Raw genomic sequence first — 54106 nt, forward strand, 5'->3', positions numbered from 1 at the left:
CTAAGCGGTGGGTGAGTGGGATGCTTATGTCAGTGGGAGTTGAAAGCTCCCACTGACAGATCGCGAAGCGACTGCGTTCAGAGCAAGTAGCGAAGCGGATTGCGAATGTCCGCTTTACAAGAAAAAGGAAAGCGAGCTGTAAATTGCAGTATATGTTTCACGTGAAACATATACTGCGATGGATACGTTATAAACATTGTATAACAAAGCACTAACGCACGATCAGAAGCTGTGCGGCTATGCCTTGTAGGAATTGCAAAAATGTTTCACGTGAAACATTTTTAATTTTATAGGGTAAATCAATAGGAAAATAGGGAAAATTGTGTTATACTAAGTTTCGCTAAAGTTTTGAATATAAATAGTAACGATAAAAATAGGTAGAGCTGACCTGCGGAAAGGATAGAGGTATGGGACGTATTATTGCAATTACAAATCAAAAGGGTGGTGTCGGAAAGACGACAACCGCGATCAATTTGTCGGCCTGCCTGGCTGAAGCAGGACAGAGAGTGCTGACTGTGGACTTTGATCCGCAGGGAAATACAACAAGCGGACTTGGATTGGAAAAAGGAAATATTGACAATACTGTATATGAACTCCTGATGGGAGAATGCACGGTGGAAGAGTGCATCAATCCGAGCGTTCAGGAACGTCTTGATGTAATGCCATCGGATGTGGATCTTGCAGGAGCGGAGATCGAACTCCTTGATATGGAGGAAAAGGAATGCATCCTGAAGAAAAATCTGGAGCTATTAAATGGTAAGTATGATTTTATCATTATCGACTGCCCGCCGTCTCTGAACCTTCTGACGATCAATGCGTTGACAGCAGCCAATACGGTACTTGTCCCGATCCAATGTGAATATTATGCACTGGAAGGATTAAGCCAGGTGTTGAAAACAGTAAATCTTGTTCAGAAAAAACTAAATCCGGCGCTGGAAGTAGAGGGCGTTGTATTTACGATGTATGACTCGAGAACAAATCTGTCTCTGGAAGTCGTAGAGAATGTAAAAGAACATCTGAATGAAAATATCTACAAGACGATCATTCCGAGAAACGTCAGACTGGCGGAGGCACCGAGCTATGGTATGCCGATCAATCTCTATGACAGCCGGTCATCAGGCGCGGAGAGCTACAGACTTTTAGCAGCGGAAGTCATCAGCAGAGGAGAAGAGATATAATGGCAAAGCGTGGATTAGGAAAGGGACTTGGCGCTTTTTTTGGAGAAGAGGTTGCAAATACGAAAGAAACTTCTGGAGAAAAAGTAAGCAGAAGTGAAAGAAAAGAACAGTTAATGGGAAAAACGGCTGAGAAAAAGCCGGAAAATACAGCTAAGAATACAGAAAAAAGAGGGATAGCCGGAAACGGAGATGCGGGAAAGAGTAGCGTGGTGAAGAACCAGGAAAACCAGGGAAAGAATAAAAATGGTGTTTCCGGAAATGCGCCGTCCGCAAACGGACAGAAGGCAAATGAACCAATCATCATCGAAAAGATCGTAGAAAAACCGGTAGAAAAGATCGTTGAGAAGATCGTCGAGAAACCAGTCGAGAAGATCGTAGAAAAGATCGTCGAGAAGCCAGTTGAAAAAATCGTTGAGAAAGTGGTTGAAAAGCCGGTTGAGAAGATCGTAGAAAAACCTGTCGAGCAGACCTTAAAACTCAATCTGATCGAGCCGAACAGCGAGCAGCCGCGAAAGAATTTTGACGAAGAAAGTCTTCAGGAACTGGCTGATTCCATCAAACAGTATGGAATTCTACAGCCGCTGATTGTCCAGAAAAAGGGTAGTCACTACGAGATCATCGCCGGTGAGCGCCGCTGGCGCGCGGCAAAGCTTGCAGGGATCACGGATGTTCCGGTACTGATCCGCGAGTATGACAAACAGCAGACGATGGAGATCGCCCTGATCGAGAATGTCCAGCGTGCGGATTTAAACCCGATCGAGGAAGCACAGGCTTTCCAACAGCTGATCCAGGAGTTTCATCTGACTCAGGAGGAGATCGCGAACCGCGTTTCCAAGAACCGTGCGACGATCACAAACAGCATGCGTCTGTTGAAACTTGATTCCAGAGTGCAGGATATGCTGGCGGAAGGAAAAATTTCCAGCGGACATGCGAGAGCACTTTTAGGACTTGAGGACAGAGAACGTCAGTACCAGGTTGCAGTGAAGATCGTTGAAGAGAAATTAAGCGTCCGTGACGTGGAAAAACTTGTCAAGATGATGAACCGCCCGCCGAAGGAAAAGAAACCGGAAAAAGGACCGGATATTGATCTGATCTACCGTCAGGTTGAGGACAAATTAAAATCCATCATGGGAACCAAGGTTGTCATCAATCAGAAGGATAAAAATAAGGGAAGAATCGAGATCGAGTATTACTCCCAGGAAGAGCTAGAGAGACTGATCGAACTCATGGAATCTTTAAAATCATAAAAGCACAGACATAAACGGAAGGACAGAAAACAGAATATGGAAAACAGTATGTTATACAATCTTCCCATTGATCCAATGGCGCTGATCGTAGGATTTTCAATCCTGTCAGTGGCGTTGCTGATCGTGGTGATCATCTGTATTGTGAAGCTCAATAAACTGTACCGCAGATATGACATGTTCATGCGCGGAAAAGACGCGGAGACACTGGAAGATACGATCATGGACATCATGGACGAGATGGAAGAACTTCAGGAAAAAGACCGGGTGAGCCGGGATGCGATGAAGCAGCTTTCAAAGCAGATCAAGTCCTCATTCCAGAAATTCGGATACGTCAAGTACAACGCGTTTAAGGGCATGGGCGGAAATCTGAGCTTTGTCATCGCAATGCTGGATAACAACAACAGCGGTTTCGTACTGGACGTCGTTCACAGCCGTGAAGGCTGCTATATCTACTTAAAAGAGGTAGAGGAAGGAGCGACGGAAGTTCTCCTCGGCGGAGAGGAACAGGAGGCGCTGGAGCAGGCCCTGGGATATGTAAAACGTCCGACGATGGATGAACGGATCGCCCAGAAAGAGAAGGCTGTAGCCGGAAAGAAGAAAGAGAGAAAAGGTGGTTCCGGTGAGCAGGATATCGAGGTTCCGAGCAGCGAGCGGAAGAAGAGCGAGCGCATGAAAGAGCTGAGAAGACGTCAGGCAGAGCGCCGTGAAGATGAAGAAGAACGTGTAAAACGGTATGCGGACGCATACGATGTGGAAGAGGTCGAGATCCAGACAGATACCATCGAGGATTACGATGCACTGCCGGACGATCCCGATGGCGAGGATAAAGGAGATTATTGATCCATATGCATAAATTTTTACGTGCAGCTGGTTTCAGCATGTATACAAAGAAAAAAGATATTGAAAAGCTTCTGGATCTGCTGGAACGGCAGCCGTCGATGACGAAGTGTGTCCAGGTCGATGAGGACAGCAATGTCTGCGAAATGCGGACGGAAGTGGCCCCGGGACTTGGCATCTCGATCGTCGGGGAACTGAATGATGATGGAGACTTCGAGCGGGAATTTTACTTCCCGTATCTGGAGGGCAACATTGTCGGATCAACGGAAGAGTGTTCAGTCCAGCGGCATACGGAGAAAGAGACATACTCCGGAATGGTGGACGAGAATAAAGTCGGCATTACACTGATCTTTTATATCCAAAATTTCCTGGAATTCCGGGAAAAAATGCTGGATAAAGAGCATCACTCAAAGATCGGATCCGTCTGCTTTTCCGGTATGTCCATCGGAGGAAAGATCCTTCTTCCGATCAAAAAAAGTCAGAAACAGATCCAGAAGGCGAAGGTTGCAGCAAAAGATCGCAGCAGTCTGATCGAGGCCGCAAAGAACGGGGACGAGGAAGCGATGGAGACGCTGACGATCGAGGATATTGATCTCTACTCACAGATCTCCAGAAGAGCGATGAAAGAGGATCTCTACTCCATTATCGACTCCTGCTTTATGCCGTGTGGCGTGGAGTGTGATCAGTATTCTATTATTGGAGAAATTAAAGAAGTCGAGAAAGTACGAAATATTTATACAAAAGAAGAAATTTATCACATGAAGATCGAGAGCCATGACCTGGAGTTTGTGATCTGTATCAACAGTAAAGATCTCTTAGGAGAACCCCAGCCCGGACGCCGGTTCAAAGGGCAGATCTGGATGCAGGGAACCTTAAAGCTGGAACCGTATCGTGCGAAACAGAGTCAAAAATAGGAAAGTTTTCTAGGCAGCAGAAAGAGCTTTGTATGACCTTATTTTAACTAACAACAGCAAGAATTCTCCCACCTCTATAGGTGGTAAGATGAATTGCCAATGGAAAACTTAATGGCAGTGGTGGGCGGAGAGAAATCGGTATCCCCCACTGACACGAAGCAAATCACAGTCAGTCTCCGTTAAATTACCGACTGTGGATTGAAACAATGAAATAAAACCTGAAGAAATACTTCTCTAAAAGTTGCGATTCCTTGACTTTCCGGCTTCTGTTTGGTAAGATATATATCGTAGTTTTTTAGACTGCATGTCTCTGTAGCTCAGTAGTATAGAGCGTTCGTCTCCTAAGGTTGCGTTACAACGGTCACCTCAAAAAAACTAAATAAGGGATTGCAGTTCGACCTTGATCGGGCTATAATCATATATCAGACACGTCCATATAGCTCAGCTGGATAGAGCACACGCCTCCTAAGGTTATGCTCTACCGGCCGCCTTACGATGAAAAGTGATCGTTACCAATTTTAATTGAATAGATGTCTCTGTAGCTCAGCAGGATAGAGCGTTCGCCTCCTAAGCGAAAGGCCGTGGGTTCGAATCCCGCCAGGGACGCCAGCAAACACGCCGAAAACCTTTGATTTATCAGGGTTTTCGGCTTTTCTTATTTCTGCGGCTTTTGTGGCTTTTTTGCAAAAAACCTTGGTTTGCTAACATTTGCTAACGAGATTTGGTCTTTTGCTAAGAAATGCGGTAAGTCAGAGGTTCGATTTTTACCAAAAGAGCTTGCAAACATTTGTTAGCAGAAATCAGAGGAAGTTGCAAACAAAATCGCGAATTTGCTAACATCGCTCAAAAATGCCTTCAGAACCTTGCTAACAAAAAAAGTGTTTGGTCACTGTGCAAAGTGGTTCAAACGAAGAAAACCTCTCACAAAGTGAGAGGCGTTCTTCTGAGGGAGGGACTTTATAAAGCCTTTGCCAGCTGCTTGAGCAGTGCGGCAGTTTCGGGATTTTTAAGCAGTTCCAGTATCTTCGCTGCATCACTTTCATTGCTTTCAGTGACGATAGTATCCGAAGTTTCTGCCTCTGTATCTTCAACAGGATCAGGAGTCTTGGAGGAATAAAAAGCTTCCTCCAATCGCTGAGCGTTTATGCACCGATCCTCGTCGATGATGTGAGAATAGACATCCGCAACCATTTTTACCTGAGCATGACCAGAGTCGCCCTGGACGGATTTCATATCGCCACCATTGAGTTTCAGCTTGTAGGTGATACTGGAGTGACGGAGAGAATGGAATACAACATGAGGCAGTCCGTTTTCTTTGATAAGTTTATTGAAAGCACGGTTAATCACCTGGCTTTCCATCGGACGGCCATTGCTGGAGCAAAAGACCAGGTTATTGTCGATGTATTCATCTCCAAACAGATCCATCAGCTCATCAATTTCTTTTTTTCTTTCTACCAGCATATAGGCAACTGTTTTCGGCAGGTACACACGGCGAATACTGGTTTTGGTTTTAGGCTCTTTCAGAACCAGAGCAGTATGGGTACTGGCTATGCAAGGTGGAAACTTCTTAATAACACCTTTGTCGCTCAAATCGTCCAATGCACCTCGTGTAACCCGTTGCAGCTCTTTGTTGACGAATATATAAGCTGAACCATTTTCTATGCTCTGTGGTGCAATATCAATGCAGTCCCAGGTAAGGCCCAGCATTTCGCCAATGCGTAAAGAGCAGGAGAACGCCAGATTTAAGGCAAGGGAGAGGATAGGATCATCACAGACTTCCATAGCCTTGCTCAGAGTTTCGGCAGTCCATATATCCCGTTCTTTATGTTCTTCTTTGGGAAGTGTCGCATTCAGGACAGGGTTACGGCTGATTAGTTCCCAACGCACCGCCTGATTAAAGGCACTGCGAAGTAGCTTGTGAATTTCTCTTACTGTATGCGGGGTCAGATATTCGCTTGTGGGTTTTCGGTTGTTGACGCTTACCGTTTTCACAGAGAGCAGATCGCGGTAATACTTATCCATCATCCTTGGAGTGATGTCGGATAGTAACATATCTCCGATAATAGGAGTTATGTAGTTTCTCGCCAGACCACGGCGGCTTTCATATGTTGACATTGCCCAGGTATTTACACCATAGATGGACATATATTCATCGAGCAGATCGTTCAGGGTCTTTGCCGTAGGAATAAAGAAGGTTCCAGAGTCCTGCTCATACTCAATTTGCTTTTTTCGTTTTTTTGCTTCTGCATTTGTGCTGAAGGTTTCCCAACGCTGTCTGCGTTTTCCGTTTTCATCTGTGTAATCATACACCACAGAATATTTGCTTTTACGCTTCACGATAGATGCCATTTTCATTGCTCCTTTCTGAGATTTTCACATAATGAGTTTGCTTTTGATACCAGGCTTCAAAACTGCTGGTAATGATACGAATTCTTCGATCAATCAAGGTCGTCTCAAAATAGCCCCTTTTAACAAGGTCATAAGCTGTGCCAGATTTCAGCCCCAAAAGATCCGCCATTTCCGGTACTGACATCGTAGTATGCCGCCATTTCTCTCCGGGCGGTGTACCATCCACTTTTTTATAGTGGAACTGGCCGGCATACCAATCTTCAAAACTATCCAGCATAACTCTCATTCGTCCGGCCACTTGAATTGTTTTGAAATAGTTCTTTTTAACCAACCAGTAGGATTCTACTTTACCAAGCCCAAGCATTTTGCCCATCTCTGGTACAGACATACTGGTCTTTACTCTTTGTTTCTGCATGGCTTTTGCCTCCTCTATAAAGTTTTTCTTGCTATGGCCTCATTGTAAGAGAAAGCAGAAAAAAAGTTAAGGATGTCGATTTGGAGATCGGCATCCTTGACAAATCATTCATCTGTGTGATCCAGCCAGTCATCAAAGCTCTTTTTGGAAATGCGGATATGACCGCCGACTCTGACGCTGTGGAATACACCTTGTTTTACCAGATTATATGCTGTGGGACGACTGATACCCAGAATGTCCTGAATCTCATCGACCGTATAGGTTCTTTTGTCATAGCTGACAGGATTTTGTTCATTAAAGCGGTTCAATTCCGCAATTCTTGCTTCAAACATAAAAACGCCTCCTTTATCCGGTAAGTGGCCTTACGGAGCCTCCATTTCCTCCGGAATATGAATATCTAAACTAACTTGCAGAGCATCATCAATCGCTCTCATTTCTTCGCGAGATACGCGCCCAATGTACGATAAAACACGCCTTTTATCAATCGTTTTAATTTGCTCCAGCAGAACAACAGATTTCAGTCCAAGCTCTGGAACGCTCTCCAGTGCATAGTGTGTGGGCAGCTCCTTTTTCTTAATCCATTTACTGGTGAGTGGAGCTACGATCAAAGTGGGGCAGAAAAAATTCCCCACATTGTTTTGAAGAACCAGGACAGGACGGGTGCCGCCTTGCTCTGATCCAAAATAAGGGTTCAAATTGGCATAATATAAATCCCCACGCTTATAAATCCAATCTTCTTTCATGTTCATCCTCCTATGTTTTGAGATTTGATTATGTAAGAAGGAGGCTCTGCAAATTACAGAGTCTCCTTCAATTTAGCGCCTGTTTTATCCCTTACTTGTCCACGACACCCCAGGGATTTGGGTAATCATTAAGCCGCAGGTGGCTGGCCTGCTTCTCAGGAGTTTCACCTCCACTTCGTTTGGTCTTACCCATGGCCTGCGACGGTTATTATCACGCTCGGACTATGGCTGTAAGAGAGCTTTCCTCCTTGTTATGCCATGACCGGATGCCATCCGATGTATTCCAGCCTGATATATTTCTGATAAACCGAAAACTCATCTATACAGCAAAAATGGGTTGGCCTGTTATGCGAGTGGCAGCTCTCAGAAAATATACCGCTGATGTAGCGGCTATTACGCCCAAAGAGGATCAAACTTAATGATTCGTATATGAGGTTGTCAAGGTGCAAGTGAAAGGATTTCCCTTTCACTTGCTACTGCCACTTTTTTTAGAAATCTATAACCAACTTTTTTATTTTTTCTTCAATTTTTTTCAGACGCTTATGAGCTGCGGGCTGACTAATGCCATATCTTTTGGCTAATTGCAGTGTACTTGGCTTTTCCATGCCGTAATAATCCAAGATAAAAGAGCGTTCTTTCTGACTCAGCTGCTGCAAAGCACGGTGCAGATCGGCCATAAGAAGATTACAAATTGCTTGTTCCGCAGTATCAACAGATTCATCCACAAACAAATCTGTATCCTGATAACCTTCCTCTGTGCCGTCACGATCTCCCACATGAGAAGCCGGGAATATAGAGCGACTTTTCTCATGTTCCTGGAGATAGCGGCTGTGGCGGTCCTCCTGTTGGTATTTTTCAAAATCTTTGCGAGAACATTCCATGATAATGCGGTCATCTTCATCACGGAACATTTTGACTGTTTCAACAAAAAAGCGCCCAGTAAAGCAACCATTGCGGCGTGCCTTACTGAACGCTGAAAAACTGATTTCCTCCCATTCCTGTGGGCTGTTATTTTTCCAAATGAATACTCTCGTCATATCCTTTCCTCCGTTCAAATTCTTGGTAGTCAGCGAATTTAAACGGTGTCATGGATATTTTGCTATGTACGCCTCCCAGCGCATACCGGCCTCCTAATACCGGGCAAAGAAAAAGGCCGGAAGTGTTTTCACCTCCAGCCATGTTCCTGCCGCCATATTGCAGCAGGAATGAAAAAAGCCCGGTTAATGCCGGGCCTTATGTAGAAAAGTATTCAATTTAGCGCATTCCTGCCACTATAACAAGTATAGCAGGTCGGAAGTCGGAAGGGAGTAGGGATTAGGTCGGGGATTTGTCGGGATTTAGTCGGGATTTAGTCGGGGCAGCTCCTCCAGGACTTCTGGAATAGAATATCCAAACAAGCAAACAGAAAATAAATAGATGGCTTCTCGTTTTCGGTCATAAAAGACACTGCGCTCTATATTTAGTTCTTCCAGCAATTCTTTCTCTGTGCTGTTGAACCGATAGATGAATTGCTTAGTCAAAATTTCATAGTAAAGTTCTCCTCGATCCGGATACCGTTTCAGACGAAGGAGTGCACGGTCAATAATATTGACTAGCATTTGATTTTGAACAAGGCAGCAAACTTTTTCTTCAAAGGCTTGCAGTTCAATATCTGGTGCAAAATTTTCAAGATAGCAGAGGCCAGACTCTATATCTTGTTCTCCCATAATCCAAGCAGTTTCTTGTAATTCTTCTGCCCGTTCACTCAGAACCCAGACTACATCACGGTAAATCTTTAGAATCAGCTTACTTCTATGAAACGCAGCATCGCTGTTAAGCCCCAAAGCTGTTAGCCTGCTGTTACATTTTTGGATTGTTGTACTTTCTTTTCTCATAGAACATCCCTCCTTGTTCGCAATATTGCGAACATATTAGGTACAAAATAGCATAGCAGAGGAGAGTGAGAGAGGGCAGTGCCTCCCTCTATTCCCCCCTTTGGTTATATCAGGTTCCTGGATTTTAGACGAATCTGCATTGCTTGCTTGGAAACCTCAAAAATATTTGCCATTTCAGCAATGAGCTGTTCATCTGTCCGGCCTATTCTAAGCCGGTAAAAACATTTTTTGATCTGCGGTAAAGGCATCAGCAGAGCAGAGGCCAGAGTATCCGCCTGACGCTCAATTATGCCATGACTTTCGTCGGAAGAAACATTTCCGTTATAAGCAGCAACATCTCCAGTACCAGAGTACAACTTCTTATGTAGTACCCAATGAGCCAGCTCATGGGCACAGGTAAAACGGAGCCGCCCTAATTTTGACGGATCACAAAGCCGTTCATCAATTAAGATTGTACCGGCTCTTACTGCAATCATTCGATACTGTCTCTGTATCTGGTCATATAAAACAACGGCACCGTCATCGAAAATTGTTTCCCCTAATATCTTGGGGTTTTTTCTTAGTGTATGAAACTCCAGGATTAGATCAAACTTTGTCTCGATAATGGTTTCGATTGGCACAGGACATGGTTGCCCGGATAGCAGAGAGGGATCATATTCCATCAGGATTTTTCGCCCTACCGCCTCGATTGCTTCTGTACGGATTTGTGGAATTGACAAAGCTCTCCCCCCTATCGTTTACGCTCCTTTAGCATTTTCATAAATGTCTGCCATTCTTCATCGGTAGCGTCTACTTCTTTTGCCACACGCAAGGCTGCCCGAACAATATCTTTTTCCATGATATAGTCTGGCAAATCAGCAGATACTGTATTGCGTGATTTTGCAGCCAGATCCAAAAGCAACTCATGTTCTGATTTATCCAAATTCAGAAAGGCGGAGATGCGTTCCACAAAATCTCCATTGGGTGCAGGACGGCGGCTTTGTTCAATATCACACAGATAACCGTAAGCAATATTCAAATGCTTGGCTGTATCGCGTAAATTGAATTTGTGCGCCTTGCGTTTCTCGGCTATAAATGATCCAAAAGTTATATTGCCCACAGCATTCACCTCTCATTTGTTCGACGAACTGCGAACATCTTGCTTATATTGTATATCGAACATCTGTTCACTTCAAGGATAAAAATTTCATTTGAAAAGAGGTGTTAAAAATCAATAACACCTCTTTTGCGCTATATAAATTCCTGAGCGATTTGCTGCATTTCTGTAATGCACTCTTTTGGGGATAGAATTTTTATTTTTCCCTTAAATTTGAATATCCAGCCATAAAAAGTTCCACTGGGGTTCACTTCAATTTTTGCTGTGAAGTGCGCGTCATCATATCTCTCAACAGGGGCATCTTCTCCATAATGATCTATGATTACTCTCATCAATTCGTTTTCACATAGAAGGGTTACTTCCTTCGATGGCTCCGATGTAAACATATCAACCATTTTGTTTGTATAGGAGGCTACATCAAATCCCTCTATCGGTATAAAGCAAGTTTCAAGATTTTCTATGCTTGTTAGACGATCTACACGGAAGTGAGCAATTTTCTGATGCTTCAGAGAAAATCCAATCAGATAATAGTGGTCATTTTTCCATTCAAGCGCATAAGGATTTACGACATAATAATATCCATCGTGCTTTAAGATTTTCTTTTTTTTCTGAGTATATTCATAGTATTGGAACCGAATTTGCTGATGGTTTCCAATCGCTGTTTGGATATTATCAATGATATAGTAAACCTTTTCATTATGCGGTTTGACACGGCTGGATAAAGCAGCAAATTTTTGAAGCTGCTCTGCCTGATGTGTGCTGGTCAGACGGCATAATTTCTGTACCAGTTCCTCGGATTTCTTGGCAGAAATGATCTTCGAGGAAGCTACTGCATCTGTCAGCATTTTCAGTTCTGGATACTCAAACAGGCGGCTTCCCATAAAATATTGGTTTTGGGTACTCTTGACCACCACAATATCAATCCCTGCATCAATCAGCGCATTGGTATCCGCGTAAACAGTCTGCCGCACTGCCTGAATTCCTTTTCCATTCAGATGGGCAATGATGTCAGATACTGTGGCGGGATGGTTTTCATCGGTCCGCTCATAGAGAAACCGGAGTAATTCCAGTATCCGCATATTTGTTGAATTCTGCATACTTCACCTCCTCGATTCTTAAAATGGCCTATTTTGTATGGTGTCCAGCCCCAAAGACCAGAAGCAGGGCAACAACACAGAGAAGCAGGCCCAGCCAATTTCGATCCATAATCAGCTTGATTACCGCCACAAGCAGCAGTCCGCCCACCAGGAGCACAACGCCGTTCATTCAGCGGCCTCCCGAGGCGTATTTCCCCATGTTGATGTCCAGAACCCCTCTGGGCGGCTGGATCATGGCATCCTCATACTGGCACTTCCACTGGAGTTCCCGGCTCATCTGGCCATCTGCCACACCATCTATGGTTTCCCCATCCTGAATGGGGTTATCATGCTCCAGAATATAGGACGCCACATTGTAGGCGTGGTTCACCACCCAGTTGGGGTCCATGCCGTGGAAGTGGTACTGAAGGTCAGGCAGAAACAGGGTGCTCATGCCCACCGTGTCGATGAGCATATCCTCCGTACCTTCAATGTTGAAGAATCGGACATTGACGCCAAAGCGGATGAACCGATCCGGGCCTTCGATCTGATTGGAACGCACATCATCCGCCAGAAACAGCTTGCCGCAGTTCTGGAAGTAGAACGCCTCGCAGGTGGGGTACAGCTCCGCCAAGGCGTCAAGAAAGTCGGCGTCCAGGTTGGCCCGCTCCAGCGCCGGAAGCGCCCCCGCCAGCATATCAGTGGCCACGACATGATACCGACACTCCCGGAAGATCCGCTCCCGGTCCTCCTGGCAGTCCCACATCTGACTCAACAAAAAGGCATCAAAGCCTTTGCCCTTGAACTTGTCGCATTTCATCACCATCAGCTGTACCGGGCACTTGCCGTCCTGAAATTCCGCTATATGATCCAGGGCGGCAAAGCCAGCCATTTTCTTATCATAACAGAAGCACTCTGTTGATCCGATGTGCTTCTTCATTACGGCAGTCATTTTTTCTTTGTCCGGCATTTCTACTGGCTCTTTGAACAGCAGCTGAATGAGATAGGGGCCACCGGGCTGGGGGCCTTTTTTGTCATCCAGGTTTTGCTGGAAAACTTGATTGCCCATTTAGTTCCACCTCCTGACAAATCCTCTTTAATAATCAAGCAGGATGGGCACCTGCTGTTCCTCCGCAAACTGCATGGCCCGCCAGAACATGGAGAAGGCAAACTTGGCAAGGGATTGGGTGTCATACTGGGTGTGTTCCGGGATGTCCGCCTTGCTGTACTGTCCATCTGAGTCTATGGTTCCCTCTATCGGGTATCCCTCAGTGTATGCCCAATCAAGAATGGTGTCCTCATCGGCCTGCCACGCCAGCTGGTTCAGCTTTTCCAGCTCCTTCCGCAGTCCGCCCAAGGTGGCGATAACGGCGGTGTCATCGGTGGGCAGAGGGACTTGGAACAGAAAGCTGTCGGTGAGGGGAAGCCACCAAGTCGCGCCCCGAAGCAGGGACCACACCCGCTCCTCGTCCGATGCAAGACGGGCGACCAGAGGATGCTCCCCGAAGTTCCAGTCCTTCTCCACAGTGGAAGGCACCGGCTCATTGTATGTATGGCAGGCGGCCACCAGCAGCATAGCGCCGAAGGCATCCCAATCCGGCTTGTCGGTGTAATAGGGCTTCTCATTATCCTCCGGCCAGGGGGCGTAGGGGGGCTGATCTGGCTGAGAAATGGCGCTCAAGATCTGATCCCGCCAGTTCTCCACCGCTGCCTGGACCTCTGCCGTGGACATTTCTTCCTCTTTATCAGCAGGTTCTCCATCCGGCGTGATCCGGTTAAAGGCGTATCCGTTTTCCTCCGCCCACTGCTGAACAACAGTTTTCCAGTTGTGAGAATAGTACCGGGTCAATGTTCCGGCGTAGATGTCAAGTCCCATAAGTTTTTCTCCTTTTTTGTCTATATCATTTCATACAGCAGGGCAGCGTCGCCCTGCACCAGCTCCAGGTGGGAGCGCAGCGTTTCAAGTCCGCTTTGCACCGCCTCGGCGGGCAGATCCCAGTCAGGGGCAATTTCAGCGGCCAGCTTCGGGAGGTCCTGCTCGCGCAGAGCTGCCAGCACATTAGACGCCATCTCTCCTTCCAGCAGAGCGCAGTCCAGGGTGTCCTCCGTCTGGGGAGCAGGAAAACGGACATCCAGATCCAGCTCGCTCTCACACCAGTCCCAGATGGCCATATAGACCGCGCCGGAGCAGTCGCCGCCCGACAGTTCCTGCCGCTGGCCGTCTTTGAGAAGATAAAAGAATGCGATCTGTGACATGGTGATTCCTCCTCACCGAAATTATGTTTCCTCTAACGAATCGATTATTTCCTGTAATTCAAAAAGAGCATCTTCTGCCTGGCGTCCTGTTTCCTCGCTCCAATACCGATTTCCACCAGCCAGCTGGTCAATCAGATTGAACATAGCAACTGCATCGGGAATAGGGATCGCTCCTGCTGCCTTCCATGCTGGTTGATTTTCAAGAAGATAGGCTTTTATTTTTCCAAACAACTGCACCTGAAATGTGTTATTACAACGCAGTTCTACCAAAAAACCGTCTTCACCTTGGACAATATCCGAAAAATTCATGCTGCACAATTCTCCTAACCCTCGTTATTCTCTGTCCATCAGCCCTTCTGCCTGCATCCGGGTCACATAGAAGGCCCGCACCCAGTCCAGTTCCTGCTCCAAGGATTTCTCCAAAGCCAGCAGGCGGCGCTTTCCCAGCCTGCGGTCCAGGAGGGCAAAGATGCGGACAAGAGGATTCTGGCTGACAAGGCTTTTCTCAATGCTCTGGTTGTCAAAGATACCAAACGCCTCATAGAACACCTTTTGGTCAAAGGTGCCCTGCTCCAGCGCAAAGGCATGAGCCTGGTCGATGGCATCTTTTGCGGAGTCGCAATCTTTCAGCGTTGTGGACCGCAAATGATGAAATTTCGTCCACACATTTCCAAAATAGGTGTAGTAGTTGCTCCGCAGCACTTCCTCGCCATCCATGCGAATGGCTGCCCGGCCCTCATGGTCGGCGCTTTTGCTGTAACTGGTGGCAAAATACTGGATGTGGCCCCGGAGCGCCGGGCACAGGTAGTCTTTCTCCAATTTGTTTCTGATCCCACTCCAAGTGGATACTCGGCTGTTTGACATAGGCATTTGTTCCTCTCTGCTGAATCCTACTGCTTTTGGAGATACTCCCGGAAGCATTCAATGAACTCCCGATTCCGCTTTGGGACATCGAACCCCTTCCGATGGGGAAAGAACCCCTCCCGTTCCACATCGTCCAGCAGCTTTGGCAAGTCGGAAAACCGGGCGAAGAACGGCAGAGCATAGTCCTGGATCTGCCCGGAAATTTCCTGGATAGAGCGTTCCCGCTCCAGCAGAGTAGATACCTCATAGCGGGGGAAGTCATCATACCGGCGGGTCAGCCGGGCGATGGAGGTGCCCACGATACCATCATAGGTTTTCTCAGTCCCTTCCTGCTCACTGCGCCACTGGGCAATCACCGAGGAACTCACATCAAAGAAGGCAGTAAAAGTGGTGGAGCCAAAACGGATAGAGGGGGAAAAGTAAAAGGAGAACACAAAGATGCCGTCTTTTTTGTAGATGTCATTTTTGCTCTTACGGTATTTGTAGCCCAGCGGGATCAAAGGCTTCGCGATCCGCTCACAGGTATAGACGAAGATCTCGCGGGGCTTGGTTCCCTTGGGAAAATCCTTCTTCTCCATGTTGCCACCTCAATCAAAATCCATCCAGACCAGGTGCTTTCCGCAGTGGATGCACTGGAACAGATAGCATTGCAGGTGCCCGCCATTGATGGATTCCCGGATCATATCTTTCTGCTCCTCGTCCCACATGGGATCGTCCAGCACCTCCTCCAGCACACCCAGGGCCCGCAGTTCTCTGGCACCCACATAGCCCAAAAAGGCACAATAGTCACCACAATGGGCGCGCCAGTATTCCTGCTGCCAGCCGGAGTAGCCGGGGGTGCGGTGGATCAGCTCGTCCAGCTTCTCTGGATCGTCTACACCATCGTCCACAGAGAAATCATCTTGAAAACTACCGTCATATTTCCGGGCTGCTTCGCCGTTGGCGATGCACTCTGGGCACAGATATGCAATATCCTCCACAGCGTAAAAGGGGGCTGTATAGAAAATATGGGTGGTCTTGCCGCAGCAGTCGCAGGCAACGCCGTCTGCGGACTCCTCAAAAGCGCCGGTTTCCAGCGGATTGGGGTGATACCGGAAGGTGGGCAGGCCCAGCCGGGCCCGCCGCTCCTTCTCATTCTGCTTTTCCTTTGGCGTTTTTGGTTTGGGAATGGCATAGTAGTTGCCCCAGTTTTCCGCATAGTCCTTCAGCGTGCCCAGCCGCTTGAGGGTCTTTTTATCGGAACGATTTCCGATTTGGCAGAGCAGTTCATAGGCATCCTTCTTGAAGTCCAGTAGATCATACACATCCACCAGCACTTCCTTGGCCTGCTGATCCTCACTCTGCTCAAGTTCTTCCTTGAAGGTATATAGAGCGCGGACACTGTCCGGACCTTCATTGGTCGCAACAAACTGTTTTTTTAGTTCGATATAGGTTTTCTGATATTCTGTCATTGGTCGCACCTCTCATCAATCCCACCAGAAATACCAGACGGTGGACTGCCACAGGACATCTGCCAAGGAGCCAATGCTTCCATCCTCATTCTGATCCAGATCTGGGCAGAAACCATATTGCTCCACAGCCACCTCCATAGCTCTTTCCTTGGAGATCGGAGTTGGAAGTTCAAACTCCAATTCATCGTGGCTCATGGCGGCAGGGATGGCACCATGTTGCTCGAACCAGTATTTCGCCACTGCCATCAGGTCCGGTGTGTCGGGACACTCATTCCAATTTCCAAAGGGCAGGTAGGCGAAGATCTCCCAGGGGTTCTTTACCGGAATTTTAGCCAGAATGAGCGGATATGTCATTCCGGTACCATCGTTCCAATAGTTTGCGAAGCGGTCGTTGGGTTCTCCGCCCTCCATCTCGTCCAGGACTTCCTCATCCCAGTCCAGATCATCGTCCTCGGCTTCTTCCTTGCGCTGGCCAGTCAATTCCTCCAAAATCGCCTTTCCGTCCTTGACGGGAGCGGAGAGCACCTTCTTCCGGTACTCCGTTACGGTTTTGAGGTCAAATTCATAGAAGTCCGCATCATGCTCCGAATCGGCGTTCATTACCAGACACTCCAACAGCGTTTCATCATCCGCCTGGATAAGCACGGGAACAAAGCCCTCCCGTACCCCCAGCCGCTGGGCGTAGCTGTATGCCGACATGATGGGGTCATCATCTGCCATGGATGGGAAATAGGTACACTCGCAGTCCAGATACTCCATGATGGCATGAGCCACTTCGGAAGGCTCCAGCGTGTCCTCGTCGAAGTCCTGTCCCTGCCAGTTTTCAAAGCGTTCTTCGATCACCTCTGCCATAGCCTGATAGTATTTCTCATCAAATGGGATGAATAAGTATGCCTCCTGTTGAAATTCATTGGAGTGGTACCGGGACGGACCAAAATATTTCAGGGCATAGTCATCAATGTCGGCAGGATAATAGGGCGCATCATTTTCTCCATAGTAATAATGGGCAAAGGCACGGCCTTTCTGATTGAACAGAGCCGAGAATAGACAGCCGAACAGCTCCTCCCGGATGAATGTTCGTAGGTCTGTGTTGCCTGGATCGGCTTTGACCTGATTTACCACTTCGCCATGCTCCGCCAGGAATTTCCCGCCCATCAGGTCATGCTCCATGCACCAGCGCAAATAAATCGCCATGTGGTTGTAGGCGTTGATGGGGTCAATGGGAAGCTCCTTCTCCTCAATGCTCTCAATATGATAGGAAACATCATCCATTCCTATGCTGTCATCGTCATCCTCCGGATCTCCCTTTATAGGCTCGTAACCGATCTTCAGGGTCATCTGTTCCTCTGGCAGAGAGACACCGGGGCTGCGGGTGATGGTGTGCTTATCGTCCGCAGAAAAACCGATGGTCTCGCCGTCTTGCAGCGTCACATCACACGCCAGCACATAGGAGGCAAGGCTTGCCAAAAAGTCCCGTAGTTCCTCCGGCTCAGCGTCGGTGTTCAACACCTCCATTTCCTCCTTGCCAAACACATCCATGCCGTAGGTGTAGCCGTTTAGGCCCCCCTCGCTCCGGTACAGGCCGAACCAAACCCAGTTGAAGATGGGCAGTTCGTCCTCTTTTATCATATCGGCAAGGCCCTCATAGAAACGAGGCTCAAATACCACGCCGCTGGTGTAGACACCGGTGGCGTATTTCTGCTTGCAGCACACTGCCATCGCCTTGGTGAACAGCTTACCTCGTTCCAGCAGTTTTTCCTCCTCGCCCAACACAGCCACCATGATATGGGCCTTGTGCGCCTTGGCCACTTCTACGGCCTCTGGCCACATATAGTTGTTTTCGGCGTTGATCTCTGCTTCATTGTCCGGGATGTGACCGTGGAATAGTGTCACAATCAGCATCATATTGCCGACCCGCATTACCACAGCGTCATCGCTGTTCTCAACATCTTCGTCGCCCTCATCCGGCTCCTCATCTACGATGCCCCATTCTTCCCGCAGATCTCGAATCAACTGCTCCTTGTCCCACTCTGCTTTGGAGAGGAGCACAGATCCGGCAAAGGAACCCTTATGGTCAGTTTCCTCCTCGTCAGCGTCATCCTCAAGATCCTCTACATCTTCATCCGGATCATAGAGGGATTCATGCTCCAGTCCGCGGATAAATTCCTCAAAGCTATCTGCCAGATGGGTGATTTTATAGTCATTTTCCTGATCCACATGGACTACCGCAGGCTCTCCCTGGGGACCGCAAGCCCGGTAGTCCAGGAAAATCATATCGTGTCCGGCGCTTGGACAGTCGCAGATGGCCACGCCGATGGCAGGATACTCCCACTCATCGATCATAAACTGGCTGCCCAATTCCCCGCAGAGGGAGCAGCTCTTTTCCCGCCCGATGCCGAAAATTCCGGTGATGGCCACATGGTCCTCTGCCCAACAGGTAGGCTCATCGCAGGGATAGCAGGTGTTCACCGGAATACCGCCGTTGTGCTGCTTCATCAGCCAGATGTAGGCGGCGGGCAGCTTGTAGCCCAGTTCCTCCTCCACGCTGGCAATCAGCTCATCGGAAGGCGGATCACTGACATATTCTTTCAGTGCATACCAATTATCATCCCAGAAGTTGGTGAGGTCAAAGCCCTCAAAGGGGGTATCACCGGGCACGAATTTGGCCTTCTTCTTCCGGCTGCGCTGGCGTTTCCGGATCTCCGCCTTACACTCCCGAATTACCGCCGGGGCATTTTCGTCCTCCGGGTCCAGTTCCGCCCACCGCTGAGCGTAGGGAATGGCCTTTGCCTCCTGCTCATAGAGATACTGATAGCCGTAGGCCATCCGCATATTCCACTCTGCCTTGTCCTGGCCTTCCTCCCGGACGGACTCCAGCACCTCAATGGCCCTCAGGAGGGCTTTGTCTCCCTTGGATTTCAAAGTGCCTTCGTCATGGTCCCCGATGATGGCGTAGTTCTCCAGTGCACGGGCCAGGGCGTAGGCGGTGCGGTAGTTTCGCCAATCCTCCGGGATGGCATTGAGTGCCTGGATACAGCGGGTGTACTCGTCTTCGTCGTTCCACTGCTCCAGCTGAGCGAAGAATGCTTCGGCGTTCTGTTGGGTATAAGGAATATAGTCCATGCCTGTCAGCGTCTCGTTCAACTCGTCATCCTGATTCTCAGTTTCTGGCCCATCATCTTGTTGCTTTAGAGGTACAGAACCTGCTTCACGGCGGAAGGTGTGGAAGATGGCCCATGGGATGTCGCTGCCCTCGAAGAACTCCTTTGCCATCTGGAGCGCCGTGCGGATGTCCCAAGCGATGAAGTCCACATAGCCGCAGTAGAGGCCGGTTGCCCCGCCGGTGAGAGTGAGCACTTCCGATCCTTCATCAGTGGCAAACACTTCTTCCAGCTTGTCCCGGAAGTCGAAGATTTTCTGACTGCCTTCCTCCTCCCGCAGGGTATTCAGGGGATAGCAGAAGAAGCCCGCCACCGTGCCGTCGGCATGGAGATCATCCATGAAGTCATTGTCGGTATTCAGATAGCCGTTGATGAGCGGCACACAGCAAGTGGAGCCCACCATGGTATCCAACCGCCAATCGGCGTCAGGATCTTCATTGGGTTCCATTTTGTAGCCAAGATAGCTCTCCAGATAGGCTTCCGGGTCGGTAGAGAGCTCCAGGCCCTGCTCCCGCAGTTTGTCGGGCAGCTGGGACAGGAGGAAGGACGGCTCTGCCTTGGGTTCCTCCAGCACATCAAAGCTGTCTATGTATCTCATGTGGGGGATCTCGCCCAGCACCTGGTCGGTGAGGGTGGTGAGCATCCACCAGGCCCGGCCTTCTTCCTCCCGGAGCATAGGCAGCAGCTTTTCACAGTAGGCGGAGATGGCGAAGCTGTTTTCACCCTGCTCCTCCAGCCAGATCTGCACATCCTCCCCAGAGATGTCCCAGCCATCGTCGGTGCGCAGTCCGATGTTTTGGAGGGGCTGACGGCCCACAAGGATGTTCCACTGCTCCAGCACCTCCTTGGGGGCGTGCTTCTGGAAGTAGACCAGCTCAAACAGCTTGACCTTGTCGCCCTCCGGGGTGAGGATCAGCTCGTACTTCTCGCCGTTGAAACCCATCTCGAAGGAGATTTCATCAAAAACCAGATTCAGGGTTTCCTGCATTTGGGACACGAGTTCTGCGCCGCGGGTGTGATCTTTGTCCTCATCCATCATCTGGCGCAATTCTGATTCCATCTCGGCAAAGGTTTCCCACCAGTCCTCTGTCCTTTCCCGGAAGCACTCCGAGAACTGCGGCAGAGAAATGCCTTTCTTGCACCAGTCGATCAAATCCTCAATGTCTTGTTGGGTGTTGAGTTTTGGATCATCACCGGGATGCAGTTCCAGGGCTTTTTCAAAATATCGCAGGGCGCGGCCCTCCTGATCCAGATAATAATAGGCATACCCCATGCGGAAATTCCAGGAATAAGTATCTCCCAGTTCCTCCTCGTGGGACTGCATCAGTTCCAGCGCCCGGTGAAGCAGCTTCTTTCCCTCCGGCTCGCTGGGGTCCGCCAGATTGTTGTAGGCTCGCGCCAGCTCCATATCCATTTCCGGGGTACGCTCCTCGGCAGAGATTGCCTCCAGTGCGTCAACGATTTTCTGGTGTTTGTCCTCCTCATGCCACTTCTGGCACTGCTTCAAAATATCCATATCCGGGTCCTCCTCGTCCTCATCTGGTTTCCAGTCTTTGATCTGCTGGAACACGCCGTTCTCATCCCGCTCAAAGGCGCAGGGGGCGGGGGTGTTCAGCAGAGGAATGATGTCGGGATCGTCGTTGCAAATTGTGTTCAGCTTGTAAATCCCGGCATTGTTGGGGTCGTCCATGTACGCCTCGCTCTCGTCACCGGCGGTAAAGCGCCAGCCGCTGTCCCAGCCGCCGTCCGGATTCTCCCGGTAGCAGTAGCCAACCTTGTAGCCCTCCACCGTAATGCGGTTGGTGGCGATACAGCCATCGGCGCCCTCCCAGTCAGGGAGCAGAGATTTCACATCCTCCGCTTTCACATGGTAGTCCCGGTTGCGGCCAGCGGCCTCGTACAGCTCCTTCCGCAGCGACTCCACATCCCGAGCCATCTCCTGGATCTCCTCGTTGTCCATCATCTCACTGAGGTCATATTCCAGCGGATTATGGGCAAAATCCGCGAGGGCCTTGTTCATGGCGTCATGCTCCTCTGGCGTGACGGTGATGCGGATGTGGCGGGCAGGGGTGTTGTACTCGTCCAGATCCTGAAGGTTTACACTGCCGCTGACGCTGCACTCCAGCAGGATGGCGGCCAGGTCGGTGACCACATCAATGGCGAAGTGAAAGTCCATCTCCACACCATCGGAATGTGTAAACTCCAGGTACTCCACGGTCTGGCGGAAGTCCCAGTTCTGCTTGTCCAGACCGATCTTGGCGAAAATCTCGCTGAGGGGGATCTCCTCCTTTTTCTGATCCTCTAAAAATGCCACAAGGTTCAGACTGTCATCGGAACCTCCGATAAAGTTGCCCCAGTATTTTTTGATATACATTTGTCGTGCCTCCTGTTCTGAATCCAGTCGATCAATGAGCTGATTCAAGTGTTCCAACCACGCAGGAGCGATCTCACCGCTGTCCTCGTTCTTCCAAAGATCCACAATCTCACGGATGCCGTCCTCGTCCGGCACCTCGTTTTTGATGTCGGTGAGCTGCCGCAGCAGGAAAGCAAGGGCTTCTTTGGATGCTGTGAAACCGGTGACTTTATCCCATATAGCTTCTTCATGATCGTAGTCCAGTTTGCTGTTATCCTTCCATTGGAAATACAGCTCCGCCAGAGCCATCGCAGTATTGTCAAAGAGGAAGTCGATTTGTGAGAAGTCAGATCCCAGCATGACTTCCTCTTTCATCAGTTCGATCATCTCGCCCAGATCCATTACCGGATGCTCCGGTACATATTCATTTTTGAGGATGTCCAGTACATCCAGCCCTTCGTCACGCTCTAATGCTTTTATGCCCCATGCTCCCATGTCGGCACCTCTCTTTCTTTATTTTGTATCAAGCTTCTATTGTCAATCATAGTTCTCCAGCCGAATGATAGGCCGATAAAAGTCATAATCTCCGTTTAGTTCATTGTCCTCCTGCACTTCCGGCTTACAGTGGGGCGAACAGGGTAGGAAACCGAGAAATGGGCCCAGCCCACCGCAGATATTGCATCCGCCATCGCCGCCGCAGGTGGTAAGCCTATCAGCCTGCACCACTTCCCGCATATAGGGATCGTAGGCGATGGACAGGCCGAAGAAGTTGGGTTCCTCCATGTCATAAGGCCGGTTCTCATCCTCATCCATATCCTCAAACCAGCGCAGACGCATGGAGTAGTCTAACCCATCTCCCCATGGGAACAGGGTCCGACACCCTCCGCCGCACAGGTAGGCCCACTCGTCCGCCGTGGGCAGGGAGAAGCCCCTGTTTTCCAGCATGGCAAGAAGCGCATCGTAGTCTGTGCGGTTATAGATACAGATCTGAAAGCCCTTTTCCGTCCGCTCAATGCGGGCCGACTGATGCAAGGTAAGACTGCTGCTGTCACTCCAGGCAAAATCACGGAATTCCTTCAGCCAGTCAGGGTGGGCAGTCAGCCTGGGATCGTCCATTTTGACTGGCTCCCAGTTAATTTCCTCCAGTTCCCGGCCCACCAGCATGGGGCCAATGGCCGCCTGCCGAACGGGAGCCATGCTTTCCCGAATCATCTCCTCCGGGTTCTGCGGTTCCATTTCCCATTCCCGGAACAGATACTCCAATTCCTCCCGGCTCTCCTGATTCAGTCCCTCGGCAAACTGCTCCCAGCCCAGGGTGACGGTATCGCCGGGGACAAAGACGAACTCCCGACCATCTTTCTTGAAGATGCCGGTGGTGCAGCTCTGGCCCCAGCGGTCAAAAGTATGTAGACCGAGAAAGGTCATATCATAACGGGCAGCCAGGCTTTCCATCAGTGTCTGCTTCTCGGTTGTATCCATTTGATTGAATTGGGGACGAGACAGTTTTTCGTTCATAGTAAGTTCTCCTTCGATTCGTTTTGCGTGTTCCAGCAGATAGCTCCGACCATCCTGCTTGGCCCGTTCCAAGTATTGTGGAAGCAGGTCGGAATGGATGGCGTCCAGTGAGACCAGAACGGCGATCCGCTGGTATTCCTGAAGTTCAGGAGAGTAACAGTTGCGCTCCCAGAACAGCGGAGCGAACTGTTCCACACAGTCAGGACGCAGAGCGGGCATCGCCAAAAGCGCCCGCCGGCTCACATATTCATTGGGGTCCTTTGCGAAATCTAGAATTATATCCCTGACTTCCTGACTACATGAGCATTCCGGCAGATAGGCGGCAAACTGCCACTTGGCCTCACTCTCATTGGAGGCTGCGGCCCTGCGGCAGAGGCACTCAAACCATTTGGGATGGGAAGTGGTTTCCTGTATAAATCCCTCCGCTTCGTTGGCTCTGGCAATTAAATAGACCATCTCATCCAGCAGAATGCTGTCTGCCATTTCTGCATCCATTTGGGTCAACACATGGCAAAAGGCATCAAATATATCATTCCACGCAGGGTAATCGACCTCCCATGCACCGCCGATCTCCTCGGTGGTTTTTCCGGGATAAGTGATTTCCTGCCACTGATGAAATTTTCCTACCTGCTCCAGCAGGCGTTCACGAATGCCCTTTGCCATGTGCTCACCTCACTATTCTCCGAAATGTTCCAGATACAATTCCCGCACGGAATAAGGACCTACAAGGGTTGTTTCCTGTCGGCCATCCCAGGAATACACATGAATTTTGCCCTCGTCCCCAATGTACTGCTGCTCCTCAAAGGATGCAGGGAAGGGGAAACTTTCTACCACGCTCCAGTCAATCTTGGGTTTCAGCCCATCAAACTCCTCGCACTTGAGCCTTTTGAAGTTGAATACCAATGCTGCCCCGATTCCATCGAACAGCAAGTCTGCGTATTCTCTGGGGGTGATGCTCTCGCTTACATTGGCAGCGTCAACATTGACATCCAGAACTTTGTTGCCGCAGTTTGTCCAGATTTTATCAGGAGAGAACCAGGTGGTGCGATCCTCAGTGTCTGCAAAATTCTCACGGGGATACCATCCGTTTGCGCTGTCCGGCTTGACGCCTTCCAGAAGCGGCCCATTATACGGGGAAAGCGGATAATATTGGTGCCGCACCGGATCAAATCGGCCAAAGGCAATTTTCAGCAGATACTTGTGCTTTTCGCTGCGCATGAGCTTATGGGGCTTCACGATATGTTCCTCTATCAAACTCCAAATGTACTCATCCACATGGATGGATACACGGGGGCGGCCGAATAGTGTGATTTTGTTGGTGTCTGTATCCACATTGAGCCAGACGCGATTGATTTCAACCATTGTCATTCCTCGCTTTTCAAAACGCTCCGCTATAAAATCGGCTTTCCCAGATGGCCTCAAATTCCGCCTGCTCTATGATGCAGGCGTGGAATTCCTCGCCCCAGACATGGGCGTTCAATTCCTCCACGGTGGGGATCGGCGTGATCTCGATGGCGCCGTCGTAAAGGTCAGGGATGTTACGGGTGCGGCCATTCGCAAAGATGTCGATGGAGCGGAGGGCCAGCCGCTCATTTTCGGTATCCACTTCATAGAGGATGACCGGTGGTTCTCCCTCCGGTGCGCCCTCCCAAAAGAGCTTGATGTACTCGGTCTTGCCAAGATAAGTCCGCATCGTTTTTTCATCAGCACAGGCCGCCCGGATCATTTTGGCCAGCATCATCAAATCGTCGATGTATTGGGAATAGACGCAGAACACATCCTCGTCGGAGTCGAAGTGAAACAGATCCATGCCGCTGTTATTTTTCTCAAACTCCCGGATCACGCCCCGGACCAGCCGTTCCCAGTCTCCGCTGCTGCCGGTCAGTCCCAGCCGGCAGAATTCTTCTGTCCGGAACCCGTCACTGATCTTCAGCAGAAGGGAGATGGCATAGGGGTGGTGGGGAATGAGAAAGAATGGCGCGATCTGCTCCGGCTTTACCCAGATTTTGAAGGGCGGACGCGGATCGGGTATCCAGGGCAAGATTTCCCATTCGTCCTCCGGTCGGTTTCCGTATTGGCAAAGGTCTTTCATAGTGTTCTCCTCATTCGATGTCGTTTCGTTCTTCTTTTACATCCAGTGGAGCGCCGTCCAGAGATGTGATCTGTGACAGTTCTGTTTCCGTCAGATTCTTCAGGAAAATGCAGTATTCATTTGGGTATCCGCCCACAAACTCCATTTTGGGCATCCCGATCTGCTGCGGGTCGGTAATCCACAGGCAGGGTTCTCCCGTTGCCCAAAAGTGAGTCAGCGTAAGAATTTGGCCGTTGTAAATTACTTTCTGTTCCATCCTCATTTCTCCTGCATTTGCCTCAGCAGCTTCACGATCCGCTCCCGGTTCTTTGCGGTTTTCATGAAGGTGGGGAGATGGTCAGCCTGGGTCATTTTCGCTCTTCCCGGCGGCTTTTCCCGCAGGTCGGCGCTGAGATAGCCGATCAAATAGGCAAGATGTTCCCGGTTGAGTGCCCAGACCGACTTACCCTGGAAGGAGGTCAAAAACCATAGTTCCAACCTGAAATAAGGTTCTCGCCCATCCCTGATTTCGCCAATATATGAAAACGCCTCCGCTGTTTTATGAACTTCTCCTGACATGGTTGTTCCACAATAGGGACAGGCCACATGGAGAACGGAAAACTGCTGCTTTGCCTCATCTTCAATATCCACCCGATAGTATCTGCCGCAGTTTTTGCACTGGTTATGGACATCATAGCGGTAGATCGTCCGGTCGCGGGTCTCCTGATGGCCGCAACTCAAACAGCGGAAATAGGCGTTATCCTCATCCGCTGTCACCACACCCGCGCCGTGGCACTTGGGGCATTTCACCTGAATGCCGGAGGTCAGGGCGTTGTATGCACTGTATGTAAAGTAGGGTTTATCGACGATTCGGCTCATGCGCCCACACACTCCTTTCATCCGTCTTTCTCTAAATAAAATCCCCATACGCAGTTGGAGAACTCTCCAGCAGCAAAGCGGTGGATCTGCCCATCAATCTCTACCTGCCAGACCTCGAAGGTATGGTCTTGGTGATAGATGGGGTCTTTGATTTTTACCCGCTTGCCGGTGGTTTGCCAGTCGTAGTCAAAGATGTTCACACCGAACAATTTGCATTGACCGTCCGGGCCAAAGGTTTCATATTCCCAAGCCATGTGATGCCTCACACTTCCGTGCGCTGCCAGCCGTTCAGCCGCTCCTGCACCGCATCAATCTTCCAGCCTTCGCCCACACGCTTCATAAGAAAGCGGCGGTCAAAGCCGGTGTTTTTCTCCCTGGTGTAGATGTAGAGCTTGTTTTTGGTGATCTGCTCTGCGTCAAGGAATTCTTCCCCGTTGTAGGTGCCCTGGGCGCTGTATGAGAGGCCCAGAGGTCGATAGCCCGGACGGGGCTTTTCGCTCACATATTTCTCCCAGATCGTCAGCAGGCGGGGCACTGCCTCAGCACCTTCAAACCCGGCCTGCTCCATGTACTGCTCCCACTGCGTCATCTCGGCAAAGAAAGCGGACAGCACCCTGCGGCATTCCGCCGCCGCCTGCTCATCCAGCTGGACGGGCTTTTTGGCCTTTTCCCGCTGGAGCTGGAAGAAGTGTTCCATCTGCTCCTGGGTGAATTGCACATGGGCCACTGGCTCGATGCGGTTGTTGCCAGCGATGGCCAGCAGGCCCTCATAGGTAACGGCGGTATGGTCGATCTGGATGTGGGAGAGCTTGGGGATGGAGGCCGCCTGGAGCAGACCGGCATCATCCAGCCCGGTACGGTTGAGCGTCAGAAGGTCCAGCTTGCAGCCTTGCAGAGCGGACAGACTGCTGCCGTGGATGGCGGCGTTACCGTCCAGCAGCAGATAACGCAGCTTGGGCATAGCGGAAAAAACGGGGAAACAGGCGTCAGTGAGCGCACCGTCCTCCACGCCGAAGTTGGCCATGCTTTTATGTCCGGCAAAAGGGGCAAGCAGTTCATCCGTCACCGGATAGCTTTTCACATGGAAGCCCACCAGGGTGTAACCGGCCAGCTGCTCCATGATCTCTGTGGTCAGCTCCGGAATATCAAATTTCTTTTCTCCATCTAAAGTTAGGACACCGTTTTCCCAATCCGCTGTTCGTGCCCGTTTTGGTAATTCCATAGCGCGCCTCCTTATTCCTGCTCTTTGTAACTGGCTTCAATGTCGATGAACCGCACATACACGGCGCAGACTTCGCCCTTTGCATCATAGCCGAAGTAGACGGGATAGTAGCCGTCACCCCAGCCGGAAGCAAAGATGGGCAGGTTGCAGTCCGTGTCCGGCACTGTCCAGTTGAGCCAGTCGCCATAGTCCCCCTGATATTTGGGGGTGGCTTTGGCGTTTTCCTCCAGAAGATCGCAGAACAGGTCGTTGTAGGGGTCGATGTCCGGGTCCTCCTCCAGCCGCTTGGCCCAGTAGGTCTTGAAGGCCGCCTGGGTCTGGATGTCCGCAACACAGCCCATTCCGGCATCCACGCCGAAACCGAAGTAGTCGTCATCTCCCAGCGCCGCGTCCAACTCCTCGTTGCCCGTCATGCCCAGCTCATAGCGGACAGGCTTTTCCTGGCTGACCTCCACCTTGACACAGGCATAGCGGTCACCATATTTCTCACTGGGCACCACGCAGATTTTCACGGGATAAGTTCCGGTGGGGATCGTTTGAAGGAACGGCAGCGTGTCCTCCAGTTCCACCAACGGATCGCAGGCGAAAATCTGCCCGGTGGGGAAATGGACGGCGCCGATGTCTAGCACATCCACCGCCATGTTCCCAATCACTTTCTCTGTGAAATGGGCCTCTAAGTCATCTTTACAGGTCAGTCTATCCTTGATTGCTTCGTATTTGTTCAGCCATTCAGTTGTAGGCATATCAGTTTCCTCCTGTTGATTCAGTTTCTTGATGTACACGCTCTTTGAGCCATCCCAGTAGCAGTTCACACACCGGCCATCCTGAAAATGATGGTCACAATTCGGGTAGCCATAGAGAACATGGGCACATTCCGGGCACAGCCCCATCATCTGTGAGGAGCCTTTGAAAAACAGGCTTCCGCACTCATCACAAACGGCCAGTTCTTTTTCTGCCATAGGGTTCACCAGTCCCGTTCCCGGATGGACTCCTCGGTGTCAATGGGGATGCCAAACCACTCCAGAATGTAGGCCACGGTTGCCGCGATACATTCCCGTGCCACCGTTTCGAGTTCGCTGTCGTGCTCGTCAAACTCCTCCTGGAGATCATTGATGTCGCAGACCGCCTCGTCCAGCGTCTCCTGCACCGCATCGGTATTGGTTTCGCCGCTCTCCAGCAGGTCGATGACTTTCTGGAGTTCGTCCTTTACCTTGTCCACCAAAAAAGCAGGATAGTAATCGTCTTGATATATCTCGTCCAGCAGCTTGTAATTGGGGTCAAATGCTTTCATAGGGATTGCTCCTTTCCTCGTGTATGTCAGTCACGCTCAGCTCTCATGGGTGATACAGAAAATCTCCTTGTTCAAGTCAAAGTAGGTCACCATCAGTTCGTCAGTAATCTCCGGATTGAAGGACAGGTCCAGAATGAAAACTTGCTGATCCATCTCGTCATCCACCAGACTGCCGAACCGCTTGAGCTTCAAAAAGTCCACCATCTCGGCAAAGGACAGCTTGGATGGGTCGGTTCCCGGAAAAAGTTCCGCCGCAATATCCGGGCCTACATCGTCCCGGTGGAACTCCATGAAAAATGTCACAACGCTATGGTAGCGGCTATCCTCGTCCGCCAGTGCTGCTTTGATGGCGGCTTTGGCCGTCTCCGCCAATTTCTCCGCCTCATCCAGCATTTCTCCCACCGCATCCATGGCAGCAGGATCGCCGGTCAGTTCTTCCTCTACATCGAAGATAAAGGGTAGTCCCGATTCCCCGGGAAAGTTGAAGATTTCCTCGCCGGGTGTATATGTAAAATCAATGCGTTTACAGTTCAGCTTCATAATGTTATCCTCCTGTTATCTGGTTGCGGTACTCCTTCTCCAGCGCGGTGTACCACCGTTTCAGCATAGTTTCCAGACTGGTTTTTCCTTTGCAATCTGTAAAAACGAGGAACTTCTGCATCAGTCTGGGGAATAGATATTTGCCTGCTTCTGTCAGATCCTGATTGATATAGACCATCCGCAGGATACGGCCCTGCCGGTCCAGAGGGTTCTTTTTCAGCAGTTCCTTTTCAAAGCAGAAGCGCAGGAATACCACATTCTCGTCGTAGAAGTCCTCCACTACAGCCGCGCCGATGCTGGTGTATGTGATGTCGTACACCAAACGGCTCCAATCAAATTTCTCGGCATAGAGAAGTTTCAGCGCCTTCGCCCAATGTTCCTCCGGGATCACCAGCATCCTGTGCTGGGCGGTGCTGGAGTAGCCGTGGCAAACGGGTTCCGGCTGCCCCAGCAGTTCACTCACACTGTCGGCGTAGACGAAGCACAGCTCCTCATCGAACAGGCCACCGATGAAGTTGCCGTTGCAGTACAGCATATAATTCTTGGACTTGGCCGGAGAATAAGAGAGGTTATATTCCTGCGAGTCCAGGCTTTTATGTACCTTGTTCAGAAAGTCTATTGATGTCATGGCTTTACTCCTCAAACTCGCCCTCGATCATCCCGTTCAGATACCGGCCGGGATCTGCGATGAAGTCATCCCATTTGGCCAGAGGGTGGAATTCCTCATGCTCGATATCCAGATACCACAGCTTTTTGTCCCTGGGGCTCCACAGCAACAGATAGTCGCTGTAGTTATCCATCTGCACCATCAGGGAGAGCAGCTTCTTCCGTTTCCAGGTCATCTCCTGCACATCCATGAAGGAGTAGAGCTCCGCCCACTTCACCCATTTTTGATCCGGGAACTCCAGCCGTAGGGGGCCGGTCTTCAAGTATTCCACCAGCTTGGCGGGCAGCTTGTAGGGCATGAGCTGCCGGATCTTTTCCTGCTCGTTGTGCCATTCCTCCGGCTCCAGAGCTTTCAGGTAGTCGGCCAGCTCTTGATTTTTGTTCTGCACCGCCACGGTGTAAGGCCGGTCGCCGTATTTGTCAGCAATGGTGATGTCGGCCCCCTGTTCCACGAGCCAGCGCACCATAGGGAAATTGTTGGAGCGGGCGGCCTCGGTGACAGGGGTGGAGGCGTAAGGGAACACCATGTCCGGCTTGTGATAATTGATGTCTGCCCCTTTTTCCAGAAGCAGCCGGGCAAGTTTGGTATTGCCCTCGGACACAGCGGCCCGGAATGCCTCGCCGCCAAACTTCTCCACTGTAATCCCGGCTTGCTCCAGCACCTGGATATTCTCCGGGCGCTTGCCCCAGCGTACTTCCTGGAAGGCCCGCTCTTTCTGCTTCGAGCTGAGTTTTGCGGCCTGTCCAGCAAAGAGCGCCACCACCTCCGGCCCACAACAGCGGGCGGCGGTGAGCAGCAGGGGCTGTTCCTCTGCCAGACTGGAATCAGCTCCATGCTCCAGCAGGAAGTGGATCATGGGCACATCATTCCGAAAAACCGCAATCTCCAACGGCATCAGCTTGATGTATTCGCTGAGCTGGATGGGAACATCTAAATCCAGACCGCCTTGGAGCAGCGCCTCCAGCTTGGAAGTGTCATGGTCACAGATGGCGGCAGCCGTTTCCGGGAGGGTCTCCCAGCGGCCAATATATGCAATTTGGTACATAAGACACCTACTTTCGTTGTTGTTTCACTTGATAGGGAACGGTCCGGCCCAGCACCCGGCCTTTGCCAACGGCATTGGCTCCCGCATTATTTTCCAGCGGGCCGTAGTCCACGGCATCCGGGTAGAGGGGCTGGGCATTTCCCAAGGCCGGTTCATCAAATGTACACTCGGTTCCGTCCAGAAAGCATACCCCCAGATATTCCGTGGTTCCTTTGACGACAAAATGGGGACAATATTTCCACTCATCAGACTGGGGGGAGTCTTTCGCTTGCCGCTCCAGAAGATGGCCTCCACATAGAGCACCGCCCGGTTTTCATCTGTCCCGATCATGCCAGTCGCTCCATTCCTGCTTAATCGCCAAACCGCTCGGCGGCATCCTGGTAAACGGTGATGCTTTTGGCAACCTTCTTTTTCTGGCTTCGGATGCGGAAGTAGTCCCGTAGAATGTGCTTCAGTTCCGGGTTTTCCACCTTGCGGGGCAGCAAACTGATGAACATTTCGTCGTAGCTTTCGTACAGAACACCACTCCGGTTGTAACTTTGCCAAGTCACCGTAGGCTTTCGACCTTCAGGGTCTTTGGCCAGATCAAAAAGCCACCGCTCATCCAGCTCCACATAGCGTTCAAACATAAAGGTCGTGTCATAGGACCCGTAGCGTTCATGGCCCCAAAAGATGAACGCAGTCATTCCATCAGGCCCCAGGCGTTCATAGATCCAGTCCTCCGGATAACAGCGGTAATCCAGCATCCCCAGAGCATTGAACAGGTAGATTTCTTTGGGAGTTCCCAGCAGGAGCGAATAGGTTTCATACACCTGTTCCTTGGGCTGGGTGATAATTGCTTTCATAAAGACTGGAATCAGCCAACTGCCGCCATAGCGTTCATATAGTTCATCGGCCAGTGCTTGTAGTCGTGTATCCGGGTTTCGAATCAAGGAGGCGGTCAGAATCAAAGCCGGAATCTTCTCCATTTCCTTTGGCTTTACTTTATAGAGCCCCAGTCCTTGGGAAATGTGCCATGTAGTGCATTTGTCACCATCATAAAAGGGGGTGTGCTTGAGATGGCCGATCCGTTCCGCATTTTCCGCCAGAAAACGGTACACCTCCAACATCTTGGGGGAGGCTTTGCCCAGCATCAAATGAAAACAGAAATTCATCTGTTCCACCTGTCCCTCTTCCAGCGGTTTTGTATCCGCCTCATCCAACAGCAGGGAGAGGGTTTTCAGGATGACTGGGGCAATCTGCTCCGATACACAATCCGAGCAGGCATCCGACATGATATGGCTGCCCATCCATTTGCCCTTGACCAGCTTGGCCCACAGTGGGGCAGCAGGGGCATACTCCAGCTGCGCCAAAGCCTTTTGAGCAGCCGTTTTGCACTTGCCCTTTTCTGTATTCACAAGCTGGAGAAACAGTTCGCCGTTTGCTTCCTCTTTGCCCAGCGCCAAAATGGCCTGTTCTCGCTTTACACCCTTGGGAGGCAGTTGTTCTAAAGTCATCGTAGTATTCATAGCGTCTCATCCTCGTTCATAAGTTGTCCCTGCACCTCTCTGGGCAGGTCGTTCCACAAAATATCGTATGTAAAATCCCGAATCTCCGGGTAACACTCCCGTGCGGTCTTTTCCGCAATATCTCTATTCAGGTAGTGCATCTCTTGGTGGAAAAACCAGTTGAGTTTTTCCATCAGCCGATAGAGTCGGATTTGTTCTTCTTGGGTCATGGGATTGCTCCTCCTATTTCAACTTCAGCACAAATCCCCAGATACTCACCACAATCAGGAGGACACCCAGCAGAAAGAAAACCACACGCCGGTATCCTCTGCTGTGTCGATGAGCATCCCGCGTACCAGTGGGGTCGCAGAGCCAGTTCCAGTTGCGGATCGCCCCAATTAAAATCACGGCCCCGATGAGCACCGAGGCAATGTACCAATGCTCTTGCAAAAATGCTGTGATCTGTTCACTGTTCATTTACAGATACCCCCCTTTTTTTACATCATCGGGAGTTTCCTTTCGGATGATTTCCTCCCGCTCTTTTAAATCCAGCTCCAGAGCTTTTTCCTCCTCCAGATATTCCTCGCAGTCCCGAACCAGCTTTTGAGCGGCTGGGGCATCCGGGGCCAGGGCCAGCCAGCATTTTGCGTATTCATAGGCGGTGGCTGCGGAGCGGTATGCCATCAGGCAAGAATAGCCCATCCGGGAGTTCCAGTAAGGGTCGTTCTCTCCCTGGGTGCGGACGGACTCCAGCAGATCAATGGCGTGTCGGATGAGATCCCCGTCCACTTCACCGTCGGTCCCATGCACTCCATGATCTCCCAGAACCGCCAGATTGCTGTAAGCCCGACTCAGCTTGACGGTCAGCAAATAGCCCCGCTCCTGTTCCGGGATAGCTTCGATGGCCTGGATGCACTGGGAATACTCGTCCTTGCTATTCCACTGTTCGAGTTGCTCCAGCAGCTCTATTTCTTCTGTCCGATTCATCGTTTCACCGCCTTTTCTGTGTTATCCCTTGCCTTTTTTGAAGTGTCCACTGCCTCGCCAGGTGTTGACCACACAGGTGAAGATCTGACCACAGTGCTTGCACCGAATCATGTGAGCCATAATTTCGTCTGCCCATCCATCCTCAGTCTTTACCTCCTCCAGCGGGCAGGTGGACTCCTCTGCCATCAGTTCAAATTGGCCTTGTCCCACCAACTGCTGAATATAAGCAATACAGGCCAGGTAGTCCTTGGGCGCATCAAATTTTCTCCATGTTTGAATGTTTCGGTAGTGCTCACACATATAGCAGCGTCTCCTCTCAGGTCTGCTGATGCTGCATGGATATGATTTGGCAGTCTGGACAGAATTCCACATAGAGCGTGCCCTCCGCACAGTCAAACACCGTATCCCACTGAACCTGCGCCAGATACTTCATGGGCTTACCGCAGTGAGGACAGGTCGTATATTCCGCATCCTGAACCCAGTTGGCAAAGCCGCCGATGGTATTCACATCCTGGCAGGCCGCGCCGTAAAACAGGGGCACAGGCGCTTCGCCCAGCACAAAGGGATTTTCCGTGAGGGCCTTGTACTCCTCGGGACTGACATAGCAATCCGTCTTCTCCGCGCCGTCAAATAGCTCAGAGGGAAAGACCTCCACGCCGCCATCCAGGGTAAACCGGTTGAAGGCGGGGCCTTTGAGGAATCCCACGCAGCTGGGGCAGCAGGTGGCAGTCAGGATACCATCCAACCCCAGAAATTTCAGACGCTCATCCCGGCCGTCCAGCACCAATATATCCACCATGCGTCCGCCGCAGTGGGGACAGGTATCTTCCCGTTCTCGGCCAATGCAGACGGGAGATTTCTCGCCAGTGGTTCCCTTGACCATAGGATAGCAGGTGTCGAAGTTGAGTTGGATTTTCTGGCCCTCCTTGTCGAAGGTCCAGCCTCCGATCTGCGCATAGCTGGATGGGTCTACATAGAGGCCCTTGCGCCAGGGCCGGGGATTTCGCTCCAGCTCCAGCAGAGTCTCCATTGCCTTGTCATCTCCTTGCATAGCAAGGCAACTCATCAGGTTGGAGGCCGCGCTGGAATTTTCCGCGGACAACAGCGCATGAATCAGACCATCTCGCACATCGGCGGGAGCGTGATAATAGATCTCACAGGGCCAAAACACCTCTGCGGCCAGTGCCATCCGCTGAATCTCTGGGGTGATGACATCATGGTAGCCAAGCAGCTGCCAAAAGTCGGCGAACTCTGGGTCCTCCATATCAGCCAGCCTCTGGATGTTCTGTATCAAGTTTCTTTGTTTTTCGACAATTTGTTCCGGCGTCCAGGCCAGAGCAGCTTGCCGTTCTTGCTCGCACTTACATTTCCAACACAATCCCTCATAACCCAATGGGGTTCCACAGCTGGGGCAGGTATATTTCAGACTCATGTTCTCATACTCCTTTCAGGCAATAAAAAAGCCCCACGCCGCACTGTCATAAAGACAGGCTGACGCAGGACATGAAGAAGCCGCGTTGAAGGAGCCGCATCCACCAGCGGATGTAGTTTCTTCAACAACCAAAATATTTTTTTCGTATCTTAAAGCAGCAAATTGCTGTCCAATATATTTGTTCATAGCGGCACCATTTGTTCTGAGCGTAGTTTTATATCTTATTATATCACAGCACTCCTTCAATGAAAATATTTTGTTGGAAATGCCAATGAAAAATTTTTGTGAATTTGTTAAGTCGTAGGGGTTGTTATTTCCATAGTATCTGGATGGATCAGAGTGATTGCTTTTCCGTTTCGTAAGGCATAATTGACTGTCTGTGCTGTGCCTGAGCGCAGCTTTTTCTGATTATCAAACACACCGATGATGTACTCTGCATGATCGACCATATAATAATTTCTTTTTTTATAACTGGAAACATCCGCAGAATGTGAAATAACAATAGAATCGTTTGCGTTTTGGATCAGCTTTTTCAATCTATGTCTACTCTGATCCGGCCATTTAGAGTCATAGCCGATGAAGGGAATTACAACGATAATTTTAATATCCTCGTATCCTGTTTGTGCTCTCAATGTTAGAAGCTGTTCTCCAGCCCACATATCCACACCAAGAGCACCGCCGACAAAAAAAGTACGGACAAATTTCTCGTCATGGAGTATGCGAAACTGCTCCAGGAGACATTCTTTCAGCTTTTGGCATAGAGGATCTTCCTCATTATATCCAAAGCAAAATCTTGTTGGTCTGTGGCCGGTAATGGCACAGGCATACTGATTCATACAAATCACCCTTGATAACTGCCTTGATTACGCATATAAAGCAAAAATAACGCAAATAATAATGCGTATAAAGGTTATATTACAAAATTATAACACAACACATACGAAGTATCAAGAATTGCTTTCTGCTATGCTAAAAGAGCAGAGAGGTGAGCGTATGGACGAAGAATTTATCCGCAATCGAATCACAGAATTACGATTGAAAAAAGGCGTTTCAGAATATCAGATGAGCATGGAGTTAGGGCAGAACAGAAGCTATATTCAGGCGATTTCTTCCGGGCGTTCTATGCCGTCTATGAAGCAGTTTCTCAACATCTGTGAGTATTTTGAAATCACGCCGCTTCAATTTTTTGATGCACAGGAGAATAACCCTCAGCTTATCAAGAAGGCTTTGGACGGAATGAGAAAGATGTCAGATGACGATCTGATTATGCTGATTGGTTTTATAAGTCGCTTAAACACAGAAAACTAACGATAGGAGGCAGTAAGCGTCCCGTCGTTAGTTTTTTCATTTTATGCGCAGCATATTGTGGCAAGCAATGCTTGTGGCTATCCATTTCGCCACAAACTGCTTGTTGAGGGCAGTGCCCCCAAGCCCCTTTGAACACAGAATTTCATTCTGTGGCTGCGCGTTCTGCGAACACTTTTGACCAGGACCAGCTTATCGCTGGCCGTGGTCTTTTTCTTTTTCAACATCCTGTTCTACCTCCATTTTCAGCACTCGATCCACATTGGCCTTTGCCGTTAAAAGCTCCCGCATTTCCTCACGGGAACGCCGGTACTCGGCATAGGTCTTTTTCTTTTCTTCCAGCAATTTCGCATACTCTGTCTGCAACTCTTTGACCTTAGGCAGCTTCTTGACTCCCATTTCATCAAAGGCATTCTTAGCAGCCTGGTGGAGCAGAATTTCTTCCTCATGTTCTTCCCGGAATTTCTTAGAGTAGCCGGCCTTGCGGTATGCCACATAGACCTCACGGGTCTTGGCATAATTTACGATGTGAGTACGCAGAACAGCAATCTCTGCCATGCGCTTTTCAGCCGCCTTGATCTGCGCCGAAAGCTCATTGTGATGTGCCGTGGCAGCCGCAGCCTTTTCTTCCAAAACCGCATACTCCAGCAGATTGTTCTCTGATAGGTAATTCATGGTCTGTGCCATTTGTTTCAGATTGAAAACCTTGGCCCATCGAGCATAGCCAGCACCTTTTCCTGCCTGCAATTTTGCCTGAATGTCCACCAGCAGATTGACCTTCGGCGGCTCTGCCTGTGCGACCACTTTCTTTCGTGGGGTATGCGCTTTCTTCCCGGAGAGAACCGCCTGCAAATCATCTAATCCATATCCTTCGCCCAGGCTGTCCATACGGGCGGCTTTCTCCCAACTGGGGAGCTTCAAGCGATACGATTTCCCTCGTTTTGATACCTCACAGCCGGACTCTTGCAGCAGCTTCAGCAACGCCTCAAAGTCAGTAGGACTTTGTGATAATGCGTTGTCAATCGCTACACGCAGCAGCTCTCGGTGAGAGGGCTTTGCCTGATCTCCCAGCCATTTGTTATAGCTCTTTCCGTGAGGTTTCGGATTCTCCACAATGGACAGTCCGTTTTCGACGCAGATGGTGTCACTTAACTGTCGGACTGCCTTGGTGCTGCCCCAAAAGTTTCGGAATTTCCGGTCATATTCTAAGCTGACCGATGACCAAATAATGTGATTATGAATGTGCGACTTGTCTATGTGAGTGCAGACCACAAAGGCATGATTGCCTTTGGTAAAGCGCTTGGCAAATTCTACGCCCAGCCGATTGGCTTCCTCCGGTGTGATCTCACCGGGGCGGAACGACTGGCGCACATGATAGGCAATCACATCATCCGCACCGCGCACTCGTCCGGTCGCGGCAAGGTACTGCCGCTTTGCCAGAAGGAACTCTGCATCCGCAGTCCTGCTGTCACACGCATAGCCGGTAATGAGCCTGCCATTATCTGTTTTTTTTGGATTGGCCACATAGTCGATGATGTCACTGATCGCCCGACTTTCTGTGCGACCCTTGCCGACATGAAGCGGCATGATTCTTGTGGTTGCCATGAAGAAACACCTCCCTCAAGCAGAAATAAATTTGATATTATCTGTAAAATCTCGTATAATAAAAACTGAAAACTCTAACTGAAAGGAGGCTATTGCTCCTATGACAGAAACAGAACTTTTGACACTTATACGCGGTGGAGAAAACATCCGTGTAGAGTTTAAGAAATCCACGAATGATGTTACAAAAGATGTATATGATACTGTCTGTTCTTTCTCCAATCGCGAAGGAGGAATTATCGTCCTGGGTGTAAAAGATAATGGAGAAGTTTTAGGAATTGATCCTGATGCAATAGACCGGATCAAAAAAGATTTTGTAACCTCTATTAACAACGGTCAAAAAATCAATCCACCGCTTTACTTACAACCAGAAACATATACGATAGATGAACGAACTGTTTTAGTCATTCAGGTTCCTGTTAGCAGTCAGGTATGTCGGCATCATGGCCGCATCTTTGATCGAAGCCATGAATCAGATATTGACATTACGGACAACTCTGATATGGTATATCAACTCTATGCAAGAAAAAGCGGAAGCTATTTCGTCAATAAAGTAACCCGCTTTCAACTTAGTGATCTCCGCTCAGATTTGATTGAACGGGCAAGAATGATGACAACAAGCCGCACTGCAAACCATCCATGGAAGTCCATGTCTGATGAAGAACTGTTGCGTAGTGCTGGTCTGATCTTAAAAGATGAAGAAAAACAAATAGAAGGAATCACTCTGGCTGCAATTCTTCTTTTTGGAAAAGATGCCACCATTATGTCTGTTCTTCCACAGCATAAGACGGACGCTATTTTTCGTGTAGAAAATCTGGATCGGTATGATGATCGGGATGTTATCATCACAAACCTCTTGGAAACTTATGACCGCCTGATAGCCTTTGGGCAAAAACATTTAAGTGATCCTTTTGTTCAAGAAGGGATTCATAGTATCAGTGCCAGAGACCATATTCTCAGAGAGATTTTCTCAAACAGTTTGGCTCATAGAGATTACTCCAGCGGATATGTTGCTAAGTTTGTCATTGAGAAAGATCGCTTGTATACAGAAAATGCCAACCGTTCTCATGGTCATGGTGCGCTGCATTTGTCCTCTTTTGAACCTTATGCCAAAAATCCACCTATTTCAAAAGTATTTAGAGAAATCGGTCTGGCTGATGAATTAGGGTCTGGAATGAGAAACACCTATAAATATACGCAGCTTTATTCCGGCGGCACACCAGAGTTTATAGAGGACGATGTGTTCCGCACCATCATTCCATTGACACCAATCGCTGTTGAAAAGGTTGGACCCCACAACACAACCCATGATAAGACCCATGATGCAACCCATGATAAGACCCATGATAAAATTCTTGCGTTTTGTATGACGCCTCATTCTAAAGCAGAAATCGCAGAACATTGTGGTTATAAAAACACAAAGAATTTTACAAATAGGTATCTGCGCCCGTTGCTTGATGCTGGAAGTCTTAAAATGACACTCCCGGACAAACCCAAAAGCAAAAACCAAAAGTATATCACAGTTCATTCCGAATAAATAAAGACGCAGGATCTTGGAGATACACTCTATCATCCTGCGTCTCTTTTTGTTATGTCCATGCCTTCCTTTCGTGCTACCATCCTGCGCGAATGTAGCACAAAAGTAAGAAGCTTTTCTTCTAAATCAACTATATACCCAATCCTGGATCGCAAATTTCAAACTCTGCACCTTGCCCAGCAGCCAGATCGCAGCCAGTGGCAGCCCCATAGGGCTAATCAAAAATGCCATGACTAAAAGGATCAAACCATTTTGCAGGGAATAGGTAAGCAGCACAGCCACGCCAAGCAGAGCAATCACCATGCTAAGCAGGCCGAGCACCAGACCGGATATGTAGATCAGACCCATGCAGAGCCAAACAAAAAGCGTCAACACCAAAATGACCGGCGCAGTTATAATCATCAAAAGCCCTTTCAAAATCTTCATATCATTTCCTCCTTGCAGCGTTCTCGGTATCTTTTCTACTCATATTATCTGGTATGGACAGGCAAAAGACAAGGATACCGATAAAAAGAAAAAGCGGAGAGAGGAGCAGCGAAGTAATGCCGTTCCTCCCTCCGCAAATGGAGTATCTATCCCTGTTATGAAAGTTTGGAAAGTTGGGTAAGGATTTCCTTCACACCCTCCCATAACTGTTCCTGCCGCTGGGATATATCCTCCAAGTCAGCATCATAAGCCCGCCCTGTCTCATGCACTTTACGGGTCAGCTGATTCAAATTATTGCTGCTTCGGCGCATCAGGGAGACCAGTTCCTTTAGCTCCGGCAGTTCCAGCTTGACCACATACCCATCCAGTGCCATTTTTCTTAGATAGGCTTCACGGTTTGAGGTTCCAAGCTGAGACATTTTTTGCTCAATTACAGCAAGCTCCTCCGATGAAACTCTAAAGTTTAATTGCATATCCCTCTTGCGCTTTGCCATGGTTATCTCTCCGGACCCTGTTTCTTCGGGGCGGCAGGCTTATGGGCAGGTAGCTCCTGTTTGAGCTTTTGCAGGACAGAGCCTTTTTCTTTCTCCTGAACGGTCTTTCGAGCCTGTCTTGTAAACAGGTCTACAAGTCCCGGATTGACCTGATCTACTACCAGATAAGCATTGCGGCGAAACGATTCTTTGTCCTCCGGCATAGGAATGGTCTTTGCCCATGCTTTGTTGTCACGGGAGATCCGCCCATCTGCATCCTTATGCTGAATGGTATTGGCGAGAATAAAGTTCATTCGCTCCGGTCCGAATTTCTCCATGACCTCCTGCACCGCAGAAGCGGTATCCAGTCGGTTGTCTCCGTAGTGGGTGCTGATTGCCTGCTCAATGGCAACTTTACAGGAAAAATTCGCCTGGTCAGACAGCCAATATGCGTCTGTTTCTCCATGCTTAGTCGAGTATGAAGCAGAATGAAGATAAACTACCATAGGATTAAGTTCTTCTGGTTCTCTGCATACCTCATTGGCTCGGCTTTCAATGCTGTCCCGGATCACATCCATATAGCCGGTCTCCAGCTTTTCAAAATAGCGGTACACATCCGCCAACGGAGAGGGAGATTCCAAAAGTGCCTGAGCCTGGGTGTCGGTCAACTCCAGCTCCTCCATCGCCATCACAATATCCTCACGGACAGTATATTCATAGGTGTGGTGTAGGATTTCTTCCGGGGGCTGGCTTTTCAGCCAGTCCCTATATTTTTCCTGCTCAGTGGCCATCTTTTCATAAAGGGCCGTATTCAGATTATTGGTATTCATGTTATCGCACCTCCTCATGCTGTTTTGGTTTCTTGTCTGTACTGCGGGGCGTCGCCGGACGCTTCAGGCTGTCCAGCACCGAAGTCCGTGTGCTTTTGGCAACAACAGCCTCGGCGTGTGCCTGTCCCTTTCCGTCGATGTTGAGCAGGGTATCCAGTTCCACCAGACGGGCATTTTTGCTTCGCAGTTCTTCTTCATAAAGGAATGGCTTTCCGACTTCCTCCTTTGCGGCAGCCTGCTGCTGATAGAGGTTATCCAACTGGGCCTTTGCCGCCTCCAGACGCTGGGGCATCTGGGCGAGGGCATTGTCGATACGGGTAAGATTTCCGCGAGGGTCTGTACCAAGGGTTGCCCGGTGGGTCATCTGTCCTTTCAGCAGGAGCGCATACTCCTGTTTCCAAGCGGAAAATTCCACGGATATGGCATAGCCCCGGTAGCTGCCAATCTGCACCGGATCGGAGGTTTTGACCTCCTTGCAGGCATCCAAAAGGGCTGCGCCGGCGTTCTCCTTATCGGTCAGCAGATCGCCGCGGATTTCCATACCAGCAAAACCGTCCTCCGGGTGCGGGTGAGCTGCCAAAACCTCCAGGTCAGATTCAAAGCCTATGATAAAACCTTTGTGCTTTTCAATTTCCTCCGGGAAGTATTTGAGCAACTGGTCCTCCAGACGATATTGCTTGCTCTGGTGGTCGGCTTTCATCAGCTTCAGGCGGGATACCTCCACATCCAAATCCATGCGTTCCTTGATACGGGGGTCTCCGGCACACAGGGCCTTGATCTCGGCAAAGGAAAGCGCCGTTTCATCCACATCGTCGCAGCTTCTCACAGGCGATTTCGAGGTCATAATCTGGCTGATGAATTTCTGTTTGTTTTCCACCGTCTGCCAGAGGTAGGCGTCAAAGGTTCCTTCAGTCACATAGCGGTACACATGGACAAGGGGATTCTGGTTGCCCTGGCGCTCGATACGGCCCTTTCTCTGGGCAAGGTCTCCCGGTCTCCACGGGCAATCCAGGTCATGAAGTGCCACCAGACGGTCCTGCACATTGGTGCCTGCGCCCATCTTGGCGGTGCTGCCCATAAGCACACGCACCTGACCGGTACGGACTTTAGAGAACAGCTCCTTTTTCCGCACTTCGGTGTTGGCTTCATGGATAAAAGCGATCTGGTCGGCAGGCATCCCCTGGACAATGAGTTTCTGACGAATATCGTCATATACCGTAAATGCCGGTTCCTGCTCCGGCAGAGGCACAGCGCCTTCCAATGCGTGAAGCAGTGGATTATCCAGTGTTTTCGCCGCCTTGCTTGCAGGAGCTTTTGCCTGTGGTGTAGAAATGTCGCAAAACACCAGCTGGGTCAGCTTGTCAGCTTCGCCATCCCGCCAGATCTGCATGATGTTCTCTACGCACTGATTGACCTTTGTGCCGGGTTCATCTGGGAGCATCTGGTTGACGATCCTCTGGTCAAGCCCCAGCTTACGGCCATCCGAGGTAATTTTGAGCATATTGTCCTGGGACGGGTCAACGGTTCCGCTGTGTACCAGCGATGCGCGCTCCGAAAGGGCCTTGACCATTTCCTGCTGATGTTCGGTAGGCTGCGCCACGATGTTGTGGTATTCCACTTCCGGGGTAGGCAGATTCAGCTGGTCGGCAGTCTTAATGTCGGCCACTTCTTTGAACAGGTTCATCAGCTCCGGGAGGTTGAAGAACTTACTGAATCTCGTTCTTGCCCGGTAGCCGGTGCCTTCCGGTGCCAGCTCCAATGCTGTGACAGTCTCCCCAAATCGGGAAGCCCAGCAGTCGAAGTGGGTCATATTCAGCTCTTGCAAGCGTTCATACTGAAGGTAACGCTGCATGGTGTAAAGCTCGGTCATGGAGTTGCTGACCGGTGTGCCGGTGGCAAAAATCACGCCACGGTTTCCGGTGATCTCATCCATATAGCGGCACTTGGCAAACATATCGGAGGATTTCTGCGCGTCCGATGTGGATAAGCCTGCCACATTCCTCATTTTTGTGTATAGAAACAGGTTTTTATAGTTGTGGGCCTCGTCCACGAACAATCGGTCCACACCCAGCTGCTCGAAGGTTACCACATCGTCTTTTCGCCCCTCGGCTTGCAGCTTTTCCAGTCTGGCTTCCAGAGACTTTCTGGTACGCTCCAGCTGCTTGACGGTAAACCGCTCGCCGCCGCTGGCCTGCACCTCTGCGATGCCCTCGGTAATCTCGTCGATCTGCTCATAGAGAAGCCGTTCCTGACGCTCCCGGCTGATGGGGATACGCTCAAACTGGCTGTGTCCCATGATGATGGCGTCGTAGTCACCGGTCGCAATACGGGCACAGAACTTTTTGCGGTTATGGGTTTCAAAGTCCTTTTTGGTTGTAACTAAGATGTTGGCGGAAGGATAGAGGCGCAGAAACTCCGACGCCCACTGCTCGGTCAGGTGGTTGGGAACCACAAAGAGAGATTTCTGGCACAAGCCCAGGCGTTTGGCTTCCATAGCAGCAGCTACCATCTCAAAAGTTTTGCCCGCGCCCACTTCATGTGCCAACAGGGTATTACCGCCATACAGCACATGGGCGATAGCGCTTTTCTGGTGTTCCCGCAGGGTAATGGCCGGATTCATGCCACCAAAAGTGATATGGCTGCCATCATACTCGCGGGGACGGGTAGAGTTCATTTCTTCGTTGTACTGGCGCACCAAAGTCTGGCGGCGCTCCGGGTCTCTCCAGATCCAGTCCTTAAAGGCTTCCCGGATCGCCTGCTGTTTTTGAGCAGCCAGGGTGGTCTCCTTGGCGTTCAGCACGCGGCGCTCTTTTCCGTCTGCGTCCTCTATGGTGTCATAGATACGGACATCCCGCAGGTTTAAGGAATCCTCCAGAATCTTGTAGGCATTGGCGCGGCTGGTCCCATAGGTGGTGTAGGCTGCCACATCGTTGTAGGATACGGAAGATTTCCCCTTGATCTGCCATTCAGCGGTAAAGGACGAATAGTTGACCTCGATACTGTGCTGGAGATAAAACGGGGTATTGAAGGTCTCATACATAAACTGCTGGATATATTCCTTGTCGATCCAGGTAGCACCCAAACGCACCTCGATCTCCGACGCATCCAGGTCTTTGGGCTGGGCGGCGGTAAGAGCTTCCACATTGACTGCATAAACCGGGTCCTGCTGTGCCGCCCGCTGCGCCTGACGCAGTTTGCGGCGTACATTGCCGGAAAGGTATTCATCAGCAGTCACATAATGGGGTGTGCCGTCTTTCTCCAACTGTCCCGGTACACGGAAGATCACGCCTTGCAGTTCTCCGGCCAGTGCTTCTTTTGTTTTTCCGGTAAGCTGGCTCATATAGTCCATATCCACGCAGGCTTTTTCTGAGATGGACACCGCCAGTGCTTCGCTTGCCGTATCCACCACAGCCACCGCCTGATGGGGCTTGATGGTCCGCTTGGTGAACATATCTGCCTTACGTTCCAGTTTCCCATCCTCGTCAATGACTTCCAGCGCACAGAGCAGGTAATAGGAAGAATCATCTGCATAGGCCAGTCGGTTTGCACGGTCATTGATGAGACCGTATTTGGAAGAAAAGCTGTCATAGAGGCTGTTCAGTTCCGCCTGCTTTTGGGTAATGGTGCTGTCCGAAACCGCTGCATCCATCTGAAGGTCGATCAGTTCCTGCACACAATCGCGCAGTCCCACAAGACCTTTTACGCGGGCTTCTGCGGTGGTGTTGAGATCCGGGCGCACCATGCGGCTGTTTTCCCGGTAGTACACCTGCCCGTCTACAATGGCATAGGAATAGTTCTTCACATTAGGATCGGCAGGAATGGAGGTGTCAATGGCTTCGCCTTCGCCCAGCTCCGGCAGCTCTGCCTCCTGATAAGTCCCATGAATGTACTTCACAGCATCATGCAGCTGGTCGGAAAGCTCCAGTCCCTCGATAGGATTCACAGTGTAGTCCATACCATGAGCAGTGCTTACCGGCTCCTGTCTGCCCAGCACCATTTCCGTGTGGTCGATAAAATACCGGTTGATGGCAAAACCGTCCTCCGTCTGTCCGGTCTGGGTCCATTCCGGCACGATGTCCAGCGGGCGGTCCCGCTTTTGGAGAAAGATGATGTCCGATACCACCTCGGCACCGGCATTCTTTTTGAACGCGTCATTCGGCAGACGGATAGCTCCCAGCAGCTCAGCACGCTGGGCAAGATAGCGGCGCACGGTGGAATCCTTGGCGTCCATGGTATATCGAGAGGTCACAAAAGCTACCACGCCGCCGGGACGCACCTGGTCGAGTGCCTTGGCGAAAAAATAGTTGTGAATACTAAAGTTCAGCTTGTTGTAGGCTTTGTCGTTGACCTGATACTGACCGAAAGGTACATTGCCGATGGCAAGGTCAAAGAAGTCACGCCTGTCGGTGGTCTCAAAGCCGCCTACTGTGATGTCCGCCTTGGGATAAAGCTGCTTTGCGATGCGCCCGGAAACCGGGTCCAGCTCTACGCCGTACAGACGGCTGTTTCGCATTTTCTCCGGCAGCATACCAAAGAAATTGCCCACACCCATAGACGGCTCCAGAATATTTCCGGTCTCAAAGCCCATACGGTCCACCGCTTCATAGATGGCCTGAATGACCGTAGGGCTGGTGTAATGGGCGTTGAGGGTAGAGCTTCTGGCGGCGGCATATTCCTCCGGGGTCAGCAGCTCTTTCAGCTGGGCATACTCGGAAGCCCATGCCGGTTTTTCCGGGTCAAAGGCATCGGCAAGACCGCCCCAGCCCACATAGCGGGATAGGACCTCCTGCTGTTCCGGCGTTGCCTGTCCGGTGGTTCCCTCCAGGTATTTCAGCAGCTTGATTGCCTCGATATTTGCCTGGAACTTGGCTTTCGGACCGCCTTCACCCAAATGCTCATCGGTAATACGGAAGTTCTGTGCATTGCGGCGCAGGTTTGCCTTGTATTCCTCATAGGAGGCTTCCTCGGCAGCTTTGGCATTGGGGAAGGTCTGCCACTGGCCGTTGACCTGAATGGAAACCGGGTGTTCATCCAGCACTTCCTCAAAGGTTTTCTCCGGCTCAGTCACAGGGGCTGGTGGCTCCGGCTCCTCGATATGCAGCCGTTCCACCACCACATCATAAGGCAGATTGTTCTTGTCTCCCGGATAGACGGCCACGGTCTCGGAATGGAAAGTCGGAGATTCGGCAGCCGGTTCGGGGCGTTCCTGTCCAAAGCCATCCAGCTGACGGACATACATCCCGCGTAGCAAAGGCGCAACTTCATCCCAGCGGAAATACAGCACAGCCAGACGCTTTTCCTCTGCGTCCAGGACTTCCAGCTCCATGCCCTGTGCCGTGGTACGGTAATCGGCAATATCGCCGGTCTCCAGATTCAGGGTCTCGATCTCACGGGGATAGTTTCTACTCAGCCAGTAGGCGATCTCGCTGTTGCTCCTGCCGGATTGCAGCAGCGTGGAAATCTGCTGTTTATCCGCTTCATCCATCAGTCCATGGACCAATACATCCCGCAGGTCCTGATCTGCCTTGTCCGGGTCAACGGGAAGAAACTCGGTATAGTAAGCATTGCGGCGATCTGCCCGAAGCAGCTGCTCGAACTGTTCTTTGCGCTCTGCCCGGTAGATGGGATATACCATACCGGTGGGCAGAAGCTGCACGGTATCATCCAGCAGCTCGGTGATCTGATAGGCGTCATCCTCGATATACACGGTATCGCCCACGGCATAAACCGGGGCGGCAGGGTCATAGGAGGTTCTTTGTGGAATGGGGCTGCGAACGGCATCATATTCCTCATCGGAAATGGAAACTTCGGAAGTCTGCTCTGTCTCGGCAGCTGCGATCTGCTCTGCATCCGACATCACCTGCTGGATAAACGGGTCATTGTCCAGTTTTTCCGGGTCTGCCACCTGACCATTGACGATTCCTCTTTCCTCCAGGGCTTCCCGGATGGCGATGGGGTCGATGTTGTCAAAACGATCCTGTTCTTCTTCGGTATAGAACCGGTCCTCCTGAATAAGCTGGGCAAGCCTGCGCTGTACCTTCGGCCAGGGCAGCTGCGTTTCCTCCGGGCTGCCGGCACGAGTAATGAACAGGCTGTTGCTGTTACTGCCGCCGTATTCCTGAGCCAGCCATGCAGCGGTATCTTTCTCTCTTGCATGGTCTTTCATATAGCGGATGACAGCGTGTTTACTCTCAATATTGCCGTTCCATGCACAAAGGGCAGTATCAATATCTTTCTGAGAAAGAGGGCGCAGAAGTTCATGGAGCTTTGGATAGGTTTCGTCGATCACTTCCCGGTGCAGACGCTGGCGGAACTCCGGTATATCAGAATAAAGGCGGATCAGCTCCATATCCTTAGAACCAAGGACTGCACGGCGCACAGCGGCATTACCCTCTATGACAGCATTTTCACGGTCAGAATGACCGCAGGCATTGCGGTATGCGGCATCCTCGGAAATGGCGGCAGTCACAACAGGCTTATACTGCTCAAACTGCTCCCGAAGGGTAGGCTTTGGAGTTTCTTCCTCCACCTCCGGCTGCTGGGCTTGGATGGCATCTTCTTCTGCCAGTTCCTTTTCAGCCTGGATTTTGTCATACTGCGCCTGTTCCTGTTCGGTAAGATAGCGGCCTTTCTGAACAAGAGAGGTAATGCGCTTGGCAACATTTTCCCAGTTCAAGTGAACATCCGGGCAGTCCTGCTTTTTATAGTGCAGTCCTTTCCCATCGTGATCTTCGCCGCTGTGTGTTGCTCCGGACAAGGCATGAGAGCGTCCGCCAATGCCATACTCGTCTTTGAGGAATCTCACTTTCTCCTTATCCGTATGGTTTGCCATGAAGAACGCATAGATACGACCTTTTCCTCCGGCGAAACTGCTGCCACCGGTCATAGCGGCGTCGATCTCATCCTCGGTAATGAAGTGCTGGACAGTTGGCACTTGGGAAAGATCCGAAGAAAAGGTCCTGCGTGGCAGGTCAAGGTCTTTCAGGTTCTCCCAGATCTCCCTTGGCCTATGATAGTGAAAACGCAACAGGTCACGGTTCTGCTGATAGGCAGTCCAGAAAGCAGCGTATTCTTCCTTGAGAGTCTGGCGGAAGGTCGGGTCACTCAGCTGCTCCGTCAGGCGGTGGGTCTCCTCCGGGAACCCATTGCCTTTGATCTCTGACAGGCAGGACAAATATCCGGCTTCTCTGGCGTCCTCACTGAGATCGTGATATAGGTTCCAGAACTTTGTGGCAAGGAGGGAGCGTTCATAGCCTGCCGCTTCTGCAAGTTCCACATTGGAGGCAAACTGGCCGCTCTCCAAAAGCTCCCCGATACGCTCTGCGGCGCTCTCCCAGGAAATGACCTGGGCAGACCTGTCATAACGGACGGACTTCCCGTGGGAAAGATGGATACCGTCCTCGGCATACCATGCGCTCACACTGCCAAGGCCGTTGCCGCCGTGGTACAGCGTTTTCAGTATCTCGGCAATCTCAGCGGTGGTTTTCTGCTTTTCAAAGGCTGCAACCACACGCTCCCTCTGGCGGTCTGTATTGCCGCCCAAACGCAGCACATGGTCAATATCATTTTGAGCAAAAGAAAAAGCAGAGGATGTATGCGCTACATTCTCTGCTTCATCTATGGATTGGATCTGTTCTGCTTCGGAGAGGAACAGGTTTAGGGTCAGCTGTTGATAAGCTCTGCCATCAGGATTTCCTCGACCTGAGCTTTGCAGGTGTTCATCAGCCCCACCCACTTCATGGGATCGCTGGCTTTCAGTTCCTCGGTGGCTCCCGCTTCCTTCGCCAGCTGGGGCATCATCTGCTCCAGTCTGTTCTGGGCGGTCTCGTCGATCTCCAGAAGGTGCGGGTACAGCTTCTCGCTCAGCAGCATCTGGTTGTAGAGGATGGGACGGTGTTCCTTCAGGTAGGTTTTCCTCATCCTTCCGTACTTGCCCAGGGATTTCTCCGGCTGCTGGCTCAGCTTCAGGTCGGGAATCAGATAGTCTCCGTTCTGGATATAGGTCATGGGATTGTTCATCTTGTTTGCTCCTTTCTTGGTTGACTTCGCGCTCTGCATTTCGGACGGTAACGCCGATCTGCCGCAGCACCTGCTGGTTGATCTGGCTGACCGCTGTTCCCAGCGCCCCGATGGTGGACGGGGTGTTGAAATCAAAGATCGCCATGAAATCTTCGTGGTCGAAGTAGCGTTCCGGCTCCAGTCCGCAGCGGGACATCAAAGCGTAAGTGATGCTGACGGTGGCGGCTGCCTTGAACTGCACTCCGATGTTATACTCATCATATTCCTCCAAAAAGGAACCGTCAACGATATAGAAGAAGTCCTGCTGATGCTCCGTCCAGTATTCCTCAGCCAGTTTTCCGGCTACCTCAGTGAGCTGTCCGGCAAGGTCATCACCGGAAACATCATAGGTGCGCTCCAGCATAGCCTGCACGGAATCCAGATGGCGCTCCTCCAGCTGCCACATCCAGGGGGTGCGGGAATGTTCACGGGTTCCGGTGTCGGAAATGTCAAAGACATAGCGCAGGCGGGGCCTGTCCCCGGAATCGTCCACCAGCGCGATCCCCTTGGAACCGCGCCTTACATACCGGCCCATCTTTTCATTCCACAAATCGTACTCTGCACAGGCGGTGGCGTCCGGTCGCTGGGCGTAGATCATCAGCTGTTCATGGAACGGGTATTTGTAAAGTCGGGAAGCAGTGGTGAGAAACCCTGCCCATTCCTGCCAGCTCCCCGTGAGCTGCGTTGCCACCTTGTCCGCCATCTGTGCATATAGTTCAGCTTTGGTTGGCATGGTGTTCTGTCCTCCTTTCGGTTTTGGGGTAAAGAGGTGGGGTGGCAAATTGCCACCCCATCCCTGCGGTTATGGTGTTTACTGGTCAAAATCCGGGTACAGCTCCAGCTGGGCAAAGTCCTCATTGGTCATCGCACAGAGCTTCGTAAGGGCGCTGTCGGTCAGCTCCCTCAGTTCCGTTTCCTCCGGTGATAGCTCGCCGCGCATCTCACGCAGGCTGTTGATCAATCCGGTGCGGCTGCCGGTATTGTAAATGCACATCAGGTTCATTTCCTCAAAAGTAAAGTTTCCCATAATCAAATCTCCCTTTCCGCACTCTTTTTGGGTGCTGTCTTTTTGTGTTCTGCTTTGGGCTGGTTTTTCAGCTGATCCACAACGGATTTCTTCTTTTCCCGTTCCTCCCGATGGGTGGCGGCTGCCAGATCCATCAGGGAAATGGGCTGACCGCTTCGGGCCTGCTGTTCCAGCTCTGCCACCGTAGGCTCTTTTGCGCCATTGTTGATGATACCGTCGATCATGCCGTAATCGTCCTCCACGGTCATCTCCGCATTTTTCAGCGGATTTTGCGAAAAGAATCCAGGGATCTGGGTAAAACCAACGCTGTCACAGTAATGACAGGATACCTTACCGTCCTGCTTGATCGCAACGATGTCACTGACGCTCATGGAGGGGCTGTGAAAGTCCACGGGTTTTTCCAGATTGAATTGCTGATAGAGTTTTTCCAGCTGCTCTGGCACAGTGCCAGACTCACTCAGCGGAGCGGTGTAGATTAGGTCATAATTGCTGCGGTCTATGGAAATATCACGGGACTTTAGCCAGTCCAGATTCATAAAGCGCACATTCTGCGGATCGTCACGGCTTACCTGATAGATGGCAAAGCAATCTCTGTTCTGGGAGAGAAATGCCTGTTCTCGTTCCTGCTGATGTTCCTGACGCTCCATGACCTTTTCGTGGAACTGAGGACTTTTCTCCCATTCCTCACGGCCCACGCCGAAAAGACCGCCATGATCCATGATTTCCTGCGGGTCAAACACCATGCTCTCCGTATTGTCCTCATGCAGCACATAGACAGTCAAACCGGCGGCATCCAGTTCCAGCGCCCGTTCTCTGGTAACAGGGAGCATCCCATCATAGGAGTATCCGTATTCCTGCATATCCGGTGTGGAGACCTGCTCATCGGGCATGGGGTATTCATCCAGTGCCTGCTCCTGTGCTTCCGGCAGCTGGGAAGAAGTAGCCATCTGACTGGCCTCTGCCTGCATCTGCTGATAGGCAGCTTCCTGCAAGGTCTCGATCATGGACAACGGTGCGTATTTTACCGAGTCTCTGCCCAAATCGTTGTCATCACAAATCTGAAGAACTGCCTTCATGCGGGAAAGCTCCGGCATATCCATCTGACCGCCATCCATCTCTTTCATGGACGCAGCATCATAAAGGGTATAATCCCAGCCGCTGCCACAGGGCTGGATATGAAGATAGGTGGCATCGTCGATCAGAAACAAAGCCTCTTGCTGGTTGGCGTCCGCCCCCAGCACCTCCATTTCCGGCATGGCCGCAGCCAGTTCCTTTACCGCTTTCTGCACCAGCGGATTGTCACGGTAATAGTCGATTGCCTGGATAGTATCCAGGTCAATGGTCTGCCCGGTCAAAATCGGAAACGGTCCTTCATAGTCGCTTCCGTCTTTCAGCTCAAAACCAATTCCTTTGATCCCGTTCATTCGCTCTGCCGGAATCTCCTGATAAATGCGGACAGCTTCCTCCAAAGACAGGTTATCGTGGTATTCTCCGAGGTTTGGAAACTCCATGCACTCTGCTACATAGTAGGTTAGATTGCCAGTCGGCTGCTCTATCGGGGCGGTTTCCGGCTTTGCTTTTGTATTGGGGTCAATTCCACGCTCTTTGCAGATTTCCTTATAGTGACGCTCAATATCAGAGATCAAAGTGCCGGAGGTCTTGTTGATGGTCTCCAAACTGGCTCTCAGCTCTTTCAGTTCCTTGCCCTGACTCCAGCTGGCAATATAGCCGAAGCTGTTTTCTCCGGTTTCAATGCCAAAATACTTGCAGACCGCATAGGAGATGCTTTCAGCCTCCACTTCCTCCGTGTGACGGTCTTTCCTTTGTTCCTGCAAAAACTGGGCGAGGGTAGAAAAGCCGCCGGTAAAATTCAGCCCTTCTTCCTCGGTCAGCCGAAGATAGCCTTCTTTTGAGAGGTCTAATGGTTCCGCCAGAATCACAGCGCCCGCATGGTTTACACCAACTCGGTTCTCTACATAAATCGGCTCTCCAGGGTCATCGTCAGAACCGCGCAGGTCATAGCAGTAAACGCCCTCTGGCAGATCATCACGGGCAATCCGCCCATTGGAGAACAGGCCGGGTTTATCAAACAGCTCAATCTCCTGATATTGCTCGTCATTGGCAATCTGGATTTTTTTCTGATTGTGGAGCTTACTGTGGGCAATTTCATGGACCGTGGCCGAAACCGTCTGTACCTCGCTCATGCCCTGGCGAATGGCGATTTTCTGATGATCGGCAGAAAAATAGCCGTCCGTATCGGCGGCCATTGCTTCAAATGTGATCGGCACCGGCGCACTGCGGCGCAGGGCCTCCATGAATGCCTCATAATTTGGCACATTGCCGGAAAGGGAGGATGCAAGCTCCGGTAAAGGTTTCCCGTCGGTCTGGCTCACATCAAAGACCTTGACCGGGCGAAACATGGGGATCTCGATTTCTTTTTCCTCTGTAACAATCTTTCCGTCTTTATCCAGAATCGGAGCCTTGGTATCTGGGTCCAGTTTCTGCTCCTCGATTTTCTTCTTGTACGGTGTGGGGGCAATGATGGTAATGCCATGCTCGCCCTTTTTTACATGACGCTCAAACTGGTCTTTCCACTTATTGTATCCGGCTACCAAAGTGGCGTCCGGCTTCTGCATATAGATAAGCATGGTGTTGTTTACCGAATAGCGGTGGAAGCGGGACATGACGGACAGATAGTGCATATACTTTTCGCTCTCGAACAGCTCCTTGATGCCCTGCTCGATGCCATCCGTGATTTCCCTTAGCCGCTCTCGGTTGGTGGGTTTATTCTCAGCCATGATTTTCAATCTCCTTTCCAAGTGTGTGATTTCTGCTGTGTGTTCTGCAATCCATGCCTTTTGTTCTTCTTCACTTTCATAAAGAAAAAGGTCCAGCAGGTACTCTACATAGGTTTTCTTCTGGATCGCTTCCACAAAATGGGGGTGCGGTTCTTCCTCCGGTGTCCGGGGAGAATTGTCGGCCTCCCATTTTTTCAGCAGATAGTAGTAATCGGACAGTACGCGATAACACCGCTGCCGGTCCTCCCGAAACTTTTGTGCCTCGGTTTTCTGCCGGACATACCTCCTGCGGGGAGGGGCCTGACTGTCATAGATCAGGCCAGAGTCCTGTGCCAGTTTCTCCGCCGCTTCTTTTGGGGAGAGGTCAAAGAGCTTTGCGGTAAAGTCGATCACATCGCCAGTAGCTCCGCAGCCGAAACAGTAGAAATATTCCTCGTTCAGCTTCATGCTGGGGTTCTTATCATCGTGAAAGGGGCAGCAGGCCATGCCAGTTCGACTGACTTTTATCCCGTAAAACTCTGCCGCTTCTTTGGTGCTGACCGACTGCTTGACTGCTTCAAATACATTCTCTGCCATGTGCCTTTAACTGCTGGACTTTCTCACAGGGGGCTGGTATCCGGCAGCTTTCGCACGCTCACTGGCAGCTTTGCGGCGTTCTGCGCTGTATGGCTCCCTGACTGATACACACCGCTTAGGGACGGTAAAGTTATGGGCGTCCTTTCGGGTGATCTGGTCGGGGTGCTTTTTTGCCAGCAGTTCCAGCTTCTCCATCAGGCGGGGATCGTGGGTGTAGACCTCAGCCATTGGTTCTGCCTGGTTATAGAGGAGAATGGTTTCCCGTTCCACTAAAGAGAGCTTCATCGGCTGCCTCCTTTCCGCTGGTCAAATTCCAGCTTGAAGTTGGCGTACTGTCCATCATCCTCCAAAACCACAGTAGCATCGTAGGTCTTGCCGGTTTTCTCCGAATATAGGCCCGTTACACGGACACGGCCATCTTTCAGCAGCGCAGACACCACAGCCTTGGTCGGCTGTTTTTTCTTGGCAGCCCACCATTTGTTGTTTTTCCAGATTGCAAATTTGCAAGAATCATTCTGACAGAA

At 50.6% G+C, this 54106-nt stretch carries 55 protein-coding genes, 1 tRNA gene and 1 pseudogene; 8 read left to right on the top strand and 49 right to left on the bottom strand.

Annotated features, from left to right (window positions below):
• The first annotated feature begins 407 nt into the window (after positions 1-407).
• The 5 genes from GPK90_RS01490 (at position 408) to GPK90_RS01510 (ending at position 4785) form a co-directional block, all read left to right on the top strand.
• Positions 408-1178 (top strand): ParA family protein, encoded by a 771-nt coding sequence (locus tag GPK90_RS01490; RefSeq protein ID WP_118322272.1) that lies wholly within the window; start codon positions 408-410, stop codon positions 1176-1178.
• A complete protein-coding gene (locus tag GPK90_RS19485) occupies positions 1178-2425 on the top strand; it encodes a ParB/RepB/Spo0J family partition protein (RefSeq protein WP_346011195.1) in 1248 nt (415 codons plus the stop codon). The genes GPK90_RS01490 and GPK90_RS19485 overlap by 1 nt, the downstream gene beginning before the upstream one ends.
• Before the next feature lie 36 nt (positions 2426-2461).
• Complete coding sequence (locus GPK90_RS19490) at positions 2462-3265, top strand: DUF4446 family protein (protein WP_215701981.1); 804 nt, start codon at positions 2462-2464, stop codon at positions 3263-3265.
• 5 nt (positions 3266-3270) lie between these two features.
• Entirely contained in the window at positions 3271-4176 is a 906-nt protein-coding gene (locus GPK90_RS01505; RefSeq protein WP_215701982.1) for a DUF3881 family protein, read from the top strand.
• 532 nt (positions 4177-4708) lie between these two features.
• Positions 4709-4785, top strand: a tRNA-Arg gene (locus GPK90_RS01510).
• A 348-nt stretch (positions 4786-5133) separates the two neighbouring features.
• Here the strand turns inward: GPK90_RS01510 and GPK90_RS01515 are convergent.
• From GPK90_RS01515 to GPK90_RS01700, 38 genes are all read right to left on the bottom strand, one after another.
• Positions 5134-6525 carry a tyrosine-type recombinase/integrase gene (locus GPK90_RS01515; protein ID WP_118041391.1) on the bottom strand — a complete coding sequence of 464 codons (1392 nt, stop codon included), beginning with the start codon at positions 6523-6525 and terminating at the stop codon, positions 5134-5136.
• Positions 6503-6940: a helix-turn-helix domain-containing protein gene (locus GPK90_RS01520; protein WP_002569113.1), complete on the bottom strand. Its 438-nt coding sequence runs from the start codon at positions 6938-6940 to the stop codon at positions 6503-6505. The genes GPK90_RS01515 and GPK90_RS01520 overlap by 23 nt, the downstream gene beginning before the upstream one ends.
• A gap of 104 nt (positions 6941-7044) precedes the next feature.
• Entirely contained in the window at positions 7045-7272 is a 228-nt protein-coding gene (locus GPK90_RS01525) for a helix-turn-helix domain-containing protein (protein WP_002589006.1), read from the bottom strand.
• A gap of 30 nt (positions 7273-7302) precedes the next feature.
• Positions 7303-7683, bottom strand: coding sequence for a type II toxin-antitoxin system PemK/MazF family toxin (locus GPK90_RS01530; RefSeq protein ID WP_002569115.1), 381 nt, complete (start codon positions 7681-7683; stop codon positions 7303-7305).
• Between the two features lie 488 nt (positions 7684-8171).
• Entirely contained in the window at positions 8172-8720 is a 549-nt protein-coding gene (locus GPK90_RS01535) for a sigma-70 family RNA polymerase sigma factor (RefSeq protein ID WP_003524839.1), read from the bottom strand.
• 300 nt (positions 8721-9020) lie between these two features.
• The gene (locus GPK90_RS01540) at positions 9021-9557 is read right to left on the bottom strand and encodes a hypothetical protein (protein ID WP_002592913.1); all 537 of its coding nucleotides are present in this window, start codon (positions 9555-9557) and stop codon (positions 9021-9023) included.
• 104 nt (positions 9558-9661) lie between these two features.
• Positions 9662-10219 (bottom strand): ImmA/IrrE family metallo-endopeptidase, encoded by a 558-nt coding sequence (locus GPK90_RS01545; RefSeq protein WP_008982545.1) that lies wholly within the window; start codon positions 10217-10219, stop codon positions 9662-9664.
• A gap of 68 nt (positions 10220-10287) precedes the next feature.
• Complete coding sequence (locus GPK90_RS01550) at positions 10288-10656, bottom strand: helix-turn-helix domain-containing protein (RefSeq protein WP_002569119.1); 369 nt, start codon at positions 10654-10656, stop codon at positions 10288-10290.
• A 131-nt stretch (positions 10657-10787) separates the two neighbouring features.
• A complete protein-coding gene (locus GPK90_RS01555) occupies positions 10788-11750 on the bottom strand; it encodes a helix-turn-helix transcriptional regulator (RefSeq protein ID WP_118077488.1) in 963 nt (320 codons plus the stop codon).
• A gap of 28 nt (positions 11751-11778) precedes the next feature.
• Positions 11779-11919, bottom strand: a complete 141-nt coding sequence (locus tag GPK90_RS01560; RefSeq protein ID WP_003524832.1) for a hypothetical protein — start codon at positions 11917-11919, stop codon at positions 11779-11781.
• The gene (locus GPK90_RS01565) at positions 11920-12798 is read right to left on the bottom strand and encodes a DUF4261 domain-containing protein (RefSeq protein WP_118077487.1); all 879 of its coding nucleotides are present in this window, start codon (positions 12796-12798) and stop codon (positions 11920-11922) included.
• A gap of 27 nt (positions 12799-12825) precedes the next feature.
• Positions 12826-13605 (bottom strand): hypothetical protein, encoded by a 780-nt coding sequence (locus GPK90_RS01570; RefSeq protein WP_118041389.1) that lies wholly within the window; start codon positions 13603-13605, stop codon positions 12826-12828.
• Positions 13606-13625: 20 nt separating this feature from the next.
• Positions 13626-13985, bottom strand: a complete 360-nt coding sequence (locus GPK90_RS01575) for a hypothetical protein (RefSeq protein ID WP_118041387.1) — start codon at positions 13983-13985, stop codon at positions 13626-13628.
• A 21-nt stretch (positions 13986-14006) separates the two neighbouring features.
• The gene (locus GPK90_RS01580; protein ID WP_003524826.1) at positions 14007-14294 is read right to left on the bottom strand and encodes a hypothetical protein; all 288 of its coding nucleotides are present in this window, start codon (positions 14292-14294) and stop codon (positions 14007-14009) included.
• 24 nt (positions 14295-14318) lie between these two features.
• Positions 14319-14849 carry an SF0329 family protein gene (locus GPK90_RS01585; RefSeq protein WP_118041385.1) on the bottom strand — a complete coding sequence of 177 codons (531 nt, stop codon included), beginning with the start codon at positions 14847-14849 and terminating at the stop codon, positions 14319-14321.
• 26 nt (positions 14850-14875) lie between these two features.
• Positions 14876-15427: a DUF4304 domain-containing protein gene (locus tag GPK90_RS01590; protein WP_118041383.1), complete on the bottom strand. Its 552-nt coding sequence runs from the start codon at positions 15425-15427 to the stop codon at positions 14876-14878.
• A 9-nt stretch (positions 15428-15436) separates the two neighbouring features.
• On the bottom strand, positions 15437-16300 hold the full coding sequence (locus GPK90_RS01595; protein WP_215701983.1) for a CbrC family protein: 864 nt from the start codon (positions 16298-16300) through the stop codon (positions 15437-15439).
• A 15-nt stretch (positions 16301-16315) separates the two neighbouring features.
• Complete coding sequence (locus GPK90_RS01600) at positions 16316-21835, bottom strand: immunity protein Imm33 domain-containing protein (protein ID WP_330641133.1); 5520 nt, start codon at positions 21833-21835, stop codon at positions 16316-16318.
• Positions 21836-22351: 516 nt separating this feature from the next.
• Positions 22352-23329: a hypothetical protein gene (locus GPK90_RS19705; RefSeq protein ID WP_040649815.1), complete on the bottom strand. Its 978-nt coding sequence runs from the start codon at positions 23327-23329 to the stop codon at positions 22352-22354.
• A 675-nt stretch (positions 23330-24004) separates the two neighbouring features.
• Complete coding sequence (locus tag GPK90_RS01610; protein ID WP_020989793.1) at positions 24005-24691, bottom strand: hypothetical protein; 687 nt, start codon at positions 24689-24691, stop codon at positions 24005-24007.
• A gap of 16 nt (positions 24692-24707) precedes the next feature.
• Positions 24708-25421, bottom strand: a complete 714-nt coding sequence (locus GPK90_RS19710) for an immunity 51 family protein (RefSeq protein WP_050005804.1) — start codon at positions 25419-25421, stop codon at positions 24708-24710.
• 10 nt (positions 25422-25431) lie between these two features.
• On the bottom strand, positions 25432-25677 hold the full coding sequence (locus tag GPK90_RS01620; protein ID WP_173015261.1) for a hypothetical protein: 246 nt from the start codon (positions 25675-25677) through the stop codon (positions 25432-25434).
• A 2-nt stretch (positions 25678-25679) separates the two neighbouring features.
• On the bottom strand, positions 25680-26279 hold the full coding sequence (locus tag GPK90_RS01625) for a hypothetical protein (RefSeq protein ID WP_050005806.1): 600 nt from the start codon (positions 26277-26279) through the stop codon (positions 25680-25682).
• Between the two features lie 17 nt (positions 26280-26296).
• Complete coding sequence (locus GPK90_RS01630) at positions 26297-26533, bottom strand: hypothetical protein (RefSeq protein ID WP_002576922.1); 237 nt, start codon at positions 26531-26533, stop codon at positions 26297-26299.
• 8 nt (positions 26534-26541) lie between these two features.
• Positions 26542-27501, bottom strand: a complete 960-nt coding sequence (locus GPK90_RS01635) for an NTF2 fold immunity protein (RefSeq protein ID WP_097838502.1) — start codon at positions 27499-27501, stop codon at positions 26542-26544.
• Positions 27502-27512: 11 nt separating this feature from the next.
• Positions 27513-28460 carry a DUF4241 domain-containing protein gene (locus GPK90_RS01640; protein ID WP_118041377.1) on the bottom strand — a complete coding sequence of 316 codons (948 nt, stop codon included), beginning with the start codon at positions 28458-28460 and terminating at the stop codon, positions 27513-27515.
• Between the two features lie 5 nt (positions 28461-28465).
• Positions 28466-28792: a DUF5713 family protein gene (locus tag GPK90_RS01645; RefSeq protein WP_118041375.1), complete on the bottom strand. Its 327-nt coding sequence runs from the start codon at positions 28790-28792 to the stop codon at positions 28466-28468.
• A 36-nt stretch (positions 28793-28828) separates the two neighbouring features.
• Positions 28829-29332: a DUF2004 domain-containing protein gene (locus GPK90_RS01650; protein WP_097775149.1), complete on the bottom strand. Its 504-nt coding sequence runs from the start codon at positions 29330-29332 to the stop codon at positions 28829-28831.
• Positions 29333-29336: 4 nt separating this feature from the next.
• Positions 29337-29960 carry a hypothetical protein gene (locus GPK90_RS01655; protein ID WP_008982531.1) on the bottom strand — a complete coding sequence of 208 codons (624 nt, stop codon included), beginning with the start codon at positions 29958-29960 and terminating at the stop codon, positions 29337-29339.
• 4 nt (positions 29961-29964) lie between these two features.
• The gene (locus GPK90_RS01660) at positions 29965-31044 is read right to left on the bottom strand and encodes an ankyrin repeat domain-containing protein (RefSeq protein WP_008982530.1); all 1080 of its coding nucleotides are present in this window, start codon (positions 31042-31044) and stop codon (positions 29965-29967) included.
• 350 nt (positions 31045-31394) lie between these two features.
• Positions 31395-32552: a hypothetical protein gene (locus GPK90_RS01665; RefSeq protein WP_100932250.1), complete on the bottom strand. Its 1158-nt coding sequence runs from the start codon at positions 32550-32552 to the stop codon at positions 31395-31397.
• Positions 32549-32761, bottom strand: a complete 213-nt coding sequence (locus GPK90_RS01670) for a hypothetical protein (protein ID WP_008982527.1) — start codon at positions 32759-32761, stop codon at positions 32549-32551. Before GPK90_RS01670 ends, GPK90_RS01665 begins: the two co-directional genes overlap by 4 nt.
• Before the next feature lie 13 nt (positions 32762-32774).
• The gene (locus tag GPK90_RS01675) at positions 32775-33008 is read right to left on the bottom strand and encodes an immunity 17 family protein (RefSeq protein ID WP_002576934.1); all 234 of its coding nucleotides are present in this window, start codon (positions 33006-33008) and stop codon (positions 32775-32777) included.
• Positions 33009-33518 carry a hypothetical protein gene (locus tag GPK90_RS01680; protein ID WP_008982526.1) on the bottom strand — a complete coding sequence of 170 codons (510 nt, stop codon included), beginning with the start codon at positions 33516-33518 and terminating at the stop codon, positions 33009-33011. It abuts the gene before it with no gap.
• Positions 33519-33539: 21 nt separating this feature from the next.
• Positions 33540-33818, bottom strand: a complete 279-nt coding sequence (locus GPK90_RS01685) for a hypothetical protein (protein WP_015563520.1) — start codon at positions 33816-33818, stop codon at positions 33540-33542.
• Between the two features lie 16 nt (positions 33819-33834).
• Entirely contained in the window at positions 33835-34950 is a 1116-nt protein-coding gene (locus GPK90_RS01690; protein WP_215701984.1) for a hypothetical protein, read from the bottom strand.
• A 15-nt stretch (positions 34951-34965) separates the two neighbouring features.
• Complete coding sequence (locus GPK90_RS01695) at positions 34966-35136, bottom strand: hypothetical protein (RefSeq protein WP_008723379.1); 171 nt, start codon at positions 35134-35136, stop codon at positions 34966-34968.
• Positions 35137-35243: 107 nt separating this feature from the next.
• On the bottom strand, positions 35244-35786 hold the full coding sequence (locus tag GPK90_RS01700) for an SLOG family protein (RefSeq protein ID WP_002569153.1): 543 nt from the start codon (positions 35784-35786) through the stop codon (positions 35244-35246).
• 130 nt (positions 35787-35916) lie between these two features.
• On the opposite strand from GPK90_RS01700, the gene GPK90_RS01705 reads away from it, so the two are divergent.
• Entirely contained in the window at positions 35917-36258 is a 342-nt protein-coding gene (locus GPK90_RS01705; RefSeq protein ID WP_008723376.1) for a helix-turn-helix domain-containing protein, read from the top strand.
• Positions 36259-36447: 189 nt separating this feature from the next.
• On the opposite strand, the gene GPK90_RS01710 is transcribed toward GPK90_RS01705, so the two are convergent.
• Entirely contained in the window at positions 36448-37860 is a 1413-nt protein-coding gene (locus tag GPK90_RS01710) for a relaxase/mobilization nuclease domain-containing protein (protein ID WP_118041373.1), read from the bottom strand.
• A 100-nt stretch (positions 37861-37960) separates the two neighbouring features.
• Between GPK90_RS01710 and GPK90_RS01715 the strand changes: the two genes are divergently transcribed.
• Positions 37961-39394 (top strand): RNA-binding domain-containing protein, encoded by a 1434-nt coding sequence (locus GPK90_RS01715; RefSeq protein WP_118041371.1) that lies wholly within the window; start codon positions 37961-37963, stop codon positions 39392-39394.
• A 126-nt stretch (positions 39395-39520) separates the two neighbouring features.
• Here GPK90_RS01715 and GPK90_RS01720 read toward each other — a convergent pair whose 3' ends face one another.
• The 5 genes from GPK90_RS01720 to GPK90_RS18940 form a co-directional block, all read right to left on the bottom strand.
• Positions 39521-39820: a CD1845 family protein gene (locus GPK90_RS01720; protein ID WP_118041369.1), complete on the bottom strand. Its 300-nt coding sequence runs from the start codon at positions 39818-39820 to the stop codon at positions 39521-39523.
• Between the two features lie 155 nt (positions 39821-39975).
• On the bottom strand, positions 39976-40320 hold the full coding sequence (locus GPK90_RS01725; RefSeq protein WP_486463657.1) for a plasmid mobilization protein: 345 nt from the start codon (positions 40318-40320) through the stop codon (positions 39976-39978).
• On the bottom strand, positions 40317-41123 hold the full coding sequence (locus GPK90_RS01730) for a DUF3848 domain-containing protein (RefSeq protein ID WP_118041364.1): 807 nt from the start codon (positions 41121-41123) through the stop codon (positions 40317-40319). The genes GPK90_RS01725 and GPK90_RS01730 overlap by 4 nt, the downstream gene beginning before the upstream one ends.
• A 1-nt stretch (position 41124) precedes the next feature.
• Positions 41125-48009, bottom strand: coding sequence for an SNF2-related protein (locus tag GPK90_RS01735; protein WP_486463658.1), 6885 nt, complete (start codon positions 48007-48009; stop codon positions 41125-41127).
• Between the two features lie 776 nt (positions 48010-48785).
• Positions 48786-49142 (bottom strand): TnpV protein, encoded by a 357-nt coding sequence (locus GPK90_RS18940; protein ID WP_227063880.1) that lies wholly within the window; start codon positions 49140-49142, stop codon positions 48786-48788.
• On the opposite strand from GPK90_RS18940, the gene GPK90_RS18945 reads away from it, so the two are divergent.
• Positions 49129-49896, top strand: coding sequence for a hypothetical protein (locus tag GPK90_RS18945; protein WP_118078021.1), 768 nt, complete (start codon positions 49129-49131; stop codon positions 49894-49896). The two genes, GPK90_RS18940 and GPK90_RS18945, sit on opposite strands and share 14 nt — an antisense overlap.
• A 96-nt stretch (positions 49897-49992) precedes the next feature.
• On the opposite strand, the gene GPK90_RS01740 is transcribed toward GPK90_RS18945, so the two are convergent.
• The 5 genes and pseudogenes from GPK90_RS01740 to GPK90_RS01755 all read right to left on the bottom strand — a co-directional run.
• Complete coding sequence (locus GPK90_RS01740) at positions 49993-50208, bottom strand: transposon-transfer assisting family protein (RefSeq protein WP_003524700.1); 216 nt, start codon at positions 50206-50208, stop codon at positions 49993-49995.
• 2 nt (positions 50209-50210) lie between these two features.
• The gene (locus tag GPK90_RS19715; protein WP_486463659.1) at positions 50211-52340 is read right to left on the bottom strand and encodes a YodL domain-containing protein; all 2130 of its coding nucleotides are present in this window, start codon (positions 52338-52340) and stop codon (positions 50211-50213) included.
• Positions 52329-53582: pseudogene (locus GPK90_RS19720) on the bottom strand (ArdC family protein); the annotation flags it as partial. The pseudogene GPK90_RS19720 and the gene GPK90_RS19715, both read right to left, overlap by 12 nt.
• Positions 53583-53588: 6 nt before the next feature.
• Complete coding sequence (locus GPK90_RS01750) at positions 53589-53867, bottom strand: hypothetical protein (RefSeq protein ID WP_002570998.1); 279 nt, start codon at positions 53865-53867, stop codon at positions 53589-53591.
• Positions 53864-54106: topoisomerase C-terminal repeat-containing protein (locus GPK90_RS01755; RefSeq protein WP_346011196.1), on the bottom strand; the 243-nt coding region annotated here is incomplete at its 5' end. The genes GPK90_RS01750 and GPK90_RS01755, both read right to left, overlap by 4 nt.

It is taken from the genome of Clostridium sp. MCC344, assembly GCF_018785365.1.
In the GTDB taxonomy this organism is placed as follows: Bacteria; Bacillota; Clostridia; order Lachnospirales; family Lachnospiraceae; genus Pilosibacter.

Bases quoted from the DNA above. Each gene is read 5' to 3' on its own strand.
- GPK90_RS01490 (WP_118322272.1), top strand. From the start codon at position 408: ATGGGACGTATTATTGCAATTACAAATCAAAAGGGTGGTGTCGGAAAG.
- GPK90_RS19485 (WP_346011195.1), top strand. From the start codon at position 1,178: ATGGCAAAGCGTGGATTAGGAAAGGGACTTGGCGCTTTTTTTGGAGAA.
- GPK90_RS19490 (WP_215701981.1), top strand. From the start codon at position 2,462: ATGGAAAACAGTATGTTATACAATCTTCCCATTGATCCAATGGCGCTG.
- GPK90_RS01505 (WP_215701982.1), top strand. From the start codon at position 3,271: ATGCATAAATTTTTACGTGCAGCTGGTTTCAGCATGTATACAAAGAAA.
- GPK90_RS01515 (WP_118041391.1), bottom strand. From the start codon at position 6,525: ATGGCATCTATCGTGAAGCGTAAAAGCAAATATTCTGTGGTGTATGAT.
- GPK90_RS01520 (WP_002569113.1), bottom strand. From the start codon at position 6,940: ATGCAGAAACAAAGAGTAAAGACCAGTATGTCTGTACCAGAGATGGGC.
- GPK90_RS01525 (WP_002589006.1), bottom strand. From the start codon at position 7,272: ATGTTTGAAGCAAGAATTGCGGAATTGAACCGCTTTAATGAACAAAAT.
- GPK90_RS01530 (WP_002569115.1), bottom strand. From the start codon at position 7,683: ATGAAAGAAGATTGGATTTATAAGCGTGGGGATTTATATTATGCCAAT.
- GPK90_RS01535 (WP_003524839.1), bottom strand. From the start codon at position 8,720: ATGACGAGAGTATTCATTTGGAAAAATAACAGCCCACAGGAATGGGAG.
- GPK90_RS01540 (WP_002592913.1), bottom strand. From the start codon at position 9,557: ATGAGAAAAGAAAGTACAACAATCCAAAAATGTAACAGCAGGCTAACA.
- GPK90_RS01545 (WP_008982545.1), bottom strand. From the start codon at position 10,219: ATGGAATATGATCCCTCTCTGCTATCCGGGCAACCATGTCCTGTGCCA.
- GPK90_RS01555 (WP_118077488.1), bottom strand. From the start codon at position 11,750: ATGCAGAATTCAACAAATATGCGGATACTGGAATTACTCCGGTTTCTC.
- GPK90_RS01560 (WP_003524832.1), bottom strand. From the start codon at position 11,919: ATGAACGGCGTTGTGCTCCTGGTGGGCGGACTGCTGCTTGTGGCGGTA.
- GPK90_RS01565 (WP_118077487.1), bottom strand. From the start codon at position 12,798: ATGGGCAATCAAGTTTTCCAGCAAAACCTGGATGACAAAAAAGGCCCC.
- GPK90_RS01570 (WP_118041389.1), bottom strand. From the start codon at position 13,605: ATGGGACTTGACATCTACGCCGGAACATTGACCCGGTACTATTCTCAC.
- GPK90_RS01575 (WP_118041387.1), bottom strand. From the start codon at position 13,985: ATGTCACAGATCGCATTCTTTTATCTTCTCAAAGACGGCCAGCGGCAG.
- GPK90_RS01580 (WP_003524826.1), bottom strand. From the start codon at position 14,294: ATGAATTTTTCGGATATTGTCCAAGGTGAAGACGGTTTTTTGGTAGAA.
- GPK90_RS01585 (WP_118041385.1), bottom strand. From the start codon at position 14,849: ATGTCAAACAGCCGAGTATCCACTTGGAGTGGGATCAGAAACAAATTG.
- GPK90_RS01590 (WP_118041383.1), bottom strand. From the start codon at position 15,427: ATGGAGAAGAAGGATTTTCCCAAGGGAACCAAGCCCCGCGAGATCTTC.
- GPK90_RS01595 (WP_215701983.1), bottom strand. From the start codon at position 16,300: ATGACAGAATATCAGAAAACCTATATCGAACTAAAAAAACAGTTTGTT.
- GPK90_RS01600 (WP_330641133.1), bottom strand. From the start codon at position 21,835: ATGTATATCAAAAAATACTGGGGCAACTTTATCGGAGGTTCCGATGAC.
- GPK90_RS19705 (WP_040649815.1), bottom strand. From the start codon at position 23,329: ATGAACGAAAAACTGTCTCGTCCCCAATTCAATCAAATGGATACAACC.
- GPK90_RS01610 (WP_020989793.1), bottom strand. From the start codon at position 24,691: ATGGTTGAAATCAATCGCGTCTGGCTCAATGTGGATACAGACACCAAC.
- GPK90_RS19710 (WP_050005804.1), bottom strand. From the start codon at position 25,421: ATGAAAGACCTTTGCCAATACGGAAACCGACCGGAGGACGAATGGGAA.
- GPK90_RS01620 (WP_173015261.1), bottom strand. From the start codon at position 25,677: ATGGAACAGAAAGTAATTTACAACGGCCAAATTCTTACGCTGACTCAC.
- GPK90_RS01625 (WP_050005806.1), bottom strand. From the start codon at position 26,279: ATGAGCCGAATCGTCGATAAACCCTACTTTACATACAGTGCATACAAC.
- GPK90_RS01630 (WP_002576922.1), bottom strand. From the start codon at position 26,533: ATGGCTTGGGAATATGAAACCTTTGGCCCGGACGGTCAATGCAAATTG.
- GPK90_RS01635 (WP_097838502.1), bottom strand. From the start codon at position 27,501: ATGGAATTACCAAAACGGGCACGAACAGCGGATTGGGAAAACGGTGTC.
- GPK90_RS01640 (WP_118041377.1), bottom strand. From the start codon at position 28,460: ATGGCAGAAAAAGAACTGGCCGTTTGTGATGAGTGCGGAAGCCTGTTT.
- GPK90_RS01645 (WP_118041375.1), bottom strand. From the start codon at position 28,792: ATGAAAGCATTTGACCCCAATTACAAGCTGCTGGACGAGATATATCAA.
- GPK90_RS01650 (WP_097775149.1), bottom strand. From the start codon at position 29,332: ATGAAGCTGAACTGTAAACGCATTGATTTTACATATACACCCGGCGAG.
- GPK90_RS01655 (WP_008982531.1), bottom strand. From the start codon at position 29,960: ATGACATCAATAGACTTTCTGAACAAGGTACATAAAAGCCTGGACTCG.
- GPK90_RS01660 (WP_008982530.1), bottom strand. From the start codon at position 31,044: ATGTACCAAATTGCATATATTGGCCGCTGGGAGACCCTCCCGGAAACG.
- GPK90_RS01665 (WP_100932250.1), bottom strand. From the start codon at position 32,552: ATGAATACTACGATGACTTTAGAACAACTGCCTCCCAAGGGTGTAAAG.
- GPK90_RS01670 (WP_008982527.1), bottom strand. From the start codon at position 32,761: ATGACCCAAGAAGAACAAATCCGACTCTATCGGCTGATGGAAAAACTC.
- GPK90_RS01675 (WP_002576934.1), bottom strand. From the start codon at position 33,008: ATGAACAGTGAACAGATCACAGCATTTTTGCAAGAGCATTGGTACATT.
- GPK90_RS01680 (WP_008982526.1), bottom strand. From the start codon at position 33,518: ATGAATCGGACAGAAGAAATAGAGCTGCTGGAGCAACTCGAACAGTGG.
- GPK90_RS01685 (WP_015563520.1), bottom strand. From the start codon at position 33,818: ATGTGTGAGCACTACCGAAACATTCAAACATGGAGAAAATTTGATGCG.
- GPK90_RS01690 (WP_215701984.1), bottom strand. From the start codon at position 34,950: ATGAGTCTGAAATATACCTGCCCCAGCTGTGGAACCCCATTGGGTTAT.
- GPK90_RS01695 (WP_008723379.1), bottom strand. From the start codon at position 35,136: ATGAACAAATATATTGGACAGCAATTTGCTGCTTTAAGATACGAAAAA.
- GPK90_RS01700 (WP_002569153.1), bottom strand. From the start codon at position 35,786: ATGAATCAGTATGCCTGTGCCATTACCGGCCACAGACCAACAAGATTT.
- GPK90_RS01705 (WP_008723376.1), top strand. From the start codon at position 35,917: ATGCTAAAAGAGCAGAGAGGTGAGCGTATGGACGAAGAATTTATCCGC.
- GPK90_RS01710 (WP_118041373.1), bottom strand. From the start codon at position 37,860: ATGGCAACCACAAGAATCATGCCGCTTCATGTCGGCAAGGGTCGCACA.
- GPK90_RS01715 (WP_118041371.1), top strand. From the start codon at position 37,961: ATGACAGAAACAGAACTTTTGACACTTATACGCGGTGGAGAAAACATC.
- GPK90_RS01720 (WP_118041369.1), bottom strand. From the start codon at position 39,820: ATGAAGATTTTGAAAGGGCTTTTGATGATTATAACTGCGCCGGTCATT.
- GPK90_RS01730 (WP_118041364.1), bottom strand. From the start codon at position 41,123: ATGAATACCAATAATCTGAATACGGCCCTTTATGAAAAGATGGCCACT.
- GPK90_RS01735 (WP_486463658.1), bottom strand. From the start codon at position 48,009: ATGACCGGTGGCAGCAGTTTCGCCGGAGGAAAAGGTCGTATCTATGCG.
- GPK90_RS18945 (WP_118078021.1), top strand. From the start codon at position 49,129: ATGGGATTGTTCATCTTGTTTGCTCCTTTCTTGGTTGACTTCGCGCTC.
- GPK90_RS18940 (WP_227063880.1), bottom strand. From the start codon at position 49,142: ATGAACAATCCCATGACCTATATCCAGAACGGAGACTATCTGATTCCC.
- GPK90_RS01740 (WP_003524700.1), bottom strand. From the start codon at position 50,208: ATGGGAAACTTTACTTTTGAGGAAATGAACCTGATGTGCATTTACAAT.
- GPK90_RS01750 (WP_002570998.1), bottom strand. From the start codon at position 53,867: ATGAAGCTCTCTTTAGTGGAACGGGAAACCATTCTCCTCTATAACCAG.